The organism is Nocardia cyriacigeorgica, from assembly GCF_010858045.1.
Classification (GTDB): domain Bacteria; phylum Actinomycetota; class Actinomycetes; order Mycobacteriales; family Mycobacteriaceae; genus Nocardia; species Nocardia cyriacigeorgica_E.
On record NZ_JAAGVC010000003.1, the window covers coordinates 170,872 to 228,279 of the forward strand.

Annotated in this window: 50 protein-coding genes and 1 pseudogene (2 of these 51 cut by a window edge); 30 read left to right on the top strand and 21 right to left on the bottom strand. The window is 68.9% G+C overall.

Going from position 1 to position 57,408, the window contains the following annotated elements; genetic code table 11:
- Nucleotides 1–595 carry the start of a serine/threonine-protein kinase gene (locus GV790_RS04700; RefSeq protein WP_163810841.1) on the bottom strand. 1,655 nt of this gene lie to the left of the window's left edge, so only the first 595 of its 2,250 coding nucleotides appear in the window; the start codon lies at nt 593–595; its stop codon lies beyond the left edge, outside the window.
- Nucleotides 596–675: 80 nt separating this feature from the next.
- Nucleotides 676–1,095, bottom strand: a complete 420-nt coding sequence (locus GV790_RS04705) for an ankyrin repeat domain-containing protein (RefSeq protein WP_163810843.1) — start codon at nt 1,093–1,095, stop codon at nt 676–678.
- A gap of 352 nt (nt 1,096–1,447) precedes the next feature.
- Here GV790_RS04705 and GV790_RS04710 point away from each other — a divergent pair, with 352 nt between their 5' ends.
- Entirely contained in the window at nt 1,448–1,672 is a 225-nt protein-coding gene (locus GV790_RS04710) for a hypothetical protein (protein WP_228807108.1), read from the top strand.
- Here the strand turns inward: GV790_RS04710 and GV790_RS04715 are convergent.
- Entirely contained in the window at nt 1,610–2,560 is a 951-nt protein-coding gene (locus tag GV790_RS04715) for an alpha/beta fold hydrolase (protein WP_163811119.1), read from the bottom strand. The two genes, GV790_RS04710 and GV790_RS04715, sit on opposite strands and share 63 nt — an antisense overlap.
- A gap of 160 nt (nt 2,561–2,720) precedes the next feature.
- Between GV790_RS04715 and GV790_RS04720 the strand changes: the two genes are divergently transcribed.
- Both GV790_RS04720 and GV790_RS04725 read left to right on the top strand, forming a co-directional pair.
- On the top strand, nt 2,721–4,418 hold the full coding sequence (locus GV790_RS04720) for an alpha/beta hydrolase (protein WP_163810848.1): 1,698 nt from the start codon (nt 2,721–2,723) through the stop codon (nt 4,416–4,418).
- Between the two features lie 120 nt (nt 4,419–4,538).
- Nucleotides 4,539–6,200 carry an alkaline phosphatase D family protein gene (locus tag GV790_RS04725; protein ID WP_163810851.1) on the top strand — a complete coding sequence of 554 codons (1,662 nt, stop codon included), beginning with the start codon at nt 4,539–4,541 and terminating at the stop codon, nt 6,198–6,200.
- A 91-nt stretch (nt 6,201–6,291) separates the two neighbouring features.
- On the opposite strand, the gene GV790_RS04730 is transcribed toward GV790_RS04725, so the two are convergent.
- Nucleotides 6,292–7,074: a fructosamine kinase family protein gene (locus tag GV790_RS04730; protein ID WP_163810853.1), complete on the bottom strand. Its 783-nt coding sequence runs from the start codon at nt 7,072–7,074 to the stop codon at nt 6,292–6,294.
- A 54-nt stretch (nt 7,075–7,128) separates the two neighbouring features.
- On the opposite strand from GV790_RS04730, the gene GV790_RS04735 reads away from it, so the two are divergent.
- The 3 genes from GV790_RS04735 to GV790_RS04745 all read left to right on the top strand — a co-directional run bounded on the left by GV790_RS04735 (nt 7,129) and on the right by GV790_RS04745 (nt 10,663).
- Nucleotides 7,129–8,208, top strand: coding sequence for an NAD(P)H-dependent amine dehydrogenase family protein (locus tag GV790_RS04735; protein ID WP_163810855.1), 1,080 nt, complete (start codon nt 7,129–7,131; stop codon nt 8,206–8,208).
- Entirely contained in the window at nt 8,205–8,702 is a 498-nt protein-coding gene (locus tag GV790_RS04740; RefSeq protein ID WP_163810857.1) for a carboxymuconolactone decarboxylase family protein, read from the top strand. The genes GV790_RS04735 and GV790_RS04740 overlap by 4 nt, the downstream gene beginning before the upstream one ends.
- A 224-nt stretch (nt 8,703–8,926) precedes the next feature.
- A complete protein-coding gene (locus GV790_RS04745) occupies nt 8,927–10,663 on the top strand; it encodes a BCCT family transporter (protein ID WP_163810859.1) in 1,737 nt (578 codons plus the stop codon).
- A 29-nt stretch (nt 10,664–10,692) separates the two neighbouring features.
- On the opposite strand, the gene GV790_RS04750 is transcribed toward GV790_RS04745, so the two are convergent.
- On the bottom strand, nt 10,693–12,675 hold the full coding sequence (locus GV790_RS04750; RefSeq protein ID WP_163810861.1) for a heavy metal translocating P-type ATPase: 1,983 nt from the start codon (nt 12,673–12,675) through the stop codon (nt 10,693–10,695).
- A 91-nt stretch (nt 12,676–12,766) separates the two neighbouring features.
- Here GV790_RS04750 and GV790_RS04755 point away from each other — a divergent pair, with 91 nt between their 5' ends.
- On the top strand, nt 12,767–13,123 hold the full coding sequence (locus GV790_RS04755) for an ArsR/SmtB family transcription factor (protein ID WP_163810863.1): 357 nt from the start codon (nt 12,767–12,769) through the stop codon (nt 13,121–13,123).
- A gap of 97 nt (nt 13,124–13,220) precedes the next feature.
- On the opposite strand, the gene GV790_RS04760 is transcribed toward GV790_RS04755, so the two are convergent.
- From GV790_RS04760 to GV790_RS04775, 4 genes are all read right to left on the bottom strand, one after another.
- Nucleotides 13,221–13,802, bottom strand: a complete 582-nt coding sequence (locus GV790_RS04760; protein ID WP_036537046.1) for a TerD family protein — start codon at nt 13,800–13,802, stop codon at nt 13,221–13,223.
- Between the two features lie 86 nt (nt 13,803–13,888).
- Nucleotides 13,889–14,728 carry an SAM-dependent methyltransferase gene (locus GV790_RS04765; protein WP_163810865.1) on the bottom strand — a complete coding sequence of 280 codons (840 nt, stop codon included), beginning with the start codon at nt 14,726–14,728 and terminating at the stop codon, nt 13,889–13,891.
- 142 nt (nt 14,729–14,870) lie between these two features.
- Nucleotides 14,871–15,350 carry a pyridoxamine 5'-phosphate oxidase family protein gene (locus tag GV790_RS04770; RefSeq protein WP_163810868.1) on the bottom strand — a complete coding sequence of 160 codons (480 nt, stop codon included), beginning with the start codon at nt 15,348–15,350 and terminating at the stop codon, nt 14,871–14,873.
- 55 nt (nt 15,351–15,405) lie between these two features.
- Nucleotides 15,406–16,236 carry an SAM-dependent methyltransferase gene (locus GV790_RS04775; RefSeq protein WP_163810870.1) on the bottom strand — a complete coding sequence of 277 codons (831 nt, stop codon included), beginning with the start codon at nt 16,234–16,236 and terminating at the stop codon, nt 15,406–15,408.
- A gap of 355 nt (nt 16,237–16,591) precedes the next feature.
- Between GV790_RS04775 and GV790_RS04780 the strand changes: the two genes are divergently transcribed.
- Nucleotides 16,592–17,488 (top strand): helix-turn-helix domain-containing protein, encoded by an 897-nt coding sequence (locus GV790_RS04780; protein WP_163810872.1) that lies wholly within the window; start codon nt 16,592–16,594, stop codon nt 17,486–17,488.
- Between the two features lie 29 nt (nt 17,489–17,517).
- Here the strand turns inward: GV790_RS04780 and GV790_RS04785 are convergent, their stop codons facing one another.
- Complete coding sequence (locus GV790_RS04785) at nt 17,518–18,264, bottom strand: TetR/AcrR family transcriptional regulator (RefSeq protein ID WP_163810874.1); 747 nt, start codon at nt 18,262–18,264, stop codon at nt 17,518–17,520.
- A gap of 54 nt (nt 18,265–18,318) precedes the next feature.
- Between GV790_RS04785 and GV790_RS04790 the strand changes: the two genes are divergently transcribed.
- Both GV790_RS04790 and GV790_RS04795 read left to right on the top strand, forming a co-directional pair.
- A complete protein-coding gene (locus tag GV790_RS04790; RefSeq protein ID WP_280212729.1) occupies nt 18,319–19,776 on the top strand; it encodes an MFS transporter in 1,458 nt (485 codons plus the stop codon).
- Nucleotides 19,777–19,964: 188 nt separating this feature from the next.
- Entirely contained in the window at nt 19,965–20,696 is a 732-nt protein-coding gene (locus GV790_RS04795) for a GntR family transcriptional regulator (RefSeq protein WP_163810876.1), read from the top strand.
- A 75-nt stretch (nt 20,697–20,771) separates the two neighbouring features.
- Here the strand turns inward: GV790_RS04795 and GV790_RS04800 are convergent, their stop codons facing one another.
- Both GV790_RS04800 and GV790_RS04805 read right to left on the bottom strand, forming a co-directional pair.
- Nucleotides 20,772–21,242: a PTS sugar transporter subunit IIA gene (locus GV790_RS04800; RefSeq protein ID WP_163810878.1), complete on the bottom strand. Its 471-nt coding sequence runs from the start codon at nt 21,240–21,242 to the stop codon at nt 20,772–20,774.
- Nucleotides 21,239–21,538, bottom strand: coding sequence for a glucose PTS transporter subunit EIIB (locus GV790_RS04805; RefSeq protein ID WP_163810881.1), 300 nt, complete (start codon nt 21,536–21,538; stop codon nt 21,239–21,241). The genes GV790_RS04800 and GV790_RS04805 overlap by 4 nt, the downstream gene beginning before the upstream one ends.
- 152 nt (nt 21,539–21,690) lie before the next feature.
- Between GV790_RS04805 and GV790_RS04810 the strand changes: the two are divergent.
- From GV790_RS04810 to GV790_RS04850, 9 genes and pseudogenes are all read left to right on the top strand, one after another.
- Nucleotides 21,691–22,920 (top strand): annotated as a pseudogene (locus tag GV790_RS04810) (PTS transporter subunit EIIC); the annotation flags it as partial.
- A 340-nt stretch (nt 22,921–23,260) separates the two neighbouring features.
- Nucleotides 23,261–24,496 carry an N-acetylglucosamine-6-phosphate deacetylase gene (locus GV790_RS04815; protein ID WP_163811123.1) on the top strand — a complete coding sequence of 412 codons (1,236 nt, stop codon included), beginning with the start codon at nt 23,261–23,263 and terminating at the stop codon, nt 24,494–24,496.
- On the top strand, nt 24,484–25,263 hold the full coding sequence (nagB, locus tag GV790_RS04820) for a glucosamine-6-phosphate deaminase (RefSeq protein ID WP_163810883.1): 780 nt from the start codon (nt 24,484–24,486) through the stop codon (nt 25,261–25,263). The genes GV790_RS04815 and nagB overlap by 13 nt, the downstream gene beginning before the upstream one ends.
- A gap of 164 nt (nt 25,264–25,427) precedes the next feature.
- A complete protein-coding gene (locus tag GV790_RS04825) occupies nt 25,428–26,927 on the top strand; it encodes an AIM24 family protein (RefSeq protein WP_163810885.1) in 1,500 nt (499 codons plus the stop codon).
- A 92-nt stretch (nt 26,928–27,019) separates the two neighbouring features.
- On the top strand, nt 27,020–27,853 hold the full coding sequence (locus GV790_RS04830) for an alpha/beta fold hydrolase (protein WP_163810888.1): 834 nt from the start codon (nt 27,020–27,022) through the stop codon (nt 27,851–27,853).
- A 135-nt stretch (nt 27,854–27,988) separates the two neighbouring features.
- Entirely contained in the window at nt 27,989–28,339 is a 351-nt protein-coding gene (locus GV790_RS04835; protein ID WP_163810890.1) for a hypothetical protein, read from the top strand.
- A 201-nt stretch (nt 28,340–28,540) separates the two neighbouring features.
- Nucleotides 28,541–29,122 (top strand): PadR family transcriptional regulator, encoded by a 582-nt coding sequence (locus tag GV790_RS04840; RefSeq protein ID WP_163810891.1) that lies wholly within the window; start codon nt 28,541–28,543, stop codon nt 29,120–29,122.
- A gap of 40 nt (nt 29,123–29,162) precedes the next feature.
- Nucleotides 29,163–29,888 (top strand): VOC family protein, encoded by a 726-nt coding sequence (locus tag GV790_RS04845; RefSeq protein WP_175585802.1) that lies wholly within the window; start codon nt 29,163–29,165, stop codon nt 29,886–29,888.
- A 72-nt stretch (nt 29,889–29,960) separates the two neighbouring features.
- The gene (locus GV790_RS04850; RefSeq protein WP_163810893.1) at nt 29,961–30,449 is read left to right on the top strand and encodes a DnaJ family domain-containing protein; all 489 of its coding nucleotides are present in this window, start codon (nt 29,961–29,963) and stop codon (nt 30,447–30,449) included.
- Between the two features lie 74 nt (nt 30,450–30,523).
- Here the strand turns inward: GV790_RS04850 and GV790_RS04855 are convergent, their stop codons facing one another.
- The gene (locus tag GV790_RS04855) at nt 30,524–31,276 is read right to left on the bottom strand and encodes an aminoglycoside adenylyltransferase domain-containing protein (protein WP_163810895.1); all 753 of its coding nucleotides are present in this window, start codon (nt 31,274–31,276) and stop codon (nt 30,524–30,526) included.
- A gap of 106 nt (nt 31,277–31,382) precedes the next feature.
- Complete coding sequence (locus GV790_RS04860) at nt 31,383–32,003, bottom strand: DUF2867 domain-containing protein (RefSeq protein WP_163810897.1); 621 nt, start codon at nt 32,001–32,003, stop codon at nt 31,383–31,385.
- A 151-nt stretch (nt 32,004–32,154) separates the two neighbouring features.
- Here GV790_RS04860 and GV790_RS04865 point away from each other — a divergent pair, with 151 nt between their 5' ends.
- Both GV790_RS04865 and GV790_RS04870 read left to right on the top strand, forming a co-directional pair.
- On the top strand, nt 32,155–32,739 hold the full coding sequence (locus GV790_RS04865) for a TetR/AcrR family transcriptional regulator (protein ID WP_163810899.1): 585 nt from the start codon (nt 32,155–32,157) through the stop codon (nt 32,737–32,739).
- A gap of 147 nt (nt 32,740–32,886) precedes the next feature.
- A complete protein-coding gene (locus GV790_RS04870) occupies nt 32,887–33,660 on the top strand; it encodes a hypothetical protein (protein WP_306042569.1) in 774 nt (257 codons plus the stop codon).
- 37 nt (nt 33,661–33,697) lie between these two features.
- On the opposite strand, the gene GV790_RS04875 is transcribed toward GV790_RS04870, so the two are convergent.
- On the bottom strand, nt 33,698–34,216 hold the full coding sequence (locus tag GV790_RS04875) for a DUF4254 domain-containing protein (RefSeq protein ID WP_163810901.1): 519 nt from the start codon (nt 34,214–34,216) through the stop codon (nt 33,698–33,700).
- 506 nt (nt 34,217–34,722) lie between these two features.
- Between GV790_RS04875 and GV790_RS04880 the strand changes: the two genes are divergently transcribed.
- From GV790_RS04880 to GV790_RS04905, 6 genes are all read left to right on the top strand, one after another.
- Nucleotides 34,723–36,564 (top strand): hypothetical protein, encoded by a 1,842-nt coding sequence (locus GV790_RS04880; protein WP_256673028.1) that lies wholly within the window; start codon nt 34,723–34,725, stop codon nt 36,562–36,564.
- A gap of 438 nt (nt 36,565–37,002) precedes the next feature.
- Entirely contained in the window at nt 37,003–37,632 is a 630-nt protein-coding gene (locus GV790_RS04885; RefSeq protein WP_280212739.1) for a GNAT family N-acetyltransferase, read from the top strand.
- Nucleotides 37,633–37,735: 103 nt separating this feature from the next.
- The gene (locus GV790_RS04890; protein ID WP_163810903.1) at nt 37,736–44,119 is read left to right on the top strand and encodes a type I polyketide synthase; all 6,384 of its coding nucleotides are present in this window, start codon (nt 37,736–37,738) and stop codon (nt 44,117–44,119) included.
- The gene (locus tag GV790_RS04895; RefSeq protein WP_163810905.1) at nt 44,116–45,525 is read left to right on the top strand and encodes an aminotransferase class I/II-fold pyridoxal phosphate-dependent enzyme; all 1,410 of its coding nucleotides are present in this window, start codon (nt 44,116–44,118) and stop codon (nt 45,523–45,525) included. Before GV790_RS04890 ends, GV790_RS04895 begins: the two co-directional genes overlap by 4 nt.
- Nucleotides 45,522–46,595, top strand: a complete 1,074-nt coding sequence (locus GV790_RS04900) for a carboxymuconolactone decarboxylase family protein (RefSeq protein WP_163810907.1) — start codon at nt 45,522–45,524, stop codon at nt 46,593–46,595. Before GV790_RS04895 ends, GV790_RS04900 begins: the two co-directional genes overlap by 4 nt.
- Nucleotides 46,596–46,650: 55 nt before the next feature.
- Nucleotides 46,651–47,334 carry a TetR/AcrR family transcriptional regulator gene (locus tag GV790_RS04905; RefSeq protein ID WP_163810909.1) on the top strand — a complete coding sequence of 228 codons (684 nt, stop codon included), beginning with the start codon at nt 46,651–46,653 and terminating at the stop codon, nt 47,332–47,334.
- A 15-nt stretch (nt 47,335–47,349) separates the two neighbouring features.
- Here the strand turns inward: GV790_RS04905 and GV790_RS04910 are convergent, their stop codons facing one another.
- The 5 genes from GV790_RS04910 to GV790_RS04930 form a co-directional block, all read right to left on the bottom strand.
- Complete coding sequence (locus GV790_RS04910; protein ID WP_163811131.1) at nt 47,350–48,213, bottom strand: LLM class F420-dependent oxidoreductase; 864 nt, start codon at nt 48,211–48,213, stop codon at nt 47,350–47,352.
- A gap of 199 nt (nt 48,214–48,412) precedes the next feature.
- Nucleotides 48,413–49,435 (bottom strand): methyltransferase, encoded by a 1,023-nt coding sequence (locus GV790_RS04915; RefSeq protein WP_163810911.1) that lies wholly within the window; start codon nt 49,433–49,435, stop codon nt 48,413–48,415.
- Between the two features lie 109 nt (nt 49,436–49,544).
- Nucleotides 49,545–50,483, bottom strand: a complete 939-nt coding sequence (locus GV790_RS04920; RefSeq protein WP_163810913.1) for an SMP-30/gluconolactonase/LRE family protein — start codon at nt 50,481–50,483, stop codon at nt 49,545–49,547.
- A 106-nt stretch (nt 50,484–50,589) separates the two neighbouring features.
- On the bottom strand, nt 50,590–51,222 hold the full coding sequence (locus GV790_RS04925) for an NAD(P)-dependent oxidoreductase (RefSeq protein WP_163810915.1): 633 nt from the start codon (nt 51,220–51,222) through the stop codon (nt 50,590–50,592).
- On the bottom strand, nt 51,219–52,160 hold the full coding sequence (locus GV790_RS04930) for an EamA family transporter (protein ID WP_218586373.1): 942 nt from the start codon (nt 52,158–52,160) through the stop codon (nt 51,219–51,221). Before GV790_RS04930 ends, GV790_RS04925 begins: the two co-directional genes overlap by 4 nt.
- A 79-nt stretch (nt 52,161–52,239) precedes the next feature.
- On the opposite strand from GV790_RS04930, the gene GV790_RS04935 reads away from it, so the two are divergent.
- The 3 genes from GV790_RS04935 to GV790_RS04945 all read left to right on the top strand — a co-directional run bounded on the left by GV790_RS04935 (nt 52,240) and on the right by GV790_RS04945 (nt 56,822).
- On the top strand, nt 52,240–53,154 hold the full coding sequence (locus GV790_RS04935) for a LysR family transcriptional regulator (protein ID WP_163810917.1): 915 nt from the start codon (nt 52,240–52,242) through the stop codon (nt 53,152–53,154).
- A 213-nt stretch (nt 53,155–53,367) separates the two neighbouring features.
- Nucleotides 53,368–54,852, top strand: a complete 1,485-nt coding sequence (locus tag GV790_RS04940; RefSeq protein WP_163810919.1) for an MDR family MFS transporter — start codon at nt 53,368–53,370, stop codon at nt 54,850–54,852.
- A gap of 221 nt (nt 54,853–55,073) precedes the next feature.
- Entirely contained in the window at nt 55,074–56,822 is a 1,749-nt protein-coding gene (locus tag GV790_RS04945) for a DUF3556 domain-containing protein (protein WP_163810921.1), read from the top strand.
- 22 nt (nt 56,823–56,844) lie between these two features.
- Here GV790_RS04945 and GV790_RS04950 read toward each other — a convergent pair whose 3' ends face one another.
- Nucleotides 56,845–57,408, bottom strand: partial view of a serine/threonine-protein kinase gene (locus GV790_RS04950; RefSeq protein WP_163810923.1) — the 3' portion only. The gene runs 2,751 nt beyond the window's last position; only the last 564 of its 3,315 coding nucleotides appear in the window; the start codon falls outside the window, past its right edge; its stop codon occupies nt 56,845–56,847.

Consider the following 57,408-nt stretch of genomic DNA (forward strand, 5'->3'; position numbering starts at 1 on the left):
AGATCTTCACCGCCACCAGCCGCTGCATGGACCGCTGCCGAGCCAGGAAGACGCGGGCGAACGCGCCTCGCCCGAGGCTGGTCATCAGGTCGAAGTCGTCGATGCGCTGACCCACCTCCAGCTCGTCCAGATTCGCCGGTTCGGCCCGGCCGCCGAGCAGGGTGCTGTGATAGTCCTCGGTGGTGAGCAGTTGCGAAAGTTGTTCGGCCTGTTCGGGATAGGCGGCGGTGTACTCGCCTACGTCGACGGAGCTGCCCGAACGGCGGCGGATATGGAACTCCTCGTAGATCAGGTCCGGCGGCAGCGGCCAGGTGCGCAGCTCGGGTAGTTCGTCGACGTATTCGGCCAGCCGTTTCGGTGCGGTGCCGCGCTGCCAGCGGTTGGCCAGATCGATCTTGATCAGTTCGATCAGCGAGACCCGCCGGATCGCGGGCGCGTCGGGGAGATAGTTGCGCAGCTCCGGCGGGCTGTCGCCTTCTTGCCACGCCTGGGCGAATCGTTCGACGACCTCGGCGACCTGGTTGCCACGCGATGCCTCCGGCGACCGGTCGGACTGGACGGTCACCCCGGAGGCAGGCGGGGCGGAGTGCGCCATGTGCGCATCGTAACGCCGTCAGCGGTGGTGCGTCGGCTTCTTTCTTGGTCGCGTCGGCGCGGTCGTGACCGGTGCGGTCCTCAGCCGAAGAACTCGACCAGCTCGGTCTTGCCGAACATGGTCGCGGCCTCGCGCGCCGATGGGGTGCCCGCGTCCGGATCGGCGCCGGCCGCCAGCAGATCGCGCACGATCTCGTTCTCGCCCTTGAACACCACCCCGGCCAGCGGGGTCTGGCCGCGGTCGTTGGCGCGGTCGGGGTCGGCCCCGCGCGCCAACAGCACCCCGACCGCCGCGCGGTGACCGTGGTAGGCGGCGAGCATGAGCAAGGTGTCGCCGCGCTCGTTGGTGAGGTTCACCGGCACACCCGCATCGAGGTAAGCGGCCAGCTGATCGGCGGCGCCGGTGCGCGCAAGGGCGAAGACCGCGGTGGCCAGTTCGACCAGTTCGGGGTCGATCCCGGGATCGCCGGAATCGGGGGCAGAGCCGTTGTCGGCAGTCATCGTTCCATTACTACCAGCCGGGCGGCCACCGCCGGGCGTCACTGGATGATCGCGCAGCCCTCTCCGGCGGATATCGAGCAGACCAGCCAGGACAGCGCCATCAGGAGGGCTTCGACCGGGTTGGACGGGACGACGGTCGGATGAACCATGGCAGAACCTCTCAGGTGTCGGCACGAGCCGCAGCGCCCCCCACTGGTTACAGCGGCCGAGTGCCGGCACCCGTTACACCAGTGGCAGGGGTGTTGACGGCAGCCCGGCCCCCCCGCGACCGCGCACGGGTCGTTACCGGGTTCGGCGGGTGTGCAGCGGCCATACTGAGGCGCAAAGCCCTGTCGGGTAGATGGGAGTGGCCATGAACACCTCCGAGAAGCGCTCGATCCTGCAGCGGATATCACCCACCCAGTGGCTGGCGCTGGTGCTGACGATCCTCGCCGTCATCTTCATCTTGCAGAACCGCGGCAAGGTGTCGATCGACATTCTGGCCATCACCATCACCTCACCCATGTGGGTGGCGCTACTGGCCATCTTCCTGGTCGGCTGGGCCGCCGGAGTGCTGACCATGCGCCGACGCCGCTGAGGCGGCGGCGATGTGGTCGACGATGGCGGCCAGCACCGCGTCGGGGGCCTCGATATGCGGCCAGTGCGCGATGGCGTCGGGCAGCATCACCACATCGGGATCCGGGATCACCTCGCGGTAGCGCTCGGCCATATGCCTGCCCGAATTCGGGTCGGCGGGACCGTTGATCAACCGCATCGGCACCGAGGTCGCGCGCATGGCGCGCACCCAGCGGTTGCGGTAGGTGAGCCGATCGCGCACGAACCGGCCGACCAGGTGGGTGACGCGGGCGCCGTCGTTGTAGTTCATGATCTGGTCGAACTGCTCGAGCAGCCGCGGGCTCGGTTTGGTGGCCGGGCCGAACATCTCATCGATCGACCGGGCCAGCATCGGCTTGGACAACAGCAGCTTGTGGAATCGGCCCGCCACGTCACCGAGCGGTGTCGAGAGCAGCTGCTGGACCAGGCGCGGACGGTAGGACTCGATGAAGAGCCCGCCGTTGAGCCAGGTCAGTGAGCGCAGCCGATAGGGCGTCATCGACTGCGTGGAACTTTCGTGCCGGGCCAGCATTTCCTGGGCCACCGACACCCCGAGATCGTGTGCGACGACATGGCACTCGGTGACGCCCACGTGCGCGAGCAGCGCTTCGTGCATATCGGCGTGCGCCGGGACCGAGTAATCGGCGGCCACCGGCTTGGCGGAAAATCCCATACCGAGCATGTCGGGGGCGATCACGGTGTATCGCTCGGTGAGGCGATCCCACAGCGGGGCCCAGTCCCAGGAGTTGAACGGGTAGCCGTGGACAAGGAGCAGAAATGGTCCGCTGCCCGCGACCCGGTAGAACACGTCGAAGCCGAGGAAGTCGAAATACTGTCCGCCGTCTTTCCATTCGCGCAGTTCCGCGTCCATGACTCCACCCTCGTCGCCGGATGACGCGGCCGCCGCGCCGTGCACCTGCGATGCCGACATGACGGCGGCGAGCGCCGATGTGCGCACCTTGCGCGCCGAGCTGAACCATACTGTGGTCGAACTGTCGGCGGGTGTCGACTCTGGGTGAACGAGGTGCGCAGTGGCGACGACAACGACCCCGGCGACGCAGGACACGGCGGACTCCGAGCAGCCGCAAGGGCCGGAGAAACGGCGTGGGTGGCTACGGCTCGAGTTCGGTGGCCTGGTGGGTGCGCTGGTTCTGATCTGGCTGTCGCTGACACCCTCGCTGCTGCCGCGCGACGCGCTGTTCCAGGGTGTGGTCACCGGGGCAGGCGCCGCTGTCGGCTACGGGCTCGGCGTGCTGGTGGCGGCGATCATTCGCTGGATGGTGCATCGTGAGCAACCGCGCCCCACCCGGGCGGTGACCTGGTGGGTGCTGGCGGGCATCGCCGTGGTGGGCACGGTGCTCATGCTGATCTGGTTCGCGGGCTGGCAGCACGAATTGCGTACCCTCATGGGCGTTTCCGGGCTGTCGTTCTGGTCGTATCCGATCATCCTGGTGGTCGCGGTGGTGGTGTTCGCCCTCCTGGTGGCGGTGGTGCGCGGGCTGATCGCGGTGACGACATGGGTGGCGCGACTGCTGACCACGGTGCTGCCCGCCCGCGTCGCGGTCGTGGCCGGCGGCGTGCTGGTGGCCCTCGCCCTGGTGGCCGTACTCGACGGCGTGGTCGCCAACGGCGCGATGTCGGTGCTCAACAACACCTTCGCCGCCGTCAACCAGGAGACCGACGCCGACAACCCGGCGCCCACCGTGCCAGAGCGCTCCGGCGGCCCGGGCTCGCTGGTGACCTGGGATTCCCTGGGCAGGCAGGGCCGCATCTTCGTCGGGAACGGGCCGACGGTCGGGCAGCTCTCGGAGTTCAACGGCCGTCCGGCGATGATGCCCATCCGGGCCTACACCGGGCTCGCCTCGGCCGATACCGTGCGGGCCGAGGCGGAGTTGGCCGTGGCCGAACTCGATCGCGCCGGCGGCTTCGACCGCGCCGTCATCGGTGTCGCCACCACCACCGGCACCGGCTGGCTCAATCCGTCCACCGCCTCGGCGCTCGAATATCTGTACAACGGCGACACCGCGCTGGTGAGCATGCAGTACTCGTATCTGCCGAGCTGGCTGTCGTTCCTGGTGGATCAGGAGCGGGCGCGGCAGGCCGGGCAGGCGCTGTTCGAGGCGGTCTACGCCCGGTGGTCGGCCATGCCGGAGGACGATCGACCGAAGCTGGTGGTGTTCGGTGAGAGTCTCGGCTCCTTCGGCGGTGAAGCGGCGTTCTCCGGCATCCAGGATCTGACCTCGCGCACCGACGGCGCGCTGTTCGTCGGTCCGACGTTCGACAACGTCATCTGGGCAGACGTGACCGCGCGCCGCGATCCCGGCACGCCGCAGGTGCTGCCGATCTTCCAGGACGGCCGCACGGTGCGGTTCGTAGCCGGGCCCGATGACCTGGAACGACCCACCCCGGACTGGCCGGGGCCGCGAGTGGTGTACCTGCAGCACGGCTCCGACCCCATCACCTGGTGGACGCCGGGGCTTGCCCTGCACGAACCGGACTGGCTCCGTGAACCCCGCGCCGACGACGTCCTCGACAGCACCCGCTGGATCCCGATCCTCACCTTCCTCCAGGTGTCGGCCGATATGGCGGTCTCCACCAACGTGCCCGACGGGTACGGCCACACCTTTCACGCCGCCATCGCCGACTCGTGGGCCGCGATCCTGCCACCGCCGGGCTGGACACCGGCCGACACCGAACGCCTGCGCGCGGTGCTGACCGGCGCCAACTGACGACCGCTCCGATATCGATGCTCGCCGGCGAACGCCTCGACGACGAATGTTCGCCCGATGTCATCGCCGGCTTCACCGCACGGGTGAGTGGCTGTCGATCTGGCGCCCCCACCATGAACCATGGGCCTGTCGCGTCGGCAGCTGTTGCGGTTCGGTGGCGTGGCGTCGGCCGCCGCGCTGGCGGGAAGTTGCGCGGTCTCCGGCGCCCGGTTCCGGGCCCCACGCTGGACCGGTGACCCCTTCACTCTCGGCGTCGCCTCCGGCGAGCCGACCTCGGACGGGGTGGTGCTGTGGACTCGGCTGGCACCGGATCCATTCGCCGCCGACGGGCTCGGCGGCATGCCGGCGCGTCCGGTGACCGTCGACTACGAAATCGCCGACGACGAGCACTTCCGGAAGGTGGTGCGGCGCGGCTCGGTGGTGGCCGATCGCGCGCTCGGGCACAGTGTGCACCCCGAGATCGGCGGTCTGGAACCGCAGCGCTGGTACTACTACCGCTTCCGCGCGGGGTCGGCGCTGTCACCGGTGGGCCGCACCCGCACCGCGCCCCGCCCGGGGACGGGGTCGCGGCTGCGTTTCGCCTACGCCTCCTGTCAGGCCTGGAACGACGGCCACTACACCGCTTACCGGCATCTGGCCGATGAGGACCTCGATCTGGTGGTGCATCTGGGCGATTACATCTACGAATATCCGCTGACGGGCCGCCGGCGCGGCATCCGGGTGCCCTCACCGCTGCGGCACGAGGCCCGCGATCTGGCCGGCTACCGCTTGCATTACGCATGGTTCAAATCCGATGAGCCGCTGCGCCGCGCCCATGCGGCCTTCCCGTGGCTGGTCACCATGGACGATCATGAGGTCGACGACGATTGGGCCGCCGACGCCGCCGCGTCGACGATCGACCTCGACGCACTGCGGGCGGTATTCCTGCGCCGTCGCGCGGCGGCTTTCCAGGCGATGTACGAACATCAGCCGCTACGGTTGGCGCAGCTACCGTCGGGTCCGAATATGCGCCTGCACCGGCGCTACCGCTTCGGCGACCTCGCCGAGATCACGCTGCTCGACACACGCCAATACCGCACCCGGCAGGTCTGCGGCGGCGAGATCGTCAGCGAATGCGCCTCGGCCACCGGTGTCGATCGCACCATTCTCGGTGGCGCACAACGACAGTGGCTGCTCAACGGCTTCGCGCACTCGCCCGCACGCTGGCAGATTCTCGGCAATCAGGTGGTGATGGGCCGTACCGACCACGATCCCGGCCCGCGGACGGCGATCTCCACCGACGCATGGGACGGCTACGCGAGCGAACGCGCGGCGATACTCGGTGCCGCCGCCGACCGCTCGGTGCACAACCTGGTGGTGCTCACCGGCGACCGGCACGAGAACTACGCCGCCGATCTGCGCCGCGATCCCGGCGACGCCGAATCCGCGGTGGTGGCCGCCGAATTCACCGGAACCTCGATCTCCAGCGGTGGCGACGGCGTCGACCTGCCCGGCCGCGGCCGCGAGCTGCTGGCGGCCAATCCCGACCTGAAGTTCTACAACAGCCAACGCGGCTATGTCCGGGTGGAGGTGGATGAGCGGCTGTGGCGCACCGACTTCCGCGTGGTGCCCTATGTCGAACGGCCCGGCGCACCCATCCACACCAGGGCGAGTTTCGTGGTCGAGGATGGTATGCCCGGCGTACTGGAGGCGTCGCGGTGGGAACGGCCCGACACCGTCGTGCGGGCGGATCGGATCGAGCACGCCGCCGCACCACCGGTCGACTCGGATGACAACCGATGAACCCGGCGGTGTCGATAGCCCAGCACGGCGGTCGGCCGCTGTCGGCCGGTGCCGGGCGCCGGCGCGGCGCATGCTCGGCGAGGGATCACGCTCAGAGCCGAAGGGTTTCCACCGCCGCCTCATGCAATGCCTGTCCGTAACCGGGCCCGTACCCGGCCGCATGGACGGCCAGCGGATGCAATTGATGCAGCGGCACCCGTGCCTGCCATCCATCGGCCAACCGATGCCGCGACTGGTATCCCTCGATGAGCTGCTCCAGGTAGGGGCAACCGAACAGCGCCAGCATCGCCAGATCGGTTTCCCGGTGCCCGCCGTGCGCGGCCGGATCGATCAGCACGGCCCGCTCGCCGGTCCACACGACATTGCCGTTCCACAGATCGCCGTGGATCCGCGCGGGGGAGTCGCCGTCGTCGAAGCGTCCATCGGCCACCACGGCGCAGGCCCGCTCGATGACGGTGCGCTGGGTGCGGTCCACATTGCCCGCGTCATAGGCGATGGCCAGGAACGGCACTACCCGTTCGGTGGCGTAGAACTCGCCCCACCGGTCGTGTTCGACGCTGCTCATCGGCCGCTTGCCGATGAAGATCTGCCCGGTGAAACCGGCGGGCGGACAACCGAATCCAGCACCGTCGGTGCCCGCGTCATGCATGCGCGCCAGTGCCTCGCCGAGGCGGTGGGCACAGTCCGCCGATGCCCGCCCGTGCGGCAGCCGCGCCATCTCGATATGCCCGCTGTCCACCGAGAGCACCTGGACCACCGGCGCTCCCGCGGCCTCGAGCCAGCGCAGCCCCGCCGCCTCGGCCGGATAGAAGTCCGGATGCTTCCCGGTATCGGCCTTTCGAAAGGTGGTCACGCCGCCACCGTACGACCGCATACCGCGAGCCCGGAAACGCCCTCCTGACAACCAAGCGCTTGCTAGACTCGGCTGATGATCTCCACAGCGGTGTGGGGCACCGGAAACGTCGGCCGCGCGGCCATCCGCGCCGTCGCGGCGCATCCCGGGCTGGAACTCGCCGACGTCATCGTGCACAACCCGGCCAAGGCCGGCCGGGACGCGGGGGAACTGGCCGGTCTCGACCAGGAACTCGGCGTCGCTGCCACCACCGATGCCGCCGCCGTGCTGGCCTCGAAACCACGCGCGGTGGTGTACGCGGCCTCCGGTGACATCCGCCCCGACGACGCCCTGGCCGATATCGTTGCCGCCGTCGCCGCGGGCGCGGTGGTCGTCACTCCCGCCCTCTATGCCTTCTACGACGCCCGCAACGCACCCGCCGAGCAGCGCGCGAAGGTCCTCGCCGCGATCGAATCCGGCGGCGGGTCGCTCTTCGTCTCCGGGGTCGATCCCGGGTGGGGTAACGATGTGCTGCCGCTGCTGATGAGCGGGCTCGGCACCGTCGTCGAAGGCATTCGCTGCCAGGAGATCTTCGACTACTCCAGCTACGACCAGCCCGATTCGGTGCGCTACCTGGTCGGCATGGGCCAGCCGATGGATTACGCACCGCCCATGGTGGCTCCCGGCGTGCCGACGATGGTGTGGGGCGGCCAGATTCGGCTCATGGCGCGTGCGCTCGGTGTCGAACTCGACGAGATCCGCGAAACCCTCGACCGCCGCGAACTCGAGACCTCGATCGGCACGGCCTCGATGGGGGAGTTCGCGGCAGGCACCCAGGGCGCGCTGCGGTTCGAGGTGCAGGGCATCGTCGCGGGGGAGCCGGCGATCGTCATCGAACACATCACCCGCATCCATCCCAGCTGCGCACCCGACTGGCCGGTCCCGCCGAACGGGTCCGGTGCGCACCGGGTCATCGTGGAAGGCCGCCCGCGTCTCGAAGTCACCATCGAGGCCACCGATGAGGACGGCAACTACGCCGCAGGCGGCAATGCCACCGCGGTCGGGCGGCTCGTCGGCGCGATCGACTGGCTCACCGAGACGAGCCCCGGACTCTACGACGCGCTCGATGTCCCGCTGCGACCGGCGGTGGGCAGGCTGGGAAGGAACCGGACATGAGGATCGACATTCCGGAGGGCAAGGACCCGATCGGCTACGTCTGGGGCGAGATGGTGCCGGGAATCGGGGTCGCCGCATCGAATTTCTCGCTCGCGGTGTATTCCCACTCCACGCTCGGGCTGGCCGAATTCGAGGCCGCGCGATTGCGCATCGCGCAGCTCAACGGCTGTCTGTTCTGCCTGGACTGGCGCACCGAACGCGACGGCCAGAAGGTCGATCCCGGTTTCCTCGACGCCGTCGCCGATTGGCGTAACACCGACGCCTTCGACGAGCGCACCCGGCTGGCCGCCGAGTACGCCGAACGCTACGCCCTCGACCACCACAACCTCGACGACGAGTTCTGGGCCCGAATGTCGGCCTGCTACAGCCAGGCCGAGATCGTCGAGCTGAGTATGAGCATCGGGTCCTGGCTGGCCTTCGGCCGGCTCAATCACGTCCTCGGACTCGACGCGGTCTGCGTGCTGCCCGGCCATTCCGGAAGCGCGACACCATGACGCGCTGAGGTTTGCTCCCGGTACGCGCGGGGTACCGAATACTCGCCCCTCGCGACGGACCGGCTCGGCCGCCGCGGCGGGTCGCAACGTGCCGGATGAGCTGCGCAGACCGCGCCGACGCAAGTGTTGTGCGTCCTGGCGCCGCGTGCACGCTGTACGGTTGCTGCGGGAAGAGAACAACCGCCTACCAGCGGTCGTTCGCGATCTGAAAGGACTCCGATTCAATGTCGATCGGCGCCGACAGGAATTCCCGGGACACCGAAGCGACGGTGCACCGGGTTGCTGGCAGATCACCGGCGAAACCAGGACTCGACCGTCTCGTCTTCGGCGTCACGGCGATCGGGTCCTTGGCGTTCGTGGCATGGGGCATCATCGACCGGACCAGCTTGGCCACCGCGGCGGGAAACGCGCAGACCTGGGTGATCAGCAATACCGGCTGGTTGTTCGTGCTCATCGCGACGGTCTTCGTGGTCTATGTGATCTGGCTGGCCGCAAGCAGATACGGCAAGATCCCGCTCGGGGCCGACGGCGAGAAACCCGAATTCCGCACCGTCTCCTGGATCGCGATGATGTTCAGCGCCGGGATGGGCATCGGCCTGATGTTCTGGGGCGTGGCCGAACCGCTGTCGCATTTCGTGAGCCCGCCGCCGGGCACGGCCGAACCGGGTAGCCCGGAGGCCGCCGAGATCGCCATGGCCACCACCCTGTTCCACTGGACCCTGCATCCCTGGGCGATCTACGCCGTCGCCGGACTGGCCATCGCCTACAGCACCTTCCGCCGCGGTCGCTCGCAGTTGATCTCCTCGGTGTTCCGCCCGATTCTCGGCCGCAGAGCCGACGGCATCGGCGGCCAGGCGATCAACATGATGGCCATTTTCGCGACCCTGTTCGGATCGGCGGCGTCGCTGGGTCTCGGTGCGCTGCAGATCGGAGCCGGGATGGAGTTCAACGGCTGGATCGACGCCATCGGCAAGGTCGGTCTCGTCGCCATCATCTGCGGTCTGACCATCGCCTTCATCTTCTCGGCCGTGTCGGGCATCGATCGTGGCATCCAATGGCTGTCCAACATCAATATGGTGCTGGCGCTTGCGGTCGCGGCATTCGTGTTCATCGCCGGACCCACGCTGGTCATGCTCAACTTCCTGCCCGCCGCCATCGGCGACTACATCGCCATGCTGCCGACCATGGCCTCGCGGACCGGTGTCGCCGGCGGCGAAGCGATGGAGACCTGGCTATCGAGCTGGACCATCTTCTACTGGGCGTGGTGGATTTCCTGGACCCCCTTCGTCGGCATGTTCATCGCGCGAATCAGTCGTGGCCGCACCATCCGTCAGTTCGTCACCGGTGTGCTGCTGGTGCCGAGCGTGGTCAGCCTGATCTGGTTCGTCATCTTCGGCGGCGCGGGCATCCAGCAGCAGAGCCAGACCAACGATCTGACCGAGGCCGACGGTTCGGTGAACGAGAACTTCGCGCTGTTCCATCTGCTCGATCACTATCCGCTGGCGTCGTTCACCGCCGGACTGGTGATGGTGCTGGTGGCGATCTTCTTCGTCTCCGGCGCCGACGCGGCCTCCATCGTGATGGGCACGTTGTCGGAGAAGGGCAGCATCGAACCCTCGCGGCCCACGGTCATCTTCTGGGGTTCGGCCACCGGCGCGGTGGCGGCCATCATGCTCGTCATCGCCGATCCCGCAAATCTGGGCGGCGCGCTGACCGGGCTGCAAGCGCTCACCACGGTGGTCTCGCTGCCGTTCATGGTGGTGATGGGCTTCATGTGCGTCTCGCTGTATCGCGATCTGCGTGCCGACCCGATCATCCAGCGCGAGGATCTCGGCGTGCAGCTGGTGGTCGACGCGGTCGTGCAGGGCACCGAGCGCCACGACGGCGAATTCGAATTGGTCACCGAGGCCGTGGTGGCGGAGGAACCCGACGATTCACCGGAAGACCGCACGGCCAGCTGACTCTCGCGTTCATCCGGCCCGGCGGCGTCTCACGCGTTGCCGGGCCGGAGCGCGTCACGCCAGGCGCGGTCGGCCAGCAACCGCATCCCGTTCAATCCGACGATCACCGTCGACCCCTCGTGGCCGGCGACGCCGAGCGGCAAAGGCAGGGTGCCGACCAGATCCCAGGTCACCAGCGCCACGATGAAGGTGGCGGCGATGGTCAGGTTCGCGATCACGATGCGCCGGGCCCGCCGCGACAGCGTGACGATGGCGGCGACGGTGCCGAGGTCGTCACGGACGACGACGGCATCGGCGGCCTCGACCGCCAGATCGGATCCGGTGCGGCCCATGGCGATCCCGACGTGCGCGGAAGCGAGCGCGGGCGCGTCGTTGACGCCGTCGCCGACGACCGCGACGCGGCGACCGGCCCCGACGAGCTCGCGCACCGCCGCGACCTTCTCCTCGGGTAGCACACCGGCCCGGACATCGTCGATCCCGAGGGTTGCGGCCAGCGCGGCCGCGGCACGCGGGTTGTCGCCGGTGAGAAGCACCGGCGGGTGACCGCTCAGGGCGGTCAGATCGGCGACGGCCCTGGCCGCGGCCGGTCGCGGCCGGTCGGTTACCCCGAGCACGCCGGCCGGGTGGCCGTCGACCGTGACGACCACGGCGGTCGCACCGGCGGATTCCCATTCCTCGACAAGCGCTTTCGCGGTGGACAGCGCAGTGCCGGAGCCGGTGGACGCCGGCAGCATGTCGCCGGGGCGGCCCACCTCGATGACCCGGCCGTCGACGGTGGCGCGTACGCCACGGCCGGGGCGCGAATCGAATGCCGTGACGTCGGCGAGCGGCAGTGCGCGGTCTCTTGCGGCGGTGACGATGGCGGTGGCCAGGGGATGTTCGCTGTCGCGTTCGGCGGCGGCGGCCAGGGCGAGCATCGCGTCGGGGTCGAGTTCGCTGGTGACGGACTGGATCGCGGTGACCTCTGGGCGGCCCTCGGTCAGGGTGCCGGTCTTGTCGAAGGCGACGGTGTCCACCGTGCCGAGCCGTTCCATGACCACCGCCGATTTCACCAGCACGCCGTGGCGGCTCGCGTTCGCCATGGCGGCCAGCAGCGGCGGCATGGTCGCCAGCACGATCGCGCACGGTGACGCGACGATCATGAACGTCATCGCCCGCAGCAGGGCGGGCTGGAGCGCCGAGCCCGCGGCCAGCGGAATGAACAGCACGGCGAGCGTGGCGATCACGACGCCGGTGGAGTACCACTGCTCGACCCGCTCGATGAACAGTTGGGTGCCCGCCTTGGTTTCGGACGCCTCGCGCACCATGGCCGCGATGCGCGCGATCACCGTGTCGGCCGCCGCGCGCCGCACCCGCACCCGCAACGTGCCGGTGCCGTTGATGGCGCCGGCGAAGACCTCGTCTCCCGGCCCGGCCGGCACCGGAAGCGGTTCGCCGGTGATCGAGGCCTGATCGACCTCGCTGCGCCCGGATTCGACCACGCCGTCGCCGCCGATCCGCTCACCGGGCCGGACCAGGATCAGCTGCCCTGGTACGAGGGTGTGCGCGTCGACGATCCGTTCGTCGTCGCCGTCGACGAGAGTGGCGCGGTCGGGTGCGAGATCGAGCAGCCCGCGCACCGCCTCGGCCGTGCGGTGGGTCAGCACCGCCTCCAGTGCGCCGGAGGTCGCGAAGATCACGATCAGCAGTCCGCCGTCGACGATCTGCCCGATCGCCGCGGCACCGAGCGCGGCGACGATCATGAGCAGATCCACGTCGAGGGTTCGCTCACGCAGTGCACGTAACCCTTCCAGCGCAGGCTCCCAGCCACCGGTCACGTAGCAACCCGCCAGCAGCGACCATACGAGCCAATCCGGTGCACCGGCCCATTGCGCGCAGACGCCCGCGACGAACAGCGCGGTGGCCGCCAGGGCCCAGCGCACCTCGGGCAGCCTCCAGGCCGTCCGGCGATCAGCGCGCCGCGGGGAGGACGTGGCGGCGTTGCGCCGATCCAGTAGGGCGGGGGAAACCATCGGGGAGTGCTCCGTTCGAAATCGGCGCGGCGTAGGACTACAGGAATACATGTACATGTCTTCATGTAATCCCGCAAGGTACAGTGATCTCGTGGGACACGGAGTCGAGGGCAGAACAACGCCGCCCGCCCAGCTGGATGCCGATTCGGCGGCAACGGTGGCAGCGACTCTGCAGGCCTTGGCCACACCGAGCCGGCTACGGATCCTGACCAGGCTGCGGCACGGCCCGTGCTCGGTGGGGGATCTGGTGGACGCCGTCGAGATGGAACAGTCCGCGGTTTCCCATCAGTTGCGACTGTTGCGTGCCATGGGATTGGTCACGGGTTCGCGGCAGGGCAGAAGCGTCATCTACCGGCTCTACGACAGTCATGTGGCGATGCTGCTGGACGAAGCCGTCTATCACATCGAGCATCTCGGGCTCGGCATCGCCGACGACGAGACGGCCTGACCCGGACCGCTCGAGTCTGGATCGATTGTGGCGCAACCGAATTGTCGCAGCCGCGGTACGTGGTGGCGGAACCAGGAGGCCCGACACCACGCCTGGATCACTGAATGGCGAAGCGCAGCAGCGCCTGCTTATCGCCCTGCTTGATCTTGCCCTTGCGGTTGAGCACCTCGAGCTGCCAGCTCGCACCGGAACGGAACGCGCGCGCCACCGCGTTGGCATTGTCGGCGCCCAACAGCGACGGCCAGATATCGGCGACCTGCTGGGTGTCGCCGCCGGTCGCGTCATAGACCTTGAACGAGATATTGTTCGCCTTCTCGAAAGACGAGCCCTTCTTGAACGCGGCCGCGACGAACACGATCGAATCGATGCCGCCGGGCACATCGGCGAAGGTGACCTGAACGGTCTCATCGTCGCCGGACGCGGCGCCGGTCTGCTCGTCACCGCTGTGCAGGACCGCACCATTGCCGAGCGGGTCGAGCGAATCCAGGCCGGCGAATCGCACCGGCTCTGCCCCCTGCATGAGAATCGCGATCAGATCCAGGTCGACGCCGCGCTTGCGCCGAGCCCAGCCGAGCGCGCCGCCGCTGGCACCCGCGGACGGGTCCCAGCTCACCCCGACACTCAGTTTGGTGATGCCGCTCAGATCCGCGGCACCGTCTTCTTTCTTGAGCGTGATCATGGGCCTCAGCGTACCCACGAACGAGTCGGCAGGCAGGGCAGCGAGTTCCGCGACCATGATCGCGGAACCCGCTGTGACCGTGCGGCTCAGCGCTTGCGGCCGACCCCGCCGAGCATCACTCGTTCCTCGGGGTACGGTTCGCGGATCGCCGGGCCCATCGGCCACCACTGCTCGAGTTCGACCAGGCCCGGCTCGATCAGCTCGAGATCGTGGAAGTAGGCGGCGATCTCCTCCTTGGTGCGGTACCAGCCCGAACCGAGCCCCATCTCGGTGAACTGACGCTGCAGGCGCACGGCGAGCTCGGCGAGGTCGGAACCGTCGTTCGGGTTCCAGAAATGCGTGATGGCAACGTAGGAACCGGAGGGCAGCGCGTCGATGTACTGGCGCATGATGCCGACAGGATCGAGATCGTCGTCCACGTGATGCAGGATGCCGCACAGGATGAGACCGAGCGGCCGCTCGAGATCGAGGTGCCGGGTGACCTCCTCGTCTTTGAGCAACGTCTCGGGCTGCGTCAGATCCGCCGGAACGAAATGGGTGTACTCGTTCTGTTCGAGCAGTACCCGTCCGTGTGCGTTGCACACCGGATCGTTGTCGACGTAGACGACGGTCGCCTCCGGATTCTGGCTCTGGGCGATCTCGTGCGTGTTGCCGACCGTCGGCAGGCCCGCGCCGATGTCGAGGAATTGGTCGATGCCGACCGTGCCCGCGAGATAGCGGGTGACCCGGTGCAGCCAGCGCCGGTTCATCTTCGACACGTCGCGCTGGCGGGGCGCGGCTTGCAGGATCATGTCGAACGCGGCGCGGTCGACGTCGTAGTTGTCTTTGCCACCCAGGCTCACGTCGTAGACGCGCGCGATGCTCGCTCGGGTGGTGTCCACGCCGACCGGAACGCGAACACCGGTCTGGGGAGCGGGTTGGGACATCGAGAACCTCTCTCTGCAATAACTGTGATACGGCTCACTCAGCGTAGGGGCCGCTGAGCGTCCCGGCAATGGGTCCGGTTGCATTCGGGCGGCACGGGATTCGCCGCCGAGGGTGCTCCCGGAGGACGTGCGGTGCCGCGGGTCAGGCCGAGACGCGGTCGAGGCGTCGGCCGGGCAGCCAGCCGGCGCCGACGTGGGTGACCCGCCACCAGTCGACATGGACGAGCAGCGCTTCCACCGGGGTGGCGAAGAACGGCTCGATCATCGGTTCCTTTTGTACCAGCGCCTGGAACGTCTCGTCCCGGTCGGCGGGATCGCGCACCTCGACGGTGCCGAGGCCCTGGGCGAAGGGGTCGGTGAATCCGCCGCTGACCACCTTGATGCCGACATTGGGGTTGGCGCGCAGGGCCTCCAGCGTGCGGCCGCCCGATTCCAGGATCAGGGTGAGCCGGAACGGGTCGTCGTCGAGGTGGGTGAAGAACGCGCTCGAGCACCAGTTCACGCCGTCTTTGGACGTCGCGAGGTCGATGCTGGTGGTGGCGAGTATGCCGGCGAGCTTGTCCCGGACGTCCTGCTCGGTGATCTGTGCGTTGCCGGTGGTGGTGTCGGCGTCCGCTGACATGGCGGCCTCCTGTGATCGTGTGAATCGAATGCGAACAGTGGAACGGATGTGCGAGTTACGGTTTGCGGCCGACGCCGCCGATGATCAGGTACTCGTCCGGGACGCGCTCGCGCTCGTCGGGCCCCCAGGGCCACCAGTCGTCGAGCGGTACCAGTCCCGGTTCGAGCAGTTCCAGCCCGTCGAAGAACGGCATCAGTTCCTCGCGGGTGCGCCAGCGGCCGGTGCCGAGGCCTTCGTCGTGCAGGGCGCGTTCGGCGCGGCGGGCCAGCTGATGCAATTCGGCGTCTTCGCTGCCGGGATCGAAGAAGTGGCTGATCATGACGTAGGAGCCGGGCGCGAGCCGGTCGATGTACTGGGCCATGATGCCCGCCGGATCGCGATCGTCGTCGACGTGATGCAAAGTGCCGCATTGCATCATCAGCAGCGGCTTGCTCAGGTCGAGGTACTGGTTCACGGCCGGATGTCCGAGGACCTCATCGGGCTTGGTGAGATCGAGATCGAGGAAATGGGTGTACTCGTTGGCTTCGAGCAGTTCCTTGCCGCGGCGCACGCACACCGGGTCGTTGTCGACATAGACGACCATGACCTCCGCGCCCAGTTCCTGAGCGATCTCGTGGGTGTTCTTCTGCGTCGGTAGTCCGCTGCCAAGATCCAGGATCTGCGTCATGCCCACCTGACTGGTCAGGTAGCGGACCACCCGTTCGAGCCAGCGCCGGTTCGCCACGCCGACCGCATTCTGGTTCGGCACAACAGTCAGTAAGTGTTCGTAGACTCTACGATCGACCTCGAACCAGTCCGTACCGCCCAGTCCGTAGTCGTAGACGCGGGCAATGCTCGGCGTGTCAGGGTCGACACGCCCACCGAGATCCTCATCATCCATCGGCATCATGGGGCTCCTCTCCCATCGGCTCCCACGACTGTGACTCTACGCACCGCGCGTACGCCGCGCGCGGTATCGGGAAGAAGATATGCCGTTGTCCCGCTGGGACATCCACGCACGACGGTCATTGGTGACGCGATCGGTCACCGCGCACCGGCGCGAGGTGCAACTCGACGACCGACCAGTCTGTGCCGAACGCGGCCACACGCGGCGCCCGGCCCCCCGCGACGATGATCGCCGACGGGTAACGGGCTCCGGTGGTTTCGCTATAGGAGCGAGTAGGATCTGCAACCGACGCGGTGGAACCGGTGGGTGTGACCGGGCAGATCGCGGTCTAACCACTATCGGCCAGAGGCGGTCCATGACCAACGACCAGGACAACAGCGACAACGTGGAACTGCTTGTGGCAGAGCGTGGTCCGACCGTGATCCGGATCGCGCTCGGCAGCAGGTTGCGTCGGCTGCGGGAAAGTTGCGGTGTCAGCAGGGAAGCGGCCGGAGACGCCATTCGCGGATCACACGCCAAGATCAGCCGGCTCGAGCTGGGACGCACCGGGTTCAAGGAACGCGATATCCGCGATCTGCTCACCCTCTACGGCGTCACCGATGACGACAAGCGCGAGCCCTACCTCGATATGGCGCGCAAGGCCAACGACCCTGGATGGTGGCAGAGCTACAGCGATCTGCTACCCGCGTGGTTCGAGACCTACGTCGGGCTCGAACAGGCGGCCACCACGATCCGCACCTACGAGGCCCAGTTCATTCCCGGCTTGTTGCAGACCGCCGACTACGCCCGCTCGGTCATCATGCTCGGCAACGACGACGAGACCGAACGCCGGGTCGCGGTCCGCATGCGCAGGCAGAAGATCCTGAATCGCCGAGCGGCGCCGACGCTGTGGGCCGTCATCGACGAGAACGCCCTCCGCAGGCCCGTCGGCGGTATGAAGGTGCTGCGCGAGCAGATCCAACATCTGATCGCCATCTCCGAACTACCCAATGTGCGCATTCAGGTGCTGCCGTATTCGGCCGGAGGTCATTCCGCGGCCGGCGGACCGTTCAGCATCCTGCGCTTCCCCGAGCCCGAACTACCCGACATCGTCTACACCGAACAGCTGACCAGCTCGCTCTATATGGAGAAGCGCCACGATGTGGAGCTGTACATGTCGGTGATGAATCGGCTCAGCGTGCAGGCCCTCTCGCCGGCCGAGAGCCTGCAATTCCTGTCGCAGATCCTCGCCGAGTACGCCGCGCAGGACTGACCCGCGCGCCGTCGGCGCGGCTCCCGGGATCAGCCGCGTATCTCGGAGTGGTTGTCGACAGCTGGCTCGGCGCTCGCCCCGCCGCGCAGACGTGCCTCGAGCCCGTCGAGCACCGAGATCAGGCCGAAGTCGAAGGCCACCGCGCGGGCGACGGTCGGGTCGGTCGACACGGTGTCGCGGTAATCGTCGATGAGATCGGGAAAGTCGGCGCCGTTGGCTTCCAGTACGGGCAGCACCGCCGCCGGGTCGATAGTGGCATCGCCATAGGCGTTGTTCCAGGCGATAAGGGGCAGCACCTGGCCGAGAACGAACGAGAACAGCGTCCCGGTGGCGAGATAGACGTCGTTGCCCTGGAATCCCGCGCCGACGAAGGTGCGGCGCAATCGGTCGGTCAACCGCAGCGAATTGGGGCCGATGCTGGGCAGATGGCCCAACAGCTCGGCGGCCCACGAATGGTTCATCATGGTGTCGCGCAGGCTGTAGGCGAATCCGGTCGCCACCCCGCGCCATGACGTCTGCTCCGGTTCCGGAACCTGCACCTTTCCCCAGAACTCGTCGAGGACCAGCTCGAGCAGCTCGTCCTTGTTCGCCACATACCAGTAGAGGCTGGTCGCGCCCGCGCCGAGCCGAGCGCCGAGCTTGCGCATGCTCAAGGCGGCCATCCCCTCGGCATCGAGGAGGGTGAGCGCGGCCTCCACGATCTGTTCACGGCCGAGACCCGAGGACTTGGGCTGGCGGGGTTCGCGGCTCCACACCGACTCGAACTGCTTGGTCACGGCCTCATTCTATATTCGCTCGCACACCGTTCGATTATCTCGTACGCTGTGCGAGTGGAATCGAACGTTGTACGAGACCCGCGGCGCTGGTTGATCCTCGGGGTTCTCTGTCTGTCCTTGTTGGTGCTGATGATCGACGGCACGGTGTTGAACCTCGCGATTCCGTCGCTGATCCGGGAGCTGGGTGCCACCCCGTCGGATGTGCAGTGGATCCTGGACGCCTACGTGCTGGTTTTCGCCGGTCTGCTGCTCACCGCTGGCAGCCTCTCGGACCGGTTCGGGCGGCGCCGGATGCTCGTTGTCGGCCTTGCCGTCTTCGGGGTGGCCTCGCTGGCGGCGGTGCTGGCGACCGAACCCTGGCAGGTGATCGGGGCACGGGCGGCGATGGGCGTGGGCGGGTCGCTGCTGATGCCGTCGACGCTGTCGATCCTGATGACCACCTTCGACCAGGACGAACGGCGGCTGGCGATGGCCGCGTGGACGACGGTGTCGATGGTCGGCATCGTCGCGGGCCCGACGCTCGGCGGCCTTCTGCTCGAGCACTACTGGTGGGGTTCGGTGTTCCTGATCAACATTCCGGTGGCGATCCTGGCGATCGTGGCCGCGCTGGTGCTGATGCCGGAAACGACGGGGGAGCAGCGTCCGGTCGACCTGGTCGGGGTGCTGTTGTCGATCCTGGCGCTGGTGTCGGCGGTGTATGTGATCATCGAGCGCGAATGGAACCTGCCGGTGATCGGTCTGGCCGTGGTGGCCGCCGTCGCGTTCGTGGTGTGGGAGAGCCGGTCCGAGCATCCGATGCTACCGCTGGCAGTGTTCCGCAATCGCGATTTCACCGGCACCTGCCTGACCTTGTTGCTGATGGTCTTCGGTATGGGCGCGATCATGTTCATGCTCACCCAGTATCTGCAATTCGTGCTCGGCTACGGGCCGATGAAGGCCGGGCTGGCGCTGCTGCCGTACGCGGTGGCCGCTGCGGTGTGCAACGGGCTCGGCGCCACCCTCGGCAAGAAGTTGAGCAACAAGACCCTCATCGTGAGTGGTCTGCTGGTGATGGGCGTGGCGTTCGTGGTGCTGGCGACGGGCACCGGCTACGGCGCGGTGCTGATGAGCATGCTGATCATGGGCATCGGCGGCGGCCTCGCCGGACCGTCGGCCTACGCGGCCATCATGAGCGCCATCCCGCTCGAACACGCGGGTGTCGGGTCGGCCATGAACGACACCTTGCAGCAGGTGGGTATGGCGATCAGTATCGCGGTGCTCGGCAGCGTGCTCGCCGGGGTGTTCACCGCGAACATGCCGTCCGACGCGCCGGAGCCGGCCCGCGAATCCATCGGTGCCGCTTTCGAACTCGGCTACACCGAACCGGCGAAGCTGGCCTTCACCGAGGCGATGTCGACCGGGGCGTGGATCAGCGCGGGCTTCAGCGTCGCGGCCGCCGTGCTCGGCCTGGTGCTGCTGCGTGCCCGGCCACCGCAGGCGGTGGCACCGGAGCCGGTCGCGGTGCAGAGCTGAACGCTGGGCGGGTGCGTGCCGTCGCTGCCGCGCACCCGCCCACTGCGGCCCCGAATTCGGCTGCCGCGCACCCGCGCGCAGCGGTCGGGCGCTCAGGGCGAGGAGTATCCTCGGAGACCGGACCGTACCGGTAGGGACCTTCGGTCCCCAGCGAAAGTGGATCTGCGGTCCCCGACGAAGGAGCCGCTGTGATGCCTGTGCCGCTGCGTGACAGCGCGATTCCCAAACATGAACAGCTGCGCGCCATCCTGCTGCACAAGTGCACCCGCGAACTGCAGCCGGGCGATCTGCTGACCAGTGAACGCAATCTGATGCAGGACTACGGCGTCAGCCGGATCACCGTGCGCGAGGCGATCGGCCAGCTGGTCAACGAAGGTCATCTGATACGGGTGCGCGGCAAGGGGACCTTCGTCGCGCATCGGCCCGTCCAGTCGCGGCTGCATCTGGCGTCGTTCACCGAGGAGATGCGCGCCCAGGGACACCACCCGACGACGGTAGTCCTGATCGCCGAGGAAGATGCGGTGCCCGAGGCTTCGGCGCGGGCACTCGGCCTGGGCGAGGGTGCGCGCGGCTATCACATCAAGCGGCTGCGCCTGGCCGACGGTGAGCCGGTGAGCGTGGACGACGGCTGGTTCCATGCCGAGCTGCTGCCGGGGTTGATCGAGGTGGATCTGACCGCCTCCATTTATCAGACCTGCGCCGACCGCTACGGACGCCCGATCGAACGCGCCACCCAGACCGTCGACGCCACCGCCGCCGACGCGGGCATCGCCGCACTGCTCGGTGTGAAAAGGAATGCGCCGGTGCTGCATTTCGACCGCACATCGTTCAGCGCTGGGGTCGCGGTCGAGCACACGCAGAGCTGGTACCGCTCGGATCGCTACCGGTTGCAGATGGAGGTCGGACAGGAGCGCACCTGACCGTTCAGGGGGGTGCCGCACGGCAACCGGGTGCGACGGTGGCCGACCCGGGCCGCAGGCCTCCGCCGCGGTGCGTCAGCGCGGTTCGGGGGTCCAATCGAACAGCGTCGCACCGGTGTCCACCTGAGTCCCGAGGGTGCCGGGGTCGACGGAATCCCGCGCCGAATCCATCACCACGATCGGGCAGAGGGCCGAATATCCGGTGCCGTCGATCTCGGTCGGATCGAATCGCACGATCGGTGTGCCGGCGTCGACGTGATCGCCTTCCGCGGCGAGCAGGGCGAACCCGGCCCCCGCGAGCTTCACCGTGTCGATCCCCAGGTGCGTGAGCACTCCGGCACCGTCGGCACCGAGGACGATGAACGCGTGCGGATGCAGTTTCACGATCGTGCCCGCGATCGGCGCACGGACGTCGAGGGCGCCGCGATCACGGGCCGGGTCGATGGCCACACCCGAGCCGACCAGCTGACCGGCGAACACCGGATCGGGCACGTCGGCAAGGGCGAGGACCCGCCCGGGCAGTGGGGCCAGGACCCGTACCGTCACAGCAGGTCCTCGATGTCTTCGGCCAGCGTATCGGCCACCGGCCCCACCACGACCTGCACGACCGAACCGGACCTGAGCACGCCGTGCGCGCCGGCCGCTGTGAGCGCCGCCTCGTCCACCAGGCTGCCGTCCTTGACCTCGGTGCGCAGCCGGGTGATGCAGGCTTCGATCTCGACGATATTGTCGGCGCCGCCGAGGCCGCTGATGATGGCGTCCGCTGTGGACATGTGTTCTCCCTCGTTGGCTTTCCCGTGCCGGCGCCGGGTGTTACCTGGATCATAAGGACCGATTGACATCGGGCCACTACCTGGTCAAACTGACAACTGGTTATGACCGGACATTACCCGTCGGACGCCCGGCCCGCCCCAGTTTCCGCCGGATCCGCGAGCGTGCCTCCGGTGGCTCCAGCACGGCGTAGCGCCGCGTTCCGGCGACGAAGAAGGTCGAGATGACGGTCGTAGACAGCCCGAACAAGGAATCGGCGGCACTCGCCGGTTGGCAGCGCCTCGGACGCAGTCTCATGTTGCCGATCGCGGTGCTGCCCGCCGCGGGCATCCTGTTGCGACTCGGCCAGGACGATCTGCTGGGCCGGTTCTCGGCACTCGACAGCGCCGCCAGCGTCGTCTCGGCCGCCGGGCAGGCCGTATTCACGTGGCTGCCATTGATTTTCGCGGTCGGTATCGCCATCGGATGGGCGCGGAAATCCGACGGCTCGACCGCACTGGCCGCCGTCGTCGGCTACTTGGTGGTCGACGGCGTCTTCGAGGCGATGTCACCGATCGTGCTCGAGGGGGAGACCGATCCGAAGGGCGGCCAGGCGATGATCGATTACGGCGTGCTCGCCGGCATCGTGATGGGTGTGCTCTCGGCGCTGCTGTGGCAGCGGTTCTATCGCACCAAGCTGCCCGACTACCTCGGGTTCTTCAACGGACGGCGGTTGGTGCCGATCCTCACCGCCGTCACCGGTCTGGCGATCGGCGTGCTCATGGCCTTCGCCTACCCGCTCTTCAATGCGGGGCTCACCTGGGTCGGCGAGACCGTCGCGGAGAACTCCGTGGTGGGCGGCGGGATCTACGGCACCGCCAACCGGTTGCTGATTCCGACCGGACTGCACCACATCCTCAATACGACCGTGTGGTTCTTGATCGGCGACTACGAGAACGCGCAGGGCCAGATCGTGCGCGGTGACCTCAACCGCTTCTTCGCCGGCGATCCGACCGCAGGCACCTTCATGACCGGCTTCTTCCCGATCATGATGTTCGCACTACCCGCGGCGGCCCTGGCCATCTGGCGCAACGCGCGCCCCTCGCAACGCAAGCTCGTCGGCGGGATCATGCTCTCCACCGCGCTGACGGCGTTCCTCACCGGGATCACCGAACCGCTGGAATTCTCCTTCATGTTCGTGGCGTGGCCGCTGTATGTGGTGCACGCGATCCTGACCGGCACCTCGCACGCGCTGGTCAACGCTCTCGGCATCCACGACGGCTTCACCTTCTCGGCAGGATTCATCGACTACGCCCTGAACTTCGGCAAGGCCACCGACGCCTGGCTGCTGATCCCCATCGGCCTCGGCTACGCGGTGCTCTACTACCTGCTGTTCAGCTTCGTGATCAAGAAATGGAACCTGCGCACCCCCGGTCGCGAAGCCGATACCGATGCCGAAATCCGCGGCGCAGGAACCGGATCGGATCAACGTCTGCGCGGTGCGACGCGCGAGCCACGCGCCACCGAGACCGATGCGCCGGCTGAAGGCGAGTCCGGCGCCGCGGACAGCGACACGCGCGGGGCGGAGGTCGGGACCGGCACCGCGCAGATCCGGACCGGCAGGAGCGAGACGGTGGAGCCTGCCGAGGACGCGCCGTCGGAGGCGCGGATCGACGCCGATAACCCGAGGAAGGGCGAAGATCGGTGATCATGACCGAACCCGCTGCCGGCGCCGGGACGACGACCGCCTGCCCCGTCATGGTGGTGGCCGGAGCGCCCGTGTCGCGGTCATCGGCGGGAGCGTGCGGGCGGTGCTGAGCGTCGGTGGCGCGGCCCGCGGTGGCTCGCCGACCCTGTTGCGCGGGAGGGTGGTCGGCGCGGTGGCCGCAGCCGGGGGCAGCGATATCGCCGACGGCGTCGTCGCGATCGACGGTGCGCGGATCTCCTGGGTGGGGCCGGCGGCAGCGTATCCGGGTCGCACCCCGTTACCGCCGCCCGGCGACTCGATCCTGTTGCCCGGCCTGATCGATCTGCACTGTCACGGGGGCGCCGGTGCCGGATTCCCCGACTCCGATGCGGGCGGAGCGCGCCGTGCGGTGGCCCACCATCGTGCGCACGGAACCACCGCGCTGCTGGGCAGTCTGGTGTCCGCCCCGCCGGCGGATCTGCTGCGGCAGGCAGCGGTCCTGGCCGACCTGGTGGAGCGCGGCGAGTTGCTCGGCATTCATCTGGAGGGCCCGTTTCTGAGCCGGGCCCGGTGCGGCGCACAGGATCCGGCCGCGATCGTTCCGGGCGACCCGGAACTGTTCGAGCGGATCTGTCTGGCCGCGCGCGGTACTGTCCGCTCGATGACCGTCGCCCCGGAAACGTCGAACTTCACCGGGCTGCTCGCCGCCATGCGCGAGCACCATGTGCTGCCGAGCCTCGGCCACACCGATGCCGACGCGGCCACCACCGCTGCCCGCATCGCCGACGCCGCCGGCGCGCCGCTGACCGCGACGCACCTGTTCAATGGGATGCCGCCACTGCACCATCGGGCGCCGGGACCGGCGGCCGCCTTCCTGGCCGCTGCCGGACGCGGCGAGCTCGTCGTCGAACTGATCGCCGACGGCGTGCACCTGGCCCCGGACACCGTCGCCATGGTCTTCGACACCGTCGGCCCCGACCGGATCGCTCTGGTCAGCGATGCGATGGCCGCGGCGGGGATGGGCGACGGCGATTACCGGCTCGGCCCATTGCGGGTGCGCGTGGAGCAGGCGGTGGCGCGGGTGGTCGTCGCCGAGGACGCCGCGGGCCCGATCGCCGGCGGCACCATGCGGCTGCTCGATGTGGTGCGCCACACCGTCGACGCGGCCGGTGTGCCACTGACGGATGCCGTGGCTGCGGCCACCCGCACCCCGGCGACGGTGCTCGGCCTCGAGCACGAACGCGGCGTACTCGCCCCCGGCTACCGCGCCGACGTGATCGTCACCGACCCCACTGTGCGCGTGCGCCACGTCTACACCGCGGGCGTTCGGGCCGAGACGGAAGGAACCGCATGGAAATCGTGATCCGCGACGACGAACAGCAGGTCGCGACGACGGTTGCCGATATCGTCGAAGGCTATGTGCGCCGCGGTGCGGCGACCCTCGGTCTCGCCACCGGATCCTCGCCGCTGAGCAGCTACCGTGAACTCGCCCGGCGTCATCGCGAACACGGCCTGGATTTCTCGGCGTGCACCGCCTTCCTGCTCGACGAATACGTCGGTCTGCCGAAAGATCATCCGCAGTCCTATTTCTCGGTGATCCGCGCCGAGTTCACCGACCACGTGAACCTCGATCCGGCGCGCGTGTTCGGTCCGGACGGGGAAGCCGCCGATACCGGGGCCGAAGCACAACGCTACGACGCCGCCATCGCCGCCTGCGGAGGCGTCGATGTGCAGCTGCTCGGCATCGGCACCGACGGCCATATCGGGTTCAACGAACCCAGCTCCGCGCTGACCTCACGCACCCGGGTCAAAACCCTGACCGCCCAGACCCGCCGCGATAACGCGCGCTTCTTCGACGGCGCCGACGCGGTGCCACGACATGTGCTGACCCAGGGGCTCGGCACGATCGGCGAGGCACGCCATCTGGTGATGATCGCCGTCGGCGCACGGAAGGCCGACGCCATCGCGGCCGCGGTGGAGGGCCCGCTGACCGCGTTCTGCCCGGCCTCGATCATGCAGTGGCATCGCCACGTCACGGTGGTCATCGACGAGGCCGCCGCGGGCGCGTTGCGTCTGGCCGATTACTACCGCTACGCCCTCGAACACAAGCCGAGCTGGCAGAGCTTCTGAGGAGCTCGGCGCGGGCCGCCGGACCGGAAGTGGCGGATGCAGCCCGGGCGCGGCACACTCGACGCCGTGAAACGCATGTCATTCGCAGGGCGCGGCCGTGATCGAGGTGATCGGCGGTGAACGCGCTCGCGCGGGGTGAGAACCGTCCGGCGCCGGCGGATCGGATGACGGTGACTGTGAGCTGCTCGACGCCGGTCGACGTCTCGGCGCTGCTGCTCGGCACGGACGGCAAGGTCCGTGCCGACGGCGACTTCGTCTTCTTCAATCAGCCCGTCGGCCCCGGCGTCGTCTACCGGCACGGCCGCGGCGCGGGCGATATGGTCGATGTGCAGACCAGTGCGCTGCCCGCCGACGTCGACCGCGTCGTCGTCACCGCCAGTCTGGACGGATCCGGCCCGGCCACCTTCGCTGCCGCCGGTTCGCTGGTCGCGACCATCGCCTCCGATGCGGGCACCCTCACGTTCCCGGTCTCCGGGCTGACCACCGAATCGGCCGTGGTGTGCGTGGAGATCTATCGCCGCGGTGGCGGCTGGAAGGTTCGCGCGGTCGGCCAGGGCTACGACAACGGCCTGGCGGGCATCGCGACCGCCTTCGGCGTGAACGTCGACGACGAGCCCGCCCCCGCGCCGGCTCCGAGCGCCGGCCCGCGGACCGACCAGACGATGGTCGCGCCGTCGCGCACCGACCCGACCGTGGTCGCGCAGCCGTATCCACCCGCGCCTGCCTACCCGCCCGCTGCGCCCTATCCGGGTGGTCAGCCGCCCACCGCGCACCCGCACCAGCCCGCGCCGCCCTACCCACCCGCGCCGTCGTATCCGCCGGCGCCCGCGTATCCCGCTGAGCCGCAGCCCTATTCGGCTGCTCAGCAGCCGCCCACCGCCCATCCGGTTCCGTCCACGTTCTCGTCCCAGCAAGGAGCGCTGCCGATGCACAGCGATCTGTTCGATCCGCGCCACGCCGAGGTTTCCGGTGTCGGTATCCAGAAACAGGGCGGCAAGATGATCAAGGTCGCCGTCAACGGTGAGGTCATGGCGCGGGCCGGGTCGATGGTGGCCTACCAGGGGGAGTTGCAGTTCCAGGCGCTCGGTTCCGGCGGCATCGGACGCGCCATCCAGCAGCGACTCACCGGTGAAGGTGTGCCGCTGATGAAGGTGACGGGGCGCGGCGACCTGTTCCTGGCCAACAGCGCCGCCGACGTGCACACCATCGATCTCGACGGCACCGACGGCCTCACCATCAACGGCGCCAATGTGCTGGCCTTCGACTCGACCCTGACCTACAACATCGGCCGGGTGCAGGGCGCCGCGGGCGTGGCAAGCAACGCCGGACTGTTCAACTGCGTATTCACCGGACGCGGCCGGATCGCCATCACCAGTCACGGGGCGCCTGTGGTGCTCAACGTCGACCAGCCGACCTACGCCGACCCGCAGGCCGCGGTCGCGTGGTCGTCGAGCCTGCAGACCGGCATCAAACGCAACGATTCCTTCGGCCTCGGCCGGCTCATGGGCCGCAGCACCGGCGAGGGCACGACACTGGCGTTCTCCGGCCGCGGATTCGTCATCGTGCAGCCCTCGGAACTGCCGCCGGGCGGGCTGCTCGGCGGTACCGGCGGCGGCCAGGAAGCCGGGCACAGCGGTGGCATGTTCGGCGGGCTGCTCGGCTGACCGCCGGGCGCGCATGACCTCCGAGGTCATCGCCATCACGACCCGCCGCGATTAGCGTCGAGACCGTTGGCGGTTCGACGATGGGAGCGGTGATGGGTAGACGCGGTGAGCAGGTCGCGGTGACCGAGGGTGTGCTGCGGCACGGAATGCCCTACCTCGCGTTCGGCAGCGGGCAACCGCTGGTCTTCCTGCGCTGGTTCACTCCCGACCACGCCAACCCGACGGGGTGGATGCGCTCATCGGAACTGAAGAAGCTGTCCGGGTTGGCTCGCCATTTCCGGGTGTACGCCGTGGGCCGGGCGCCGGGAACGCCCGCCGGTGCCACCATGGCCGATCTCGCCGCCGAACACGCCGACGCGTTGCGCACCGAGTTCGGCGGGCCGGTCGATGTGCTCGGGGTCTCGTCCGGTGGTTCGATCGCCTTGCAACTGGCCGCCGACCATCCCGAGGTGGTGCGCACGCTGATCGTCGCGTCGGCGGCGTGCCGGCTGGATCCGGCGCTGCGGATCGGGCAGCGGCGCTACGCGGAGGCGGTGCTGGCGGGTAGGCGGGGGCTGCATCACCTGGCGGTGGTCAGCGTCGGGAATCCGGTGGGAGCGCGACTGGCCGGGGCCGCGATGTGGTTGCTGGATCCGATGATGCGTCCGAAGGTGCCCGCCGACACCTATCGCTTCCTGCTCGCCGAAGACGGATTCGATGTCACCGCACGCCTCGGCGAGATCACCGTGCCGACGTTGATCATCGGCGGTGAACGCGACGCCTCCTATAGCGCCGCGACCTTCCGGCGCACCGCCGACGGCATTCCCGGCGGGCGGCTCATCCTGTATCCGGGCACCAGTCACATGGGCGTGGTGACCCATCCGGATTTCGTCGACGACGTCGTCGATTTCGTCGACCGGAACCCGGCGCCCCGACAGCGACGGTGACTGAGCACTCACCCTCGCGGTGACCGGGGCGGATCAGCAAACCTGAGAGAACTCATAGCTTTGCCACAGGCTACGACCAGGCGTGACCGGCATCCTGAACCGAGCAGACACTCTCGGTGATAGTGGAGGTGCACGATGGTCGAGCTCGAGGTCACAGGTACCACGGTGACGGTTCATGTGCTCGGAGCGCATCGCCTGCTGTCGCTGCGCGACCAGATCCGGTTCGATCTGGCCTCGGTCACCGCGGTAGCTCCCGCCGAAATCGACCGCCGCCCGCCCTGGGTCCGCGCGCCCGGCACCTTCTTCCCCGGCGTGATCGCGGCGGGCACCTTCCGCGGTAAGGGCCGCAAGGAGTTCTGGGACACCGCCTTCGACGGCCGCGGCGTCCGCATCGATCTCGCCGGCGCCGACTTCACCCGTCTGGTCGTCGATGTCGCGAACCCGGACGAGGTCCTGCGCCTGTTGGCGACAGCGGCCGCCGCCTGAGAAGGGTCACTCACCGCGTTCTCGCAGAGCGGCGGGCCTGCTGTACGACACCCGCCTGGCGTCCTGGTTCAGCGGCTTTGTTTCCCGATATCGGCCCGTCGCGCCATGTCTCCGAAGCTAGCCAAATTTGGCTAATGCCGAATCCGGCGTTACGCTGGACTCTGTTAGCCAAATTTGGCTAGTCATTTCAGGAGGTGTGCGGTGAAGCCTGTTCAGCTACTGGTCCTCGGTGCGCTACGCCGAAGGGGGCGCGCGCACGGATATCAGATTCGCGCGGATCTCGAATCCTGGGGCGCGCACGAATGGTCGACAGCCACTTCGGGTTCGGTGTATCACGCGCTCAAGAGCATGGCCGCCAAGCAACTGCTGACCGTGCACGAGAGCGCGGCCTCGGAGGCCGGGGGACCGCCGCGGATCGAATACGAGCTGACCGCCGATGGCGAGCGTGAGTATTTCGCACTGCTGCGCCGAGCCCTGTCGGACCGCGAGCCCGGCCTGGACGTGCTCGGTGCCGCCGTCGGCCTGATCGACGACCTGCCCCGCGACGAAGCCCTGGAGATGCTGCACCGGCGCGCCGCCGCGATGGACGAGTGGCGCCGCAGCATCACCGAACACCTGCCACCCGATACCGACCTCGAAAGCTGGGGGCCGGTAGGCGAGGTCATCGCCTTGTGGCTGTCGACGGCCGACGCCGGCGCCGGATGGACCCGGCGACTGATCCGCCGGCTGGAGAACGGCGATTTCACCATGGCCGGCGAGACGCCGGTGCGACCGAGCCGCTAGCGGCCCACGCCAATTCCCCTCCTCGCGACAAGGACACATCATGGCCGATGGGATCACCATGCCGCTGCTGCCCTGCCGGTCCATCGACGAGATGGCCGAGTTCTACACGATGCTCGGCTTCACCCGCACCTACTACCAGACCCGGCCGAACCCGTACGTGTCGCTCGCGCGCGAGGATATGCGGCTGGACTTCTTCGGTATGCCGGATTTCGATCCCGCGGATTCCTACGGGACCTGCCTGGTGATCGTGCCCGATACCAGGGATCTGTTCGATGCCTTCGCCGCGGGTATGCGGGCGGTGCACGGCAAACTGCTGGTCTCCGGTATCCCGCGGATGACGCGGCCGCGCAAGCGCAAGAACGCCGAGAACCATTCGGGCTTCACCGTCATCGATCCCGGCGGCAACTGGATCAGGATCGTCGCCGCCGCACCCGAAGCCGAGCGGGCCGCCGGCGGGAAACTGTCGATGACCCTGGCCCGCGCGGTCGTGATGGGTGATTCCCATGGCAAACATGTGCGAGCGGCCCAGATCCTGGACGCGGCGCTGGAACGGGACAGGGCCACCGCGACGGCCGCAGAACTGGTCGAGGCCCTGGCCTACCGCGCCGAACTCGCGATCCGGGCCGACGACACCGCGGCAGCCGTCGCCGCGCTGACCCGGGCCCGGGCGATCCCGCTCACCGAGGCCGACCGCGGCGCGCTCACCGAATCGCTGGCCGCCCTCGACGACATCGAGCTCGGCCTGCGCGCTACCCCGCAGCCCTGACCGACGCCGGAACGGACCAACCGGTGTGCCGGACCGCCGATCGGGCGACCGACGATTCCGTAGTATCGGGGCATGACCGAGCGCAAGCCGCCCGATCTGACCTTCGAGTCCTGGATCGACAAGCAGGTGCGTGAAGCCACCGAACGCGGTGAGTTCGCGAACCTGGCCGGTGCGGGTCGACCGATTCCCGGTGCGGGCACCGGAGTGGACGAGAACTGGTGGCTGCGCGACTATCTGCGCCGCGAGGGCGTCCGCGCGGACGGCATGCTGCCGGAATCGCTGGTGCTGCGCCGCGAGATCGAGCAGATCCGCGAGACCGTGCGGGAATTCGAGACCGAACGAGAGGTGCGTAGGGCGGTCTCCGAACTGAACCAGCGCATCGTGCGCTGGATACGCATGCCCACCCCGCCGCATGTGCCGATCGCCCCGGTCGACGCCGACGCCGTGCTCGACCGGTGGCGGGCCGAACGCACGCCAGCGCCACCGGCGCGGGCTCGCCGGATGGATGAATCCGGCCCACGAACGTCCGGCCGGCGGCGGTGGTGGCAGCGCCGGCGTTGAGTCACCGGCGAGGATGAAGCCGGGCGCTCATGGTTCGCGGCGTGAGCAGTTCCGGTTGTTCTCGGGCTGGACCTTCACCCGGTCTTGTCCAGCACGATGTCCAGGATGCCGGCAATGCCCTGTGGGTCGATCGACACCGTGGGATCGTCCAGATACTGCCGAAGCGCTTGGTGCACGGCTGCCGCCGCGGGATCGCGTTCGAGCGCCCATCGAGCGGCCGCGGCTTTGCCGATATGACGCGCCGTCTCGGCGAAATACCAGATGCGGCAGGCGGTGAGCACCATCAGCGCGGCGCTCTCGGCGTCGTCGGGGCGGGTGCGCCACGTCCGCAGCCAGTAGCGGCCCCGCTCCAGGATCCACTCTGGCGGTACCGCGCCGATCACCGCCTGCGGCGGTTCGCCGACCAGGGCGACGCCGTCCTGCCGGGCCATCGACAGTTCGGCGGGCAGGTCGGGATCTGCCGCCACCGACGGCTGCACCTCGACACCGAGGCCGGACCCGTCATAGCGGCCCACGTGCAGTTGAGCGGGCGGCGTCCGAGTGGGTGCGCCGGCGACCTCGGAGAGCACGACGTGCAGATCGATGCCGCTCGCCGGCCCCTTATCGGCCCGGCGTACCGCCGTCTCCAATGCGGTGCGCATCGCCTCGGTCAGCTGGGTGTCGCTGACCACCAGCAGATCGATATCACTGCGATGCGGCCGGAACTCTCCGGTGGCCAGCGAGCCGTGCAGAATCACCGATCTGGCCGCGGCGCCGATGATGGTCGAGCAGGATTCGGCGAGCCGGGTGGCGGCCGCACGGGCGAGGGTGGCATCGGGGAGCGTCACCAGGTCATGGCTACCAGAGCGAATCCGGCCGATCCAGCGGATTTCTCGCCGAGCGCAGTGCATGCGCTTTCGCGTGCGACGGTGAATTGTTGTGTGCCGCAGTGAGCTACGTACTGGACGCGGGCGGGTGACCGCCGGCGACCATGCTGCTGCGCTCCCATCCGCGGGCGAACATGCGCATGAGCGCCGGATAGACCAGGACGTACCGGAACGGCAGGATCGCCGCCATGTAGGCGCGGCCGAAGAAGCCGTTGGGTTTCACCATGACCGCCATCTGACCGCGATAGCCGCCGTTGTCGTCGGGGACCCAGCCGATGTGCATGAGGGCGTGCACGGTCCGGTTGGCCATCTCGGCGGCCCATTCGTCGTCGGTGCGATAGACCGACTGGAAGGGCACCGAATCGAAGGCGGGACCGCGCGCCCCGTCGCGCAGGTCGGCGGGGAGGCGGTCGCGCAGGCTGGGGACGCGGGCGCCGACACCGGAATCGTCGCGGTCCCAGCCGAGCAGGGCGCCGAGCTTCCAGCGGATCGCGAACAGTACCCGATAGATCAGTGCTGGTGACTCGCCATGCGCACGGTCGGGCGCGGCGATCGTGCTGACCAGACGGTCGAAATCGCCGGGCCCGCCGGGAGTGGGCAGCGCCCACACGTCCTCGACGGTGAAATCGGGGGCCACCTCGTGGATCCGCCAGGGCCGGGCGGTGTGTGCGCTGCGCGGGAGCCGCATCGTCGAGTCTCCATCCTTCAGTGGCCGGATCCGCACGCGGCCGGTGCCGGGAAATCGGTGGGTCGGCAGCGATACTCAAATATACGGTGCCGTATACGTTGATCGTAGCGGTGCCGCCCACGTTGTCAACGGCGTCGGCGATACTGAGGCTATGGTCGCCGTCACCCGAACCCCGAGGACCAGCTGGATCGAGCAGGGCCTGCGTGCGCTCGCCTCCGGCGGGCCGGACGCCGTCCGCGTCGAGGCGCTCGCGCAGGCGCTCGGCGTCACCAAAGGCGGGTTCTACGGCCATTTCGCCGACCGCAACGCCCTGCTCGAAGAGATGCTCGACACCTGGGAGCACGAGGCCACCTTCGACGTCCGGGAGCGGGTCGAACGCGAGGGCGGCGACGCGCGCGCCAAAGCCAGGCGTGCCGGTGTGCTCACCTTCTCCGACGACCGGCTGCGGCCGATCGATCTCGCCGTGCGCGATTGGGCCAGGCGCGACGCCGGCGTGGCCGAGCGGCTGCGCCGGGTCGACAACTATCGCATCGGCTATCTGCGAGAACTGCTGAGCACCTTCTGTTCCGACCCCGACGAGGTCGAAGCCCGCAGCCTGTTGGCCTTCAGTCTGGCGGTCGGCACCTACATGATCGCCGCCGAACACGAGGGGCGCACCCGGGAGCAGGTCCTCGACCGCGCCTCGGCGTTCCTGCTGCGTACCGAGCACGACACCGACGCGACCGAGACCGGATAGCCCGGTCGGCTGGCTAGGCTCGGGGCATGGGGCTCAGCGAGATCGCGGCCGAACTGTACGGACTCGACCCCGGGCGAATTCGTCGCGGCACGCAAGGACCGGGCCGCACAGGCCAAACGAGCGGGCGACAGCGATCTCGCTGCCGCGGTGGCCGAACTGCGCAAACCGACCGTCGCCGCGTGGACGGTGAATCTGCTGGCCCGCGCGGCTCCCGACGAGGTCGACGCGCTGCTGCGGCTCGGCGAGGCCCTGCGTGAGGCCCAGCGCGAATTGTCCGGCGCTGACCTGCGGGCGCTGACCAGGCAACGCCAGCAGGTGGTCACCGCGCTGGCCCGGCGCGCGGGCGAGCTGGCCGCCGAGCACGACCGGCCCGTCGGCGAACCGGTGCTGCGTGAGGTCGCCACCACCTTGACCGCCGCCCTGGCCGATCCCGAAGTGGCCGACCAGGTTCGCGACGGCACCCTGGCCACAGCGGCCACCTACGAAGGATTCGGTGACGCGGCTCCCGCGCTGACCGCGGTGCCCGATGCGGACACCGGTACGGGCCGTCGGGACCGCGCTCGCACCGCAGCCCGCCACGGGGCGCGCGGACGACGCCGAGCCGACCGTGCGGCCGAGCAACGCAAGGCTGCCGAGAACGAGCTGGACGAGGCACGACGCACCGCCGAATCGGCTCGCGCGGAGCAGGATTCGGCCGAACGCGACGCGGCCGACGCCGAGCGGCGCCTGCGCGAGGCCGACGAACTGGTCACTCGTCTGCGCGCGGAACTGACCGCGGCCGAGGAGCAGCATCGTTTCGCCCGTACCGCCGAACGCGCGGCCCGCGAGGCTGCCCGCACGGCCGCCACCGAACTCGAGCGTGCCCGGCGGCGCGTCGAGCGAGCCGAGCAGGCACTCGCCGATCACGAATCCGGCGAGTGACTACCGCCGGTGGGCGCGGCGGTGACTTGCGCCGGACTCAGTCGCCCTCGATGCCCGCCGCATGGGTGGGTAGCCGCCGCAGCCCTGCCGACACCTCCTGCACCAGGCCGGTGTAGCTCTCCACCAGTTGCGCGAGCCGGCGTTCGGCGTCGTCGACGCCGGGACGATGCGCTGAGCCCTTCGCCTTCAGATGCCGAACGTGCATATAGGCGGCCACGATCCGGTCCACCACGGTGCCGAGGGTTTCGGTGTGCAGCACCGTGCCCCTGCGATGTTGCGGCACATGGTTTTCGGTCCACACGTCGATCGCGTGGATCAGCGAGTCCCGCGTCGCCGCGGAATCGGCGTTGTCCTCCGGCGCGGTGTAGGGGTGCAGGGTCGCCAGGTACCGTGCGCAGCGGGTCACAGGATGGCGATCGGCCGAGGTGCCTGCGGCGTCGGTCTGGTCGAGGGCGTCGATGAGATCCTGTGCGGTCGGCAGGCGGCCGGCGTCGAAGCCGGCTGCCCAGGGGAGGTCGTTGTCGGTCGTTCCGGTGGTCGAGTGCTGTCGTCGCATCGCTGGCCCGCCTCCGCCTAGCGCCCTCCCGCACTCGGACCCGTTCGGCCGCGCGGTGTCGCGGCCGGTGCGCAGGGGCGTGATGTGGACCAGGGTGTCACGGTGGGAGCCTTTCGGTTCGCGGTGGCCGTCCACGGCGCAGGTCGCCTCAGCGGGCGGAAGCCAGTTCCGTTCGGCCGATCAATGTCGGGTGATCTCGGGGGAGTGGGACCTCGGCCCGCGTCGAGATGCCGCCGCGCGGTCGGCTGGGGGCCGGGTGACGCGACTCTCCGAGGGCAGTGGTCCCGGCGCGCGACGAGGAGGACGGCTGCCGGGCCGTAACCGGCTGCCGCGCGTCACCGTGGACGTTGGATGTGGATCGAGTTCTCGGAGAGTCTGTCCCACAGCAAGATTATCGTCGTCGCGGCCCGGTCCCGCTGCGCAATCAGCGAATTGCGATCGCACTTTTGCATCTCGACCCCGCTCGCGGCTGCTGGTGCCGTCGGGCGCCGCTACCCTGGGGTGCCATGGATACCGCCCCGGCCGCCCTGCTGGAGCCCGCCGAGCGGGTGCCGCCGGCCCGGGAAAGGGGCTCTACCTGGAAGTCTCCGGCGGCTCGTTGGCCTGCGGTGCTGAGCGCGGCGGCCGCGCTGGTCATCGCGCAACTGGTGGTGCGCGGATGGGTGGCCGGGTCGGGGTACTTCTATTGGGATGATCTGATCCTCGTCGGGCGCGCGGGCAGCAGGCCGCTGTGGTCGCCGGAGTTGTTGTTCTACGACCACGACGGGCACTTCATGCCGGCCGCGTTCGCCACCGCCTGGCTGGTCACCGCGATCGCGCCGCTGTCGTGGGCGGGTCCGGTGGTCACCATGCTCGTGATGCAGGCCGCGGCGTCGATCGCGGTGGTGCGGATGCTTGTGGTGCTGCTCGGTCCGCGGCGGATAGTGCTGGTGCCGTTGATCTTCTACCTGTTCTGTCCGGTGACGGTGCCCGCGTTTTCCTGGTGGGCGGCCGCCCTCAACGCCCTTCCCTTGCAGTTCGCGCTGGCCTGGGTGATCGCCGATGCGGTGCTGCTGGTGCGCACCGGCCGGCGCCGGTACGCGATGAGCGGGGTGGCGGTGGTCGCGGTGGCCCTGTTGTTCTTCGAGAAATCCGCGATCGTGCCGTTCGTGGCGTTCGCCGTCGCGGTGCTGGCGCGCTATGTGGTGGGGGAGCGGGGTGCGGTGCGTGCGGTGATGCGCCGCGGCGCACCGCTGTGGATCGGTGCGGCGCTGGTGCTCGGCTGCTGGCTGGTCGCCTACCTCGCCGTCGTCGATATCGCGTACACCCGCACCGAATCGGGTGATGTTCCCGGCCTGCTGCGCGCTGTCACGTCGCGCGGACTGGTGCCGACGCTGATCGGCGGGCCGTGGAGCTGGGAGCGGTGGGTGCCGGCGGCGCCGTGGGCGACACCGTCCGCGGCGGTGGTCGCGGTGTCGTGGGCCGCGCTGGCGGCGTCGGTGGCGTGGTCGATCCGGGCGCGGCCGCGCACGATGGCGGTCTGGCTGCTGGTGGTGGGGTATCTCGCCGTGGCTCTGGTGCCGGTGGCGGTGGCGCGCGGTGGGCCCAACAGCGTCGACGAGCTCATGTCATCGCTGCGCTATCTGGCCGATACCGCGGTCGTGCTCACCGCGGCGGGCGCGCTGCTGGTGGCGGCGCGACCGCGCGAGCCCGGGCAGGTGGGCCGGCCGCCGGCCGCGGTGCTGGTGGGGCTGGTGGCGGCGTTCGTCGTGAGCAGCCTCTGCTCCACCGTCACGTACGTGCGGTCCTGGTCCGACGACACCACCGAGCGCTATCTCACGACCGTCGCCGCGGAGCTCAGCGATCTGGACGCACCGCTGCTCGAGCAGGAGGTGCCGTGGACCGTGCTGAATCCGACGGCGTATCCGCAGAATCTGGCCAGTCGCGTGCTCTCGTCCATCACCGGTCCCACCACCTTCGCCGACTCGACTCCGCGTCTGCGGATGATCACCGATACCGGCGATATCGTCGATGCCCAGGTGTGGTGGAACCGTGGCATCCGTCCCGGCCCCGCGCCGGGATGCGGCTACCGCGTACAGGGCGGTCAATCCGTGCGGTTGCCACTCGACGGTCCGATGCTCGCGCACGAATGGACCGTGCAGCTGAACTATCTTGCCGGTCGCGACGGCACCGTCTCCCTCGGGTTCGAATACGGTGACCAGGTCGCGGTTCCGGTGCGGAAGGGGCTGCACACAGTGTTCGTCCGCGTGATCGGCAGCGGTGCGGAGCTGCGGATCGCCGCGCGGACTCCCGGTCTCGAGCTGTGTATCGCCTCGGGCCCCGTCGGCGTGGCGTCCTACGACAACTGACCCGCGCGGGGACCGGGTGGGGGTGTTCAGGGAGAGGTGACGGTGCCATCGCGGTGACCGACGCCGAATCATCCGTCAGCGGCATCGACGGCATACAAGTTCGTGGTGCATCCAGATCCAGACTACGTGCGGATACGTTCATATGCGCATCAAACTATATGGCTCAGACGCGGCTCCGTCCTACGTGAACGGAAGCGAGCATGGAAGTGGGAGGTGTTCCCATTTTTGGGAACACGGTTTACAGCATGTGGTACATCGAAAACGCTTCGGAGCGTGCGGGATTCGCTACCTTAAGCTATGTGATCTAACGAATCAACTCCCTGCCGAGCTGTTCTTCACCACAGCCTCCCGGGGAGTAAGTGGCCATCGAATCGGGTAACGTACTGGCGAGTAGCGTCCGTCAGCGCCGATGGGCAGAGTGCGAAATATTAAGGGACAGTGTTGGATCAGTCCGCCGGGATCGTCCTTCGGCCGGCAACCGCGGGTGATATCGATGAGATCATCCGAGTCGTCGCCGATGCCTTCGAGCACGACGATCCGATCGAGGAGTTCGTCTTCCCCTCGGAGGCCGTGCGGCGACGGAATGCGCCGCGGATGCTCAGAGTGATGGTGAAATACCGTTTCCTCCCCGCCGGTGGCGCGCAAGTCGCGGTGCGTGACGGTGCGATCGTCGGAGCGGTTCTCTGGTATCCGCCGGGATATCGGAAGAGCCGGTGGCGGGAAGCGGTATCCGGGCCGCAATTCCTGTGGGCCATGGGCTCGGCCACCACCCGCGGCATGGCCGTCGACGCCGCGCTGGAGCGGGTCGCACCGCGCGAGCCGCACTATTTCGTGGTCTACCTCGGCTGCGATCCCGCCGCCCAGGGGATGGGCGTCGGCACCGCGCTGATGGAATGGCTGTGCGAGCGAGCCGCCCGGGAAGGCGTGCCGGTGTGCGGCATCTGCAAAGACGAGAATGTCGGCTTCTACGAGGGGCTCGGCGGCCGCCGAATCGGTGAGACGACGATCGGTCGCGACGGCCCGCTGATGAATGTCGTGACGATACCGCCCGCGGGGGCGAAGGTCTGATCGACGCGCGCGTGCGCGGCTGACAGCACGGCGGGCGAGGGGTTCGCCTGCGTAAACAAGGGGGTTTTCCAGGGGTTTGTTTCGATGTGGGTGAGGAGTTTTCGTGTCTGATATCGCTATTGTCGGAATCGGTTGCCGTTATGCGGGTGGCATCGATTCGCCGGAATCCTTCTGGGATTTCCTCGTCGGCAAGGGCGACGGCGTTGTCGATATTCCGGCCGAACGCTGGGATTACCGCCGCTACTACGACCCGGACCGCCGCACACCCGGCCGCATGTACACCAAACGTGCCGCTTTCATGACCGGTGACCCCTGGCAGTTCGATCCGGACTTTTTCGGTATCTCCCCGCGTGAGGCCGCGGCCATGGATCCGCAGCAGCGGCTCATTCTGGAAGTCGCGTGGGAGGCGCTCGACGACGCGGGTATCGCGGGCACCATCGCGGGTGCGCCCATCGGCGTCTACATCGGCGCGTTCACCATGGATCAGCTGGCGGTCTCGATGGCAGGCGAGGCCCTGCCGTTCGTCGACATGCACACCGCCGTCGGAGCGTCCTACACGATGCTGTCCAATCGCATCGCCTACGCCCTGAACATGGTCGGCCCGGCGGTCACCGTGGATACCGCGTGCTCGTCGTCGCTGATCGCGGTGCACCTGGCCTGCCAGGCCCTCGACAGCGGCGATTGCGAGGTCGCGATGGCCGGCGGCGTCACCATGCTGTTGCAGCCCGAACCGTTCGTGTCGATGTGCAAGGGCGGCTTCCTCGCCGCCGACGGCCGGTCCAAGCCCTTCGACGCCTCGGCCGATGGCTACGGCCGCGGCGAGGGCTCGGGCATGGTCGTGCTGAAGAAGCTCGAGGCCGCCGAACGCGACGGCGACCGCATCTATGCCGTCATCAAGGCCACCGGCGCCAACCAGGACGGCCGCACCACCGCTATCACCGTGCCCAATGCCGATCTACAGGAGGAACTGGCCAAGAAGGTCACCCGCCGTGCCGGCCTGGCACCGCACGAGATCACCTACGTGGAGGCGCACGGCACCGGCACGCCGGTCGGTGATCCGCTGGAACTCCAGGCGATCGGACGCGCCTACGGCAAGGTCGAGGGCCGCACCGCTCCGCTCGGCGTCGGCTCGGTGAAGGCGCAGCTCGGACACACCGAGGCGGCCTCGGGTGTCGCGAGCATCATCAAATCGGCGCTGGCGATCTCGCATCGCACGATCGCACCGCAGGGCTGGCTGGACCAGCCCAACCCCGATATCCCGTTCGACGAGCTGAATGTGAAGATCCAGCTGGAGGCCGAACCGGTCGGCGCCGAGATCGAGCGAATGACCGTGGCCGTCAACGGTTTCGGCTACGGCGGCACCAACGCGCACGCGATCTTGCAGGAATACCGCCCCGCCGCCACCACCGCCGAACGGGAGCCCGAGCATTTCGGTGTGCTGCCGATCTCGGCGCGCAGCGAGCAGGCCGCCCGCGATCTGGCCAAGGGATTCGCCGAGCGCATCGCCGACGGCGCCGACCCGGGCCACCTCGCCGAGGCGGCGTGGACGCGGCGCCAGCACCACGCCTACCGCACCGCCCTGACCTTCGGTGACGACACCGAACTGGTGCGCGCACTGGTCGATTTCGCCTCCGGCGAGGGCCGCGGCGCCACGAAGGTGATTCCGCGCAAGACCGTCGAGCCGGTCTTCGTCTTCACCGGCATGGGTCCACAGTGGTGGGCCATGGGCCGGGAGTTGTTGCAGACTCCAGGAGCGTTCGCCGAGGAGGCGGCCCGGATCGACGCGGTCTTCCAGGAGATCTCCGGCTGGTCGATCATCGAGGAACTGCTGCGCCCGGAGGAGGAGTCGAAGGTCACCAGCACCGCGGTGGCCCAGCCGGCCAACTTCCTGGTGCAGGTGTCGCTGTTCGCGCTGCTGGCCGACCTCGGTGTGCGTCCGGCGGCAGTGGTCGGCCACAGTGTCGGCGAGGTGTCGGCGGCCTACGTCACCGGCATGTTGTCGCTGCACGACGCGCTGCTGGTGAGCTACCACCGGGCACGCCTGCAGGCGAGCACCGCGGGGACCGGCGGCATGTTGGCCGTCGGCTTGGGGCCCGCGGCCGCCGCCGAACTCATCGACGGTGACGACCGTGTCGATATCGCCGCGATCAACAGCCCGAACGCCGTCACCCTCGCCGGTGCGGTCGAGCGCCTGGACGAGATCGCCGAACAGCTCACCGAGCAGGGCACGTTCGCCAAACGGCTGCATGTGGAGGTCCCCTACCACAGCTATCTGATGGAGCCGATCCTCGACGAACTGCGTACGGTGCTGGCCGATCTGCGGCTGTCGGATCCGGTACTGCCGCTGTATTCGACCGTGACCGGTGAGCCGGTCACCAGCGGGGAGTGGGACGCGCGGTACTGGTGCGCGAATGTCCGTCAGCCGGTGCGTTTCGCCGACGCCGTCACCGCGCTGGTGGGCGCGGGCAGCCGGGTGTTCCTCGAGGTCGGTCCGCATCCGGTGCTCGGCGCCAATATCCGCGAGATCCTGATCGGTGCGGGCGAGACCGGCACCAGCATCGCCACCCTCAGCCGCAAGCAGTCCGACTCCGAGAGCATCCGCCAGACCATCGGCGGCCTGTATACCGCGGGCGTGCTCGATATCGATGGCCTGTTCGCGGGCCGCCCGGCGACCCCGCACATCGATCTGCCGCGCTATCCCTGGCAGCGCACCCTGCTGCACAACGAGCTGCCCGGCCTCACTCAGCGCAAGTACGGCACCCCTGGCGGCTACCCGATGCTCGGCGATCCCGATCTGATGGATCCCGCGACCTGGACGGTCCAGTTGAGCCTGGCCGCGCTGCCGTGGCTGGACGACCATGTGGTGGGCGGCGCGCGCATCCTGCCCGGCGCGGCCTACCTCGACGCCGCGCTGAGTGCCGCAGCGCTGCGGCACGAGGCGGCGACGGTCGCCGTCGAAGACGTGCGTTTCGTGGCGCCGCTGATCATCGCCGACGGCGCGGCGCCGGTGGTCGAGTTCACGGTGGAGGAATCCACCCAGCGGTTCACCATCCGCTCGCGCGGTGCCGCCGAATCGGCCTGGACCATCAACGCGCTCGGGCGTCTGGTCGCGGGCACATTCGAACCGTCGAAGGTGGAACTACCCGACGCGGCCGGCATGCTCGGGATCGATCCCGCCGCCTTCTACGCCGGTCTCGCCGAACGCGGACTCGCCTACGGGCCTGCCTTCCAGCGCGCCACCTCGGTGCGGATCGCCGACTCCACCGTGCTGGCCACCCTGGACGGCAGCATCGCCCGCGACTCCGGCCATCTCGCGCACCCGTGCGTGGTGGACGCGGCCTTGCAGAGTGTGGCGGCGCTGCTGGCCGGAACCGTGAATTCGCAGGACGGCGCCATGGTTCCGGTGGGCGTCGACGGCGTACGCGCCTTCGCCAGGATCCCGGACCAGGTGATCGTGGTCGCCCGCCTCGACACCGACGGCGAACCCACCGCCGATATCGATCTGCTCGACGCCGAGCACAACCTGGTGATGCGCATCGCCGGGATGCGCTTCGGGTCGATCACACCGGGACGCAGTGCGCTGCAACGGATGACCGACTTCTTCTACGAAGACCGCTGGGAGATGCGCGATCCGGTGGATCGCAGCGGGCTGCCCGCGCCGGAAACCGCGTTCACCCTCGTCATCGAACTGGGTTCACAGGTGAGCGAGCGGGCACGCCAGGTGGCGGGCACCGCGCTGCGTTCCGAGATCGTCACCGTCGGCGATCCGGCGCGCGCGGATCTGGAGAACGCGATGCTCGAGCGGGTGCGCGCGGCGGCGGCCGTCGACGGGGTCGAGCGCGTGCACGTGGTGATCGTGGCCGGTTCGGAATACTCCGACATGGACAATCTGTGGACGCTGCGCAGGCTCGCGGTGATGCTCGAGGGCTTCCTCGAGGACTGGCTCGACCAGCGCAAGGCCGAGGTGTCGATCATCGGTGACGGGTCCATCCACCTCACCCTCGTCACCGAACATGCCTTCGCCCATCCGCAGGACGCGGTGCCGCCGAACCCGAGCCATGCCGCGCTGGCCGGTGCCCGCCGGGTGCTGCTGAACGAACAGCCGCGGCTGCGCTGGCGGCTGGTCGACGTCGACGCCGAGACCGGTGACGCGGAGTTGGCCGCCGAGCTCGCCATCGGCGGCGCCTTCACCTACGACCACTCCGATGAGGTCTTCCTGCGCAACGGCCTGCGCTGGGTGACGGTGGTCGAGGCCTCACTACCCGGCCGGCTCGAAGCCATGGACGAGGCGGTGCCGCTGGCGGACCCGGAGGCCAACTTCACCCTGGAATTGCCGAAATCGCGGGTGCTGTCCCGGTTGGGCTGGCGGCGCTGCGATCGGCGCGAGCCCGGGCCGAACGAGGTCGAGATCCGGATCCGGGCGGTCGGACTCAATTACAAGGACCCGCTGAAGGTGATCGGTGTGCTCACCGAGCGCGAACTGGCGGGCACCTTCTTCGGCACCACGCCGGGTATGGAAGGCATCGGCACCGTGGTCCGGGTCGGGTCGCAGGTGCAGCATGTGGCCGTGGGCGATCAGGTCAGCCTCGGATCCAAGGGCATGATCAGCCGCTTCCACACCACCGACGCCGATCTGGTGCGCAGACTGGCCCCGGATGTGAATCCGGCGCACTGCACCAACGCGACCGCCTTCGCCACCGCCGAGCATTCGCTGCTGGAGCTGGCGCGGGTGCAGCCGGGGGAGACGGTGCTGGTGCACGGCGCCGCCGGCGGTGTCGGTGCGGCCGCGGTGCAGATCGCCAAGGCGCACGGCGCGCGGGTGATCGGCACGGCGAGCGCCGATGAGCGGCGCGCCTACGTGCTGTCGCAGGGCGCCGACCATGTGCTGAACTCGCGGGCGCTGAACTTCGTCGACGATGTGCTCGGCCTGACCGATGGTCGCGGCGCCGATGTGATCATCTCCTCGGCACCCGGTGAGATCCTGCGCCAGAACTTCAAGGCCATCGCGGAATTCGGGCGCATCGTCGAGGTCGGCAAGGCCGACATCTACACCGGCGGCATGCTCGACCTGCGCCATTTCGACAAGAACGTCTCCTACCACTCGATGGACCTGGACCGGATGCTGGCGCTGCGCCGCCACGCCACCGTCGAACTGGTGCAGCGCAGCTACACCACCATCGCGGCCGGCACCTATCGGCCGCTGCCGTACGAGTCCTACGGGACGGCCGAGGTGGCCAAGGCGTTCGAGGAGGTCGCGCGGTCGAGCAAGATCGGCCGAGTGGCGCTGAACCTGGAAGACGAGGCGCCGCTGGTGCGTCCGCAGATCCCCGAGGTCGTCATCGACCCGGCGGGCCAGTACCTGATCACCGGTGGTTTCGGTGCCTTCGGCCTGGCCATGGGACGGTGGCTGGTGGGTAAGGGCGCCACCCGGTTGACGCTGCTCGGGCGCAGTGGTGCCACCACCGAGGCGGCCAGGCAGCAGCTGGCGATCTGGCAGGACAAGGGCGTGCAGGTCAGCACCGAACGCGTCGACGTCACCGACCCGGAGGCCATCGCCGCCGTCATCGCGCGGGCGCACACCCCTGAGCACCCGCTGCGCGGGGTCTTCCACACCGCCGGTGTGGTGGACGACAAGCGCATCTCGGTGATGGATCGTGACAGCCTCGCCTCGGTGTTCCGGCCCAAGGTCGACGGCGTGCGCGCGCTGCTGCACGGGCTCACCGCCGCGGGCGCCGAACTGGATCTGTTCATCCTCTTCTCCTCCGGCAGCGCGATCTTCGGTGGCGTGGGCCAATATGCCTACACCGCGGCGAATCTCAGCCTGCAGGCCGTGGCGGATGTGGTGGTGCGCAAGGGCGGCAAGGCGCTGGCCGTGGGCTGGGGGCACATGTCCGGTGGCGGTATGGCCGCCGCGGACGAGAATCTGGCGCGCTACCTGCGCAATACCGGCTTCGACTCCATCGACATGGACGAGGGCACCGAGTATCTGGAAGAAGCGCTCAAACTGGGCCTGCACCACTACGGTGCGATCTTCCCGATCGACTGGGGCAAGGTCGACGCCACCGCGCCGTTCTTCGGGATGACCGGCCGGGTGGAGGCTCAGATCGCCGCCGCGGCCAAGGACGATTCGGCCGCCGCGCAGCTGGCCGCCGCGCTGCGCGAGCTCGACGAGGGCAAACGCAACGAGGTGGTCGCGCACATGCTCGCCGAACAGCTCGCCTCGGTGATGGGTGTGGCAGCCGAATCCATCGACCTGACGGTGCCGGTGCCGGAGCTCGGTCTCGACTCGCTGATGGCGGTGGAGTTCGGCGCGCTGATCACCAAATCGCTCGGCGTCGACATGGCCTCGCTGCAGATGGGCCGCACCTTCACCCTGGAACAGGCCGGCGCGAAGGTGGCCGCGTACCTGGTCGAGGGCAGCCCGACGGCGCCGGCCGCGATCACCGCGCCGGCGCAGGCAGAGCTGAAGGCGGAGGTGAACGCATGACCGAGTCGGCCCGCGAGCTGGCCCGAAAACTGCTGTCCGGCACCGGGTCCGCACCAGGCTCCGCGTCCGGTCCGGTCGCCGCGCGTCCCGCCCCGGCCCGGCCCGCCGCGACGGGCGGCGTGTCCGCCCCGCGAAAGCGCCGCGGCCCCGGCCGGCAGTTCGCCGATCATCCCGAGGTGGCGGCCATGGTGGCGCGCCGGGCGGCCATCGCCGGACTCTACGAGCAGACCGGCATGCCCAACCCGCTGTTCCTGCCGCGCACCGGCGCCAACGACGCCACCATGCGTGTCGGCGACCGGGAGCTGGTGAACTTCAGCGCCTACAACTACTTGGGGCTGGCGAACCATCCCCGGGTGGTCGCCGGCGCCAAGGCTGCGCTGGACCGCTACGGCGCCTCGGCGTCGGCCAGCCGCATCCTGGCCGGTGAGATCGCGCTCTACGGCGAACTCGAACAGCGGCTGGCGGACTGGTACGGCGTCGGCGACGCCATGATCACCACCAGCGGCTACCTCACCAATGCCGGTGTGCTCGGGTTCCTGATGGGCGACGGTGACGTCGCGGTCTGTGACGCCCTGATCCACGGCAGTGTCATCTCCGGCACCCAGTGGGCCGGCTGCCGCCGGATCACCTTCCGCCACAACGACCCCGAAGCGCTGCGGTCGGTGCTGCGGATGTCGCGCTCCGGGTTCGACCGGGCGCTGGTGGTGGTGGAAGGCCACTACAGCATGGACGGCACTGTCGGCCGGGTGAACGAGATGGCCGATATCGCACGCGAATACGACTGCGCGGTCATGGTGGACGAGGCGCATTCGCTCGGTGTGTTCGGCGCGCGCGGACGCGGCATCCGGGAGCATTACTCGATGGCCGGTGCGGATGTCGACATCTGGATGGGCACGCTGTCCAAGGCGCTGGGCAGCGTCGGTGGCTTCATCGCGGGCGACGCCGACCTCATCGGTGCGATGAAAGCCGCCGCACCCGGGGTCGCGATGCTCACCGGCGGTCCGGCGCCCTCGGCGGTCGGCGCCGCCCTCGCGGCCCTCGACGTGCTCGACGACGAGCCGGAGCGGCTGACCAGGCTGTGGTCGAATGCGAAGCGGTTCACCGCATTACTGACCGAACGCGGCATCGATCTGGGTGATTCGCAGGGGACGCCGATCTGTCCGGTGATCGTGCCCGGCGAGATCCGCTCCGGGTTCGTCGCCTCCTCGCTGTTGCAGCGCGGGGTGTACGCGGGCAATATCTCCGCGCCCGCGGTCCCGGCGGGGCAGGAGCGGCTGCGCTTTTTCGTCACCTCCGAACACACCGACGAGCAGCTCGCCGGCACCGCGGATCTGCTGGCCGAGGCGATCGCTGCGGCCGAGCACGTGCCGGATCCCACAGCACCGAGCGAGAGGACGGCCCGATGACCGAGCGGATCGAGTTGGGGTGGTCGCGGCCGGGCAGTCCGCGACTGCGTAACCCCTTGCCGTGGCGGTTCAGTCCGCCCAATGCCGAGATCGTGGTGCCGGTGTTGCACCACCTCACCATTCTCGGTCCATGGACCATGCTGGTGAACAACATTCACCTGCTGGCCATCGCGCATCCGATCCTGCCCATCGCCGACTGGGAACTCATCGCGCTGCGCGGCAGCTGGAACTGCGGCGGCCGGTTCGAATGGCAGAACCACGTCCTGACTGCCAAAGTGCTGCGCAAGGACGCCGATTACCTGGTCGCGATCAAGGACGGTCCCTCGGCGCCGCTGTGGAACGACCGGCAGGCCGCCATCCTCACCGCCGTCGACGAACTGCACGAGGATCAGCTCATCACCGAGGCGACCAAAGAATGGCTGCTGCGCCACCTGTCGCCGCGCCAGTACCGCGAGTTGTACTCGGTGGGCGCGATGTACGAGGTGCTGGCCATGGTCAACAACTTCTGCCCGCCCGGGGAGTTGTTCGATCTCGAACCGCGCGCCGCCCGCCGCTCGCCCGCCCGGCCGCGCCGTCCGCGCAAAGATCGCCCGCTGGCCCCGGCGCCCGCCGAGATCACCACCGCCACCCCGCCGTCGCGCCCGCACATCTGGGTGCCGCACGATCCGGAGATCACCGCGGAGTTCGCGCTGAACCATCCGTGGACGGCGGCGATCGTTCGCCGCATCGACGGTGTGGCCGCACGGCGGATGAAGCTCGCGGCCGCCGAACGGGAACTGGCCGTCCAGCGCATGCTGTGGCGCGTAGGCCCGATCGGTGAATGGTCTATGCGCTCGGCCGCCCACCCGGAAACAGCCGCCCTCGTCGCGGCGGGGCCGGACGGCCCGGATGCGAGCCCGGCCCAGTCCGCGCTCATGCGCGCGGTCGACGAACTGGACACCGAGTACTTCATCAGCGATGACACCTGGGCGCGGTTGCGTCGCCATTTCTCGGTGAAGCAGCTGCTCGAGCTCGTGCCGCTGGTGGGCAACTACCGGGTGTACGCCGCGATCATGAACAACCGCGGCTGACCCGCTCACCGGTCCGGAATACCGCTTCGACCTCGTCGAGCGGTATAAATGCTGCATGGGAGACCAGCTCACCGAAGCCGATGGGGCCGACGCGCCGTCGATGGCGCGTACCTCTCTGCTGCGTGAGCTGCCTGCCACCCAGCGCGGTCTGCGCACGCGTGCGGCGCTGGTCGCGGCGGCGCGGGAGGTGTTCGAACGCAATGGCTACCTCGAAACCCGGCTGATCGATATCACCCAGGCCGCCAACTGCTCCTCGGGCACCTTCTACACCTATTTCGCGAGCAAGGAAGAGATCTTCGCGGCGGTGCTCGAGGTGGCGCAGGAGGACATGATGCACCCCGGCATGCCGCACGTGCCGGAGGACGACGACCCCGCCGCCATCGTCGAGGCGAGCAACCGCGCCTATTTCGAGGCCTACCAGCGCAATGCCAAGCTGATGGCGCTACTGGAACAGGTCGCGAACATCGATTCCGAGTTCGCCGAATTGCGGCAGCGTCGCGCCGACGCGTTCATCCAGCGCAATGCCCGCAGCATCGCCGATCTGCAACGACGCGGGCTGGCCGACGCCGATCTCGACCCGCTGCTCGCCTCACGGGCGCTGTCGGGCATGGTCAGCAGGCTGGCCTTCGGCCATTTCGTCACCATGGCCGAGCAGGGCGCCGACGCGTCGATCGATGAGCTGACCTTCACCGCGACGCGGCTGTGGGTCAACGCCCTGCGCCTTCCCGCCGAGCAGTAGGACCGAGCAGTAAGGTCAGGCCTCGGCCGGGCCGGCGATGCGGGCCAATTTGTCCGACAGGCGCCCCAGATAGGACACGACATCGGCCTCCGGCTTGTCGGGCAGGCCGTACAGCACATCGGTCACACCGGATTCGGCCCATTCGGCCAGTCGCCCGGCATCCGGTTTGATATCGAGGGCCACCACGCGCGGCTGCCCCGTGCGGCCGGAATCGGTCCAGATCTTGCGCAGCAGGGCGAGCCGGTCGGAGATATCGGTTTCGCCGGGCGTGGTGATCCAGCCGTCGGCCGACTGCGCGATCCAGCGGAAGGTGCGTTCGGTGCCCGCCGCGCCGATGAGCACCGGCACCGAGCCGCGCACCGGTTTCGGCCAGGCCCAGCTCGCGCCGAAATCCACGTAGTCGCCGTGGTATTCGGCCTCCTCCTGCGACCACAGCGCGCGCATCGCCGCCAAGTATTCGCGCAGTACGGTGCGCCGCTTGTTCGGCGGGACGTGGTGATCGGTGAGTTCGTCGGTGTTCCAGCCGAATCCGGCGCCGAGGACCACGCGGCCGCCGGACAGGTGATCGAGGGACGCGATCGTCTTGGCCAGGGTGATCGGATCGTGCTCGACCGGCAGCGCCACCGCCGTGGACAGTTCGATCCGCTCGGTGACCGCCGCGGCCATCGCCAGGGCAACCCACGGATCGAGGGTACGCATATAGCGGTCGTCGGGCAGGGATTCATCGCCCGTCTGTGGGTGGGCGGCCTCGCGCTTGACCGGGATGTGGGTGTGTTCGGGCACGTAGAACGAGTGGAATCCGGTGTCCTCGGCAGCCTTGGCCGCGGCGGCCGGTGTGATGCCGCGATCGCTGGTGAACAACACGATGCCGAAACGCAAGGCCTCGCCGAGGGAACCAGAGCCGGTCATTTGTGCACTCCTTCGGGTCCGCCGAGGTGCGTCGGCGCGGGGGCTCCGTCACCGGCGGGGCGCGGAGTCGACGTCCAGGTGCTCCTGAGTGTCTGGACAGGTGTTCGGAATACTAGCCAACGCGGGGGACTCCAGCAAGAACGTGTTTCAGTTTTGCGGCGCGGCGGCGCTAGGCGAGCCTGCATTCGATCGCGAGGTGCCCCTGTGGTGTCGGCCGCACGCCTGCCACCGTCAACCCCGCAGTGCCCGCGAGTGCGGTGTAGGCCTCGATGCTGCGTTCGCGGCCGCCGGAGATCAGCAGCATGCGCAGGTTCATCTCGGCGAACGACGCCGGATCGCCGGCGGAGTCGTAGCCTTCGACGATCACCACGCGCCCGTCGGGGCCTGCCGCCTCGGCGCACCGGCGCAGGATGGCGGCGGCCTGCTCATCGTCCCAATCGTGGATCACCCGGCACAGCACATAGACGTCGCCGCCGGTGGGTAGCGGGTCGAAGAAGCTCTGCGCCGCGAAGTCGCAGCGATCGTCCAGCCCGCGGGCGGCGAGGTGCTGCCTGCCGCGTTCGATGGTCTCGGGCAGATCGACCAGGGTGCCACGGGCCTCGGGGTGCGCCTCGAGCACCCGGGCCAGCAGGGTTCCGGTGCCGCCGCCGACGTCGACGATATGCCGGGCGCCGGACCAGTCGTAGTCCGCGGCCTCCCCGGCGATGCGGTCGACCCCGGTCTGCATCGCGGCGTCGAATGCGGCGCTCATCGCTGGATCGTTGTCCAGGTACTCCCAGAACGGTGCGCCGAAGACCTGCTCCCATGCGGGTTTTCCGGTGCGCACCGTGTGCAGCAGCCGGGTGAATACCAGGTCCATCTGCCCGAAGAAGCCGTCGAGGTCGAGGTAGTCGCGCATCCGGGCCGGATGATCCGAACGCAGGAGTGCGGCGATCTCGTTGTCGCCGAAGGTTCCCGGGCTCGGCTCGGTGAACACGCCGTGGCAGACCAGATGCCGCAGCAGCCTGCCGAGGGCGTCGGCGTCGGTGTTCGAGCGCTGCGCGAGCTCCTCGACCGGTTGCGGACCCGCCGCGACGAAGTCGGCCAGTCGCAGCGTCGCGGCGACCCGCAACGCCATCGGGGTCACCAGATCCATCAGCGGCCCGAGTGCCGTCCACGCGTCAGGGACGGATGTGTCGCCGGTCGTTGCCATGAGCCCTCCCGCGGTCGTCGATCCGAGCCTTCGAGGTCTGCCGTGTCGGCCGGCCACCAGTGTGGCAACGGGGTTGCGGGGAGGCAACCACCCGGCCGACGCCGCCCCCTCACGCCGGCAGATCGACAGCGACGGCGGTGTACGGCGTCGACGCCGTCGCCGGGGTGGTGAAACGCGCGTTCGGCAGGTACAGCCGGTTTCCGAAAGCCGCGACGGTCGTCGGCACATCCCAGCGCCCATCGGTGAGCCGTCGCTGGACTCGGCCGGTGGTCCCGGCAGGGTCGAGCGCGATGACGGCAACCGTGTTCAGCCGGTTCTGCACGACGAACACGGTGTTCCCGTGCCGGAGCAATCCGTCGCCGCCGGGCAGTGTGTGCGCGCCCAGGTCGATCCGGCGCGTGGCTCCCGAGGCCGGATCGACCCGGAAAAGGTGCCCGGTCGCCGACTGCACGATGATCAGCGCCGAACCATCGGGCGTACGCACGATGCCGTTGGCATTGATGGCCCCGTCCAGGTAGCCGATGTCACCGGTCAGCGGGAGCCGAAGCACCGAATTTTCGCTGGGCAGCGCACCGTCGGAGCCGATCGGCAGGTGGTGCAGCACCGGCGCCCGGGAATCGGTGAACCACGCACCGGTCGGCGTCAGCACGACATCGTTGACGAAGCTTCCGGGTGCTGTGCCGAGCCGGTAGGTCGCGAGCACCGCACCGGTGTCGGCATCCACCACCCGGGCCGTGCCCGCGGTGCCGCCGGCGACGAACAGCCGGCCCCACGCGTCGAGGGCCAGGCCGAGCGCGGGTGTCCCCGGCCCAGGACTGACGATCGTGCCACGCCCGGTCGTCAGATCGACGCGAAAGAGGGAACCGTCGGCGCGCGAGCCGAAATAGCCCACCGGCAGCGCACCGATCGCGATCCCTTCGGGTAAGAAGCCGGCGGGCAGGGCGATCGTGGTGGGAAATATCCCGGGCAGCGCCGGCGCCGGAACGGGCAGCAGCGCCGTCGCGATCAGCCAGGCCGACAGCAGTGCCGGGTAATAGACCCTGTTCATGTTCCTCCGTCGATGGTCCGCGCTCGGGCGACATCGCCATAGGAGCGCGCCCACGAGGACGTACCTCGCACGCCGGGCATGCCGTCGCCGGACGAGGCGCGACGATCTAGTAGCCGACAGTGAAATGCTGGGCACCGCACCGGGTTTCGAGTTCATCGACCACCGCGACCGCGAAGTCCTCGGCCGAGATCCGGGACGCGCCGTCGGCCGCGACGAGCAGGTCGGTGCCGCCACGGCGGTATCGCCCCGTGCGGACACCCGGTTCGAGCAGCGCCGGCGGGCTCAGATAGGTCCAGTCCGCCGGGTGCGCGCGGCAGGCCTCCAGCTGTGCGACGCTGGCGGCGGCGATGGGGCGGATGTGGGCCGGGACGTAGCCGGTGTCGTCGAGCACGAGCCGGTCCGGATGTCCGGGGACACGCAGCGGCGCGGCACCGCCGACGACCAGGATGCGGGTGCCCGCCCGGCCGGCGGCGTCGAGCAACGCGGTCGTCGTCGCCGCAACGGTGTCTTCGTGGCCGGGTGCGGGACGGGTCGCCGCGACGACGGCGTCGGCGCCTGCGAAGAAGCCGCTCATCCGGTCCGGATCCCGCGCCTCGCCCGCGACGGTCACCACGCCGGCGGGCAGGGCGGCCCGCCGCGGGGTACGGAAGACGGCGACGACGTCGTGGCCGCGGCGCGCGGCTTCGCCGACGACCCGGGAACCGACCATGCCCGCGGCTCCGACAACAGTGAACTTCATCGAGGTGTCCCTTTCCGAGGTGAAACATCATGAACAGGTGCGGGCAGCTGGCCCGCGACGATGGCGGCCAGCGCGAGTGCGAAACCGGTGAGCTGGATCGGCCCGAGGGTCTGGCCGAGCAGGAGCGCCCCGAGGATCGCCGCCACCAGCGGCGACAACAGCACCAGCACCGCCACCGATGCGACCGGCAGGGTGGCGATGCCGCGGAACCACACGACATAGGCGAACAGTCCGCCCACCAAGCCCATCCAGAGGTAGCCGAGGCTCGCGTCCGCATCGATCGCGGGCGGCGCACCCTCCAGCAGGAAGGTGAGCGGTAGCAGGAACAGCCCGCCCGCGGTGAGCAGCCAACCGGCGAAGGTGGTCGGGCCGGCCTCGGCTGGGCGTCCCCACCGTTTGGTCAGCGTCAGGGCCAGTGCCATCGACGCGGCACTCCCCACCCCGGCCACCACGCCGACGCCGTCGAGGCCCGCGTCCGGGCCGATCACCACCAGGCCGACGCCGAGCACGCCGATCAACCCCCACCCCAGCCGCCAGGCCGATAGGCGCTCGCGCAGCACCGGAACGGCCAGCACCGCGACGGCCAGCGGCTGCGCGGCCGCCAACGTCGCCGCCACCCCGCCCGGGAGATGTTCGGCCGACAGAAACAGCAGCGGGAACGGCATACCGATGTAGAGCACGCCGAGCACGGTCGCCTTCCACCACCACGCGCCGCGCGGCAGCATCCTGGTGAACGCAAGCGCGATCAGGCCTGCCGGCAAGGCGCGCAGCAGCCCAGCGAACACCGGGTGGCCCGGCGGAAGCAGTTCGGTGGTGACGACGTAGGTGGTGCCCCAGGTGATCGGCGTGAGCGCCGTCAATGCGGTGAGCGGCAGATTCCCGTATCCGGACCCGGCGGCGGGTCCGGCGGAAACCAGTTCCGCTGCTGAACTTTTCATGCTCACCATCTCACCCGGATCCGAACGATGAATCCAACACATGTTTGTCACCGCAACGATCGTGATTCAAGATTGATTGATGGAGTTGCAACAGATGCGGTATGTGCTGGCCGTCGCCGAGACGAACAGCTTCACCCGTGCCGCCGAACGCTGCCTGGTCGTGCAATCCGCCCTCAGCCACCAGATCGCCCGCCTGGAACGCGAACTCGGCGCGCGGCTGTTCGACCGCACCAGCCGCCGGGTGCGGCTGACCCCGGCCGGTGCGGCGTTCCTGCCCGCCGCCCGGCAGTGCCTGGACGCCGCTGAACGCGCCGCCGCCGAGGTGGCCGCGGCGGTCGGAGAGATCCGCGGCCGCCTGGCCGTCGGATTGATTCCCTCGGTTGCCGCGGTGGATGTGCCGGCGGCGTTACGCGAATTCCGTCGCCGTTACCCGCACGTGCGGATCAATCTGCGGGTGGGCGCCAGCGAGGGCCTCGCCGAACGGGTCGAGCAGGGGGCGCTCGACGTGGCGTTTCTCGGGCTGCCGCCCACGTCGCGTCCCCGTGGTGTGGCCGCGCACGAACTGGCTCGCGACCGGCTCGTGGCCGTCGTCGCACCCGAACATCCGCTGGCCGGCGCGGATTCGGTCGACTTGCGCGGGCTGTCGGCGGAGACGTTCGTCGATCTGCCGCCGGGCACCGCCGGTCGGGCCCAATCCGATCTCGCCTTCGCCGCCGCGGGCCTGGACCGTGACGTCGCCTTCGAGGTCACCTCCGCCGAATACATCGCCCGCCTGGTGAGCCAGGACCTGTGCATCGCCATGCTGCCCGCGCTGTGGGTGCCGCAGCTGACCGGTGTGGTCACCATCGAGATCACCGATGCGCCGACCCGCGTGGAGTACGTCATCTGGAGCCGGACCACTCGCACACCGGCTGCGGGCGCCTTCCTCGACATCCTCGGCATCCCCGCCGAGCCTGCCGTCATCGACGGCTCGGCCCCGCGAAAAATGGGATGACTTGACCTCGAGCGTGGTTTAGCTTGTTTGCTGTTCTCCGAGCCCGAAACGGCTCGGCGACGCCGACGAGGGGCGCCGCCGACGCCCGATCGGCGCGCGAGCGATGAATCGATCCGATGGATTCCGTCTGATCTGGTGTGGCGCCGCGCGAGGTCGACGATGACCTGCCATCGGCCACACGTCACCGAGCTCACGATTACCGGAGGTACCCCGATGCCCGACGCACACACCGAACGCCGGACAGGAGGGCAGCGGACTCCGGCGGTGATCCGGCTGCTGGTGCTCGCGACGTTCGTGGTGATCCTGAACGAGACCATCATGATCAACGCGATCCCGCGGTTGATGACCGATCTCGAGATCACCGAACGCTCCGCGCAGTGGGTCTCCACCGCTTTCATGCTCACCATGGCCGCCGTCATCCCGGTGACCGGCTGGTTCCTGCAACGGGTCACCACCCGGCGCGCCTACGCGATCGCCATGGGGGTGTTCCTCGCGGGTACGGCCCTGTCGGCGGTCGCCCCGAACTTCCCGGTGCTGCTGATCGGCCGCGTCATCCAGGCCGGTGGCACCGCGGTGATGATGCCGCTGCTGATGACCACCCTGATGACGGTGGTGCCCGAACGTGACCGCGGCCGCGTGATGGGCAATGTCACCCTGGCCATTTCGGTCGCACCCGCCATGGGCCCGGTGCTGTCGGGGCTGGTGTTGCAGGTCGGTTCCTGGCGCTGGTTGTTCGTGCTGGTGCTGCCCATCGCGGGCCTGGTCACCTGGCAGGGGCTGCGGCGCCTGGAGAATGTGGGTGAGCCGGAGGCCGGCGCGATCGATTGGTCCAGCGTGGTGTTCGCCGCGCTCGGCTTCGGCAGCCTGGTGTACGGGCTGAGCCGCTTCGAGACCGGCAGCGTCACCACCCCGGCGCTCATCGTGGCCGCGGGGATCGCGCTGATCGGTGTGTTCGCCTGGCGGCAGCTGCGGCTGCAGCGCACCGGAACCCCGCTACTGGATCTGCGCATCCTGCTGTCGGGCACCTACAGCAAGGCGCTGATCTTCATGTCGATCGCGTTCCTGGCCATGCTCGGCTCGATGATCCTGCTGCCGCTGTATCTGCAGAACCTGCGGGGGCTGAGCCCGCTGAGCACCGGCCTGCTGGTGATGCCCGGCGGCATGGCGATGGGCCTGCTCGGTCCGACCATCGGCCGGCTGTTCGACCGCTTCGGCGGACGGGTGCTGGTGGTTCCCGCGGCCATCGGGGTCACGGTGTCGCTGGCCGGATTCACCCAGATCTCGATGAGCACGCCGTACTGGCAGCTGCTCGGCCTGCACATCCTGTTGATGGTGTCGCTGGCCGCGGCGTTCACCCCGGTCTTCACCCTCGGCCTCGGCGCGCTGCCGCAGCATCTGTACTCGCACGGCAGTTCCATGCTCGGCACCCTGCAGCAGGTGGCCGCGGCGCTCGGCACCGCGCTGGTGGTGACCGTGATGTCCACTCGCAGCACCTCGCTGATCGACCAGGGCGTCGACGCGACGACCGCTCACCTGGGTGGCATGAAGCTGGCGTTCGGTGTCTCCGCCGCGCTGGCGGCGATCGTGATCGTGGTGGCGGTACTGCTGCCCAATCGTGCGAGTGCGCCGGAGGAGCCCGCCGAACCCGGTGCGCCGCAGGTGCCCGACACTCCGGAACTGGAGCTGGTGAAGGGCTGATCCACCGGTTCGCAGCCGCACCACCGCGAGCCCTCTCGGGCTGGAAAACCCGGCCCGAGAGGGCTCGCCGCATGAGGACCTCACGACACCCGATCGCTCGCAACCCCCGGGCAGCGGTCGGCCGCGCCCCGTGCGAACGAGCGCCGGATTCCACGAACACCGCCCGCACCCCGCGTTAAAGTAGAACACGTTCTTATTCTGGCGACGGAACGGATGCTGCGATGGGGTTTCTTCGTCCCAACCTCCCGGTGGTCGATTACGACGAATGGAGCAAGGGCACGAGGTCGGAGAAGATCCGGCCGATGGCCAGGCACTGGGCGGAGGTCGGTTTCGGTACACCGGTGGCGCTGCATCTGTTCTACGTCGTCAAGATCGCGCTCTACATCCTCGCCGCGTGGTTGATCGTGCTGAGCACCAGCGGGATCGACGGCTTCACCGAGGTCGGTACGTGGTGGACCGAACCGATCGTGTTCCAGAAGGTCGTCCTGTTCACCATGCTGTTCGAGGTGGTCGGGCTCGGCTGCGGCTTCGGACCGCTCAACAACCGATTCTTCCCGCCCATGGGGTCGATCCTGTATTGGCTGCGCCCCGGCACCATTCGCCTGCCGCCCTGGCCTGGCCGGGTGCCGCTCACGGCGGGCGCCGCACGCACTCCGGTCGATGCGCTGCTCTACGCGGCGCTGCTGGTGCTGCTGGTGGTCGCGCTGTGCTCCGACGGCACCGGGCCGATCCCGGAACTCGACAGCGCCGTCGGTGTGCTGCCGACCTGGCAGATCGTGGCGATCCTCGCCGTGCTCGGCGTACTCGGGCTGCGGGACAAGGTCATCTTCCTCGCCGCGCGCGGCGAGGTGTACGGATCGTTCACGGTGGTGTTCCTGTTCGGTGGCGTGGACATGATCGTCGCGGCGAAGATCGTCTTCGTCGTCATCTGGATCGGCGCGGCGATCTCCAAGCTGAACAAGCACTTCCCGTTCGTGGTGTCGACCATGATGTCCAACAATCCGGTGCTGCGGCCCAAGGCCGTCAAACGGATGTTCTTCGAACGGTTTCCCGACGACCTGCGCCCCGGCCGCCCCTCGCGGGTCCTGGCGCACGGCGGCACGGCCGTGGAACTATGTGTGCCGCTGGTGCTGTTCTTCAGCCACGGCGGCCCGCTCACGACCGTGGCCGCCATCGTGATGATCTGCTTCCACCTGACGATCCTGGTGGCCATCCCGATGGGTGTGCCGCTGGAGTGGAACGTCTTCATGATCTTCGGAATACTCACCCTGTTCGTCGGCCACGCCGATCTCGGTCTGGCGCAAGTGGATTCCCCGGCATTGATGGCAGCCGTGTTCGTCGTGCTCATGGGCATCGTGATCCTCGGCAACCTGTTCCCGGCCAAGATCTCGTTCCTGCCGGGGATGCGGTATTACGCCGGGAACTGGGACACCACCCTGTGGTGCATCAAGCCCTCGGCCGAGGCGAAGATCCGCTCCGGCATCATCGCGGTCGCGGCTATGCCCGCCGCTCAGCTCGAGCGGTACTACGGCAGCAAGGAGGCCGCCCAGATCCCGCTGTATCTGGGGTACGCGTTCCGCTCGTTCAACACGCACGGCCGGGCCTTGTTCACCCTGGCCCATCGTGCGATGGCCGGCCACGACGAAGCCGAGTACACGATCACCGACGGTGAACGCATCTGCTCCACCGCACTCGGCTGGAACTTCGGCGACGGTCACCTGCACAACGAACAGCTGATCGAGGCCCTGCACCAGCGTTGCGGATTCGAGCCGGGCGAAGTGCGGGTGGTGCTGCTCGACGCCCAGCCCATCCACACCCAGACCCAGCGCTACCGCCTCGTCGACGCCGCCACCGGCGAATTCGAGCGCGGCACAGTGCGAGTGGTCGACATGGTGACCAGGCAGCCGTGGGATGACCAGCTGCCCGTGTACCCGGACGCCGTCGAGGAGACGAGCCGGTCCACGCAGTAATCGCGACCCCGATGCCGGCTGATCAGGAAGTCAGGACCGTCGTCGAATCGAGCAGGTACTGCGACAGCCCGCTCTCGAGGCAACGCCCGGCCGCCGGGGCCCGGATCCGCTCGGCCTCATCGACATCCCCGGTCGCGCTGAGTACAGCGCTCAGCAGTAACGTCGCCCCCAGCGCAGCCAGCGGACGGCGGCCGGGATCGATAGCGGCGGCGAGCGCGCGTGCCCGCGCGGCGGCTTCGTCACCGCGATCTCGCAGCAGTAGCAACCGGATCGCCGAATCCTCGTCCAATTCGGCTGTGACAGTGGCTATTCCGTCGCCACAGTCGAGCGATCGGGGCCGCAGCAACTGGCGGGCCGACGTCTCCGGGACGCCGAAACCGAGCCGGATGCGCTCAGTGCGTAGCCGGGCCGCCAGGCGCGCCAGCCCCAGCAGTTCGGCCTGCCGCATCCCCTCCGCGAGCCGCAAGACCGCGGCATCGAGGTCACCGTGCGCGGCTTCGACCCGGGCAGCGGTGGCATAGGTCGCGATCATCACATCGACCAGACCGCCGCCCTCGGCGGCCAATTCGCGGAAGTCGGGCAGCAA

What these genes read in the sequence shown, in the direction of transcription:
- GV790_RS04940 (WP_163810919.1), top strand. Translation starts at nt 53,368, where the DNA reads ATGCCCGACGCACACACCGAACGCCGGACAGGAGGGCAGCGGACTCCG.
- GV790_RS04945 (WP_163810921.1), top strand. Translation starts at nt 55,074, where the DNA reads ATGGGGTTTCTTCGTCCCAACCTCCCGGTGGTCGATTACGACGAATGG.
- GV790_RS04935 (WP_163810917.1), top strand. Translation starts at nt 52,240, where the DNA reads ATGGAGTTGCAACAGATGCGGTATGTGCTGGCCGTCGCCGAGACGAAC.
- GV790_RS04715 (WP_163811119.1), bottom strand. Translation starts at nt 2,560, where the DNA reads ATGGACGCGGAACTGCGCGAATGGAAAGACGGCGGACAGTATTTCGAC.
- GV790_RS04865 (WP_163810899.1), top strand. Translation starts at nt 32,155, where the DNA reads ATGGTCGCCGTCACCCGAACCCCGAGGACCAGCTGGATCGAGCAGGGC.
- GV790_RS04835 (WP_163810890.1), top strand. Translation starts at nt 27,989, where the DNA reads ATGGTCGAGCTCGAGGTCACAGGTACCACGGTGACGGTTCATGTGCTC.
- GV790_RS04850 (WP_163810893.1), top strand. Translation starts at nt 29,961, where the DNA reads ATGACCGAGCGCAAGCCGCCCGATCTGACCTTCGAGTCCTGGATCGAC.
- GV790_RS04725 (WP_163810851.1), top strand. Translation starts at nt 4,539, where the DNA reads ATGGGCCTGTCGCGTCGGCAGCTGTTGCGGTTCGGTGGCGTGGCGTCG.
- GV790_RS04915 (WP_163810911.1), bottom strand. Translation starts at nt 49,435, where the DNA reads ATGGCAACGACCGGCGACACATCCGTCCCTGACGCGTGGACGGCACTC.
- nagB (WP_163810883.1), top strand. Translation starts at nt 24,484, where the DNA reads ATGGAAATCGTGATCCGCGACGACGAACAGCAGGTCGCGACGACGGTT.
- GV790_RS04780 (WP_163810872.1), top strand. Translation starts at nt 16,592, where the DNA reads ATGACCAACGACCAGGACAACAGCGACAACGTGGAACTGCTTGTGGCA.
- GV790_RS04740 (WP_163810857.1), top strand. Translation starts at nt 8,205, where the DNA reads ATGAGGATCGACATTCCGGAGGGCAAGGACCCGATCGGCTACGTCTGG.
- GV790_RS04830 (WP_163810888.1), top strand. Translation starts at nt 27,020, where the DNA reads ATGGGTAGACGCGGTGAGCAGGTCGCGGTGACCGAGGGTGTGCTGCGG.
- GV790_RS04895 (WP_163810905.1), top strand. Translation starts at nt 44,116, where the DNA reads ATGACCGAGTCGGCCCGCGAGCTGGCCCGAAAACTGCTGTCCGGCACC.
- GV790_RS04920 (WP_163810913.1), bottom strand. Translation starts at nt 50,483, where the DNA reads ATGAACAGGGTCTATTACCCGGCACTGCTGTCGGCCTGGCTGATCGCG.
- GV790_RS04710 (WP_228807108.1), top strand. Translation starts at nt 1,448, where the DNA reads ATGAACACCTCCGAGAAGCGCTCGATCCTGCAGCGGATATCACCCACC.
- GV790_RS04765 (WP_163810865.1), bottom strand. Translation starts at nt 14,728, where the DNA reads ATGTCCCAACCCGCTCCCCAGACCGGTGTTCGCGTTCCGGTCGGCGTG.
- GV790_RS04805 (WP_163810881.1), bottom strand. Translation starts at nt 21,538, where the DNA reads ATGTCAATCGGTCCTTATGATCCAGGTAACACCCGGCGCCGGCACGGG.
- GV790_RS04760 (WP_036537046.1), bottom strand. Translation starts at nt 13,802, where the DNA reads ATGATCACGCTCAAGAAAGAAGACGGTGCCGCGGATCTGAGCGGCATC.
- GV790_RS04900 (WP_163810907.1), top strand. Translation starts at nt 45,522, where the DNA reads ATGACCGAGCGGATCGAGTTGGGGTGGTCGCGGCCGGGCAGTCCGCGA.
- GV790_RS04705 (WP_163810843.1), bottom strand. Translation starts at nt 1,095, where the DNA reads ATGACTGCCGACAACGGCTCTGCCCCCGATTCCGGCGATCCCGGGATC.
- GV790_RS04770 (WP_163810868.1), bottom strand. Translation starts at nt 15,350, where the DNA reads ATGTCAGCGGACGCCGACACCACCACCGGCAACGCACAGATCACCGAG.
- GV790_RS04860 (WP_163810897.1), bottom strand. Translation starts at nt 32,003, where the DNA reads ATGCGGCTCCCGCGCAGCGCACACACCGCCCGGCCCTGGCGGATCCAC.
- GV790_RS04845 (WP_175585802.1), top strand. Translation starts at nt 29,163, where the DNA reads ATGGCCGATGGGATCACCATGCCGCTGCTGCCCTGCCGGTCCATCGAC.
- GV790_RS04745 (WP_163810859.1), top strand. Translation starts at nt 8,927, where the DNA reads ATGTCGATCGGCGCCGACAGGAATTCCCGGGACACCGAAGCGACGGTG.
- GV790_RS04925 (WP_163810915.1), bottom strand. Translation starts at nt 51,222, where the DNA reads ATGAAGTTCACTGTTGTCGGAGCCGCGGGCATGGTCGGTTCCCGGGTC.
- GV790_RS04735 (WP_163810855.1), top strand. Translation starts at nt 7,129, where the DNA reads ATGATCTCCACAGCGGTGTGGGGCACCGGAAACGTCGGCCGCGCGGCC.
- GV790_RS04730 (WP_163810853.1), bottom strand. Translation starts at nt 7,074, where the DNA reads ATGCGGTCGTACGGTGGCGGCGTGACCACCTTTCGAAAGGCCGATACC.
- GV790_RS04880 (WP_256673028.1), top strand. Translation starts at nt 34,723, where the DNA reads ATGGATACCGCCCCGGCCGCCCTGCTGGAGCCCGCCGAGCGGGTGCCG.
- GV790_RS04905 (WP_163810909.1), top strand. Translation starts at nt 46,651, where the DNA reads ATGGGAGACCAGCTCACCGAAGCCGATGGGGCCGACGCGCCGTCGATG.
- GV790_RS04930 (WP_218586373.1), bottom strand. Translation starts at nt 52,160, where the DNA reads ATGAAAAGTTCAGCAGCGGAACTGGTTTCCGCCGGACCCGCCGCCGGG.
- GV790_RS04750 (WP_163810861.1), bottom strand. Translation starts at nt 12,675, where the DNA reads ATGGTTTCCCCCGCCCTACTGGATCGGCGCAACGCCGCCACGTCCTCC.
- GV790_RS04875 (WP_163810901.1), bottom strand. Translation starts at nt 34,216, where the DNA reads ATGCGACGACAGCACTCGACCACCGGAACGACCGACAACGACCTCCCC.
- GV790_RS04825 (WP_163810885.1), top strand. Translation starts at nt 25,428, where the DNA reads ATGACGGTGACTGTGAGCTGCTCGACGCCGGTCGACGTCTCGGCGCTG.
- GV790_RS04775 (WP_163810870.1), bottom strand. Translation starts at nt 16,236, where the DNA reads ATGCCGATGGATGATGAGGATCTCGGTGGGCGTGTCGACCCTGACACG.